At 62.5% G+C, this 53,702-nt stretch carries 53 protein-coding genes, 1 rRNA gene and 1 pseudogene; 38 read left to right on the top strand and 17 right to left on the bottom strand.

The window, feature by feature from the left end; translation table 11 throughout:
• Positions 1-88, top strand: a 5S ribosomal RNA gene (gene rrf / locus GMST_RS20715); the annotation flags it as partial.
• A 2-nt stretch (positions 89-90) separates the two neighbouring features.
• On the opposite strand, the pseudogene GMST_RS22335 reads toward rrf, so the two are convergent.
• Both GMST_RS22335 and GMST_RS22695 read right to left on the bottom strand, forming a co-directional pair.
• Positions 91-551 (bottom strand): annotated as a pseudogene (locus GMST_RS22335) (4-alpha-glucanotransferase).
• An 80-nt stretch (positions 552-631) separates the two neighbouring features.
• The gene (locus GMST_RS22695) at positions 632-769 is read right to left on the bottom strand and encodes a 4-alpha-glucanotransferase (RefSeq protein ID WP_183356615.1); all 138 of its coding nucleotides are present in this window, start codon (positions 767-769) and stop codon (positions 632-634) included.
• 113 nt (positions 770-882) lie between these two features.
• Between GMST_RS22695 and GMST_RS20695 the strand changes: the two genes are divergently transcribed.
• The 3 genes from GMST_RS20695 to GMST_RS20685 all read left to right on the top strand — a co-directional run bounded on the left by GMST_RS20695 (position 883) and on the right by GMST_RS20685 (position 2,856).
• Positions 883-1,290: a hypothetical protein gene (locus GMST_RS20695; protein WP_183356614.1), complete on the top strand. Its 408-nt coding sequence runs from the start codon at positions 883-885 to the stop codon at positions 1,288-1,290.
• Positions 1,291-1,495: 205 nt separating this feature from the next.
• Positions 1,496-2,266 carry a L,D-transpeptidase family protein gene (locus GMST_RS20690; protein WP_183356613.1) on the top strand — a complete coding sequence of 257 codons (771 nt, stop codon included), beginning with the start codon at positions 1,496-1,498 and terminating at the stop codon, positions 2,264-2,266.
• 65 nt (positions 2,267-2,331) lie between these two features.
• On the top strand, positions 2,332-2,856 hold the full coding sequence (locus GMST_RS20685) for a DUF4870 family protein (protein WP_183356612.1): 525 nt from the start codon (positions 2,332-2,334) through the stop codon (positions 2,854-2,856).
• 5 nt (positions 2,857-2,861) lie between these two features.
• Here the strand turns inward: GMST_RS20685 and GMST_RS20680 are convergent, their stop codons facing one another.
• Positions 2,862-3,197, bottom strand: a complete 336-nt coding sequence (locus GMST_RS20680; protein ID WP_183356611.1) for a cytochrome C — start codon at positions 3,195-3,197, stop codon at positions 2,862-2,864.
• A 171-nt stretch (positions 3,198-3,368) separates the two neighbouring features.
• Between GMST_RS20680 and GMST_RS20675 the strand changes: the two genes are divergently transcribed.
• The 3 genes from GMST_RS20675 to GMST_RS20665 all read left to right on the top strand — a co-directional run bounded on the left by GMST_RS20675 (position 3,369) and on the right by GMST_RS20665 (position 6,172).
• Positions 3,369-3,671, top strand: a complete 303-nt coding sequence (locus GMST_RS20675) for a MoaD/ThiS family protein (protein WP_183356610.1) — start codon at positions 3,369-3,371, stop codon at positions 3,669-3,671.
• A gap of 504 nt (positions 3,672-4,175) precedes the next feature.
• Complete coding sequence (locus GMST_RS20670) at positions 4,176-4,628, top strand: response regulator (protein ID WP_183356609.1); 453 nt, start codon at positions 4,176-4,178, stop codon at positions 4,626-4,628.
• Positions 4,625-6,172 (top strand): SpoIIE family protein phosphatase, encoded by a 1,548-nt coding sequence (locus GMST_RS20665; RefSeq protein WP_183356608.1) that lies wholly within the window; start codon positions 4,625-4,627, stop codon positions 6,170-6,172. Before GMST_RS20670 ends, GMST_RS20665 begins: the two co-directional genes overlap by 4 nt.
• Before the next feature lie 15 nt (positions 6,173-6,187).
• Here the strand turns inward: GMST_RS20665 and GMST_RS20660 are convergent, their stop codons facing one another.
• From GMST_RS20660 to GMST_RS20650, 3 genes are all read right to left on the bottom strand, one after another.
• Complete coding sequence (locus GMST_RS20660; RefSeq protein ID WP_183356607.1) at positions 6,188-7,948, bottom strand: DNA ligase LigA-related protein; 1,761 nt, start codon at positions 7,946-7,948, stop codon at positions 6,188-6,190.
• Positions 7,949-8,065: 117 nt separating this feature from the next.
• Entirely contained in the window at positions 8,066-8,485 is a 420-nt protein-coding gene (locus GMST_RS20655) for a secondary thiamine-phosphate synthase enzyme YjbQ (RefSeq protein ID WP_183356606.1), read from the bottom strand.
• Positions 8,469-9,335, bottom strand: a complete 867-nt coding sequence (locus GMST_RS20650) for a D-alanyl-D-alanine carboxypeptidase family protein (protein WP_183356605.1) — start codon at positions 9,333-9,335, stop codon at positions 8,469-8,471. Before GMST_RS20650 ends, GMST_RS20655 begins: the two co-directional genes overlap by 17 nt.
• Before the next feature lie 124 nt (positions 9,336-9,459).
• Here GMST_RS20650 and mutL point away from each other — a divergent pair, with 124 nt between their 5' ends.
• The 4 genes from mutL (at position 9,460) to GMST_RS20630 (ending at position 14,234) form a co-directional block, all read left to right on the top strand.
• Positions 9,460-11,463 carry a DNA mismatch repair endonuclease MutL gene (gene mutL / locus GMST_RS20645; RefSeq protein WP_183356604.1) on the top strand — a complete coding sequence of 668 codons (2,004 nt, stop codon included), beginning with the start codon at positions 9,460-9,462 and terminating at the stop codon, positions 11,461-11,463.
• Positions 11,464-11,472: 9 nt separating this feature from the next.
• Positions 11,473-12,387 carry a tRNA (adenosine(37)-N6)-dimethylallyltransferase MiaA gene (gene miaA, locus GMST_RS20640; RefSeq protein WP_183356603.1) on the top strand — a complete coding sequence of 305 codons (915 nt, stop codon included), beginning with the start codon at positions 11,473-11,475 and terminating at the stop codon, positions 12,385-12,387.
• Positions 12,388-12,399: 12 nt separating this feature from the next.
• Positions 12,400-12,624: an RNA chaperone Hfq gene (gene hfq / locus GMST_RS20635; protein ID WP_012529414.1), complete on the top strand. Its 225-nt coding sequence runs from the start codon at positions 12,400-12,402 to the stop codon at positions 12,622-12,624.
• Positions 12,625-12,932: 308 nt separating this feature from the next.
• Positions 12,933-14,234, top strand: a complete 1,302-nt coding sequence (locus GMST_RS20630; protein WP_183356602.1) for a DUF512 domain-containing protein — start codon at positions 12,933-12,935, stop codon at positions 14,232-14,234.
• 287 nt (positions 14,235-14,521) lie between these two features.
• On the opposite strand, the gene GMST_RS20625 is transcribed toward GMST_RS20630, so the two are convergent.
• On the bottom strand, positions 14,522-15,649 hold the full coding sequence (locus GMST_RS20625) for a phosphotransacetylase family protein (protein WP_183356601.1): 1,128 nt from the start codon (positions 15,647-15,649) through the stop codon (positions 14,522-14,524).
• A 279-nt stretch (positions 15,650-15,928) separates the two neighbouring features.
• Here GMST_RS20625 and GMST_RS20620 point away from each other — a divergent pair, with 279 nt between their 5' ends.
• From GMST_RS20620 to GMST_RS20600, 5 genes are all read left to right on the top strand, one after another.
• Positions 15,929-16,726, top strand: a complete 798-nt coding sequence (locus GMST_RS20620; protein ID WP_183356600.1) for an amino acid ABC transporter substrate-binding protein — start codon at positions 15,929-15,931, stop codon at positions 16,724-16,726.
• A gap of 93 nt (positions 16,727-16,819) precedes the next feature.
• Positions 16,820-17,842 (top strand): amino acid ABC transporter permease, encoded by a 1,023-nt coding sequence (locus GMST_RS20615; protein ID WP_246399977.1) that lies wholly within the window; start codon positions 16,820-16,822, stop codon positions 17,840-17,842.
• The gene (locus GMST_RS20610; RefSeq protein WP_183356599.1) at positions 17,829-18,608 is read left to right on the top strand and encodes an amino acid ABC transporter ATP-binding protein; all 780 of its coding nucleotides are present in this window, start codon (positions 17,829-17,831) and stop codon (positions 18,606-18,608) included. The genes GMST_RS20615 and GMST_RS20610 overlap by 14 nt, the downstream gene beginning before the upstream one ends.
• 185 nt (positions 18,609-18,793) lie before the next feature.
• Positions 18,794-19,510, top strand: coding sequence for a BON domain-containing protein (locus GMST_RS20605; RefSeq protein ID WP_183356598.1), 717 nt, complete (start codon positions 18,794-18,796; stop codon positions 19,508-19,510).
• Positions 19,511-19,771: 261 nt separating this feature from the next.
• The gene (locus GMST_RS20600) at positions 19,772-20,092 is read left to right on the top strand and encodes a transcriptional regulator (protein WP_183356597.1); all 321 of its coding nucleotides are present in this window, start codon (positions 19,772-19,774) and stop codon (positions 20,090-20,092) included.
• On the opposite strand, the gene GMST_RS20595 is transcribed toward GMST_RS20600, so the two are convergent.
• The 4 genes from GMST_RS20595 to GMST_RS20580 all read right to left on the bottom strand — a co-directional run bounded on the left by GMST_RS20595 (position 20,089) and on the right by GMST_RS20580 (position 22,903).
• Entirely contained in the window at positions 20,089-20,442 is a 354-nt protein-coding gene (locus tag GMST_RS20595) for a DUF2784 domain-containing protein (protein ID WP_183356596.1), read from the bottom strand. The two genes, GMST_RS20600 and GMST_RS20595, sit on opposite strands and share 4 nt — an antisense overlap.
• A gap of 16 nt (positions 20,443-20,458) precedes the next feature.
• The gene (locus GMST_RS20590; RefSeq protein ID WP_183356595.1) at positions 20,459-20,893 is read right to left on the bottom strand and encodes an archease; all 435 of its coding nucleotides are present in this window, start codon (positions 20,891-20,893) and stop codon (positions 20,459-20,461) included.
• 140 nt (positions 20,894-21,033) lie between these two features.
• A complete protein-coding gene (locus GMST_RS20585) occupies positions 21,034-22,494 on the bottom strand; it encodes an RtcB family protein (protein ID WP_183356594.1) in 1,461 nt (486 codons plus the stop codon).
• 214 nt (positions 22,495-22,708) lie between these two features.
• A complete protein-coding gene (locus GMST_RS20580) occupies positions 22,709-22,903 on the bottom strand; it encodes a GSU3473 family protein (protein WP_183356593.1) in 195 nt (64 codons plus the stop codon).
• A 227-nt stretch (positions 22,904-23,130) separates the two neighbouring features.
• Here GMST_RS20580 and rpsA point away from each other — a divergent pair, with 227 nt between their 5' ends.
• Positions 23,131-24,330 carry a 30S ribosomal protein S1 gene (gene rpsA, locus GMST_RS20575; protein WP_183356592.1) on the top strand — a complete coding sequence of 400 codons (1,200 nt, stop codon included), beginning with the start codon at positions 23,131-23,133 and terminating at the stop codon, positions 24,328-24,330.
• Between the two features lie 3 nt (positions 24,331-24,333).
• Entirely contained in the window at positions 24,334-24,561 is a 228-nt protein-coding gene (locus tag GMST_RS20570; protein WP_183356591.1) for a DUF3820 family protein, read from the top strand.
• A gap of 126 nt (positions 24,562-24,687) precedes the next feature.
• Here GMST_RS20570 and GMST_RS20565 read toward each other — a convergent pair whose 3' ends face one another.
• Positions 24,688-25,179 carry a BCAM0308 family protein gene (locus GMST_RS20565; RefSeq protein ID WP_183356590.1) on the bottom strand — a complete coding sequence of 164 codons (492 nt, stop codon included), beginning with the start codon at positions 25,177-25,179 and terminating at the stop codon, positions 24,688-24,690.
• A gap of 671 nt (positions 25,180-25,850) precedes the next feature.
• A complete protein-coding gene (locus tag GMST_RS22690) occupies positions 25,851-26,210 on the bottom strand; it encodes a transposase family protein (protein ID WP_183356589.1) in 360 nt (119 codons plus the stop codon).
• A 509-nt stretch (positions 26,211-26,719) separates the two neighbouring features.
• Between GMST_RS22690 and GMST_RS20555 the strand changes: the two genes are divergently transcribed.
• Entirely contained in the window at positions 26,720-28,132 is a 1,413-nt protein-coding gene (locus GMST_RS20555) for a sigma-54-dependent transcriptional regulator (RefSeq protein WP_183356588.1), read from the top strand.
• Between the two features lie 51 nt (positions 28,133-28,183).
• Entirely contained in the window at positions 28,184-28,846 is a 663-nt protein-coding gene (locus GMST_RS20550) for a protein-L-isoaspartate(D-aspartate) O-methyltransferase (protein ID WP_183356587.1), read from the top strand.
• Here the strand turns inward: GMST_RS20550 and GMST_RS20545 are convergent, their stop codons facing one another.
• The 3 genes from GMST_RS20545 to eno form a co-directional block, all read right to left on the bottom strand.
• Entirely contained in the window at positions 28,847-29,767 is a 921-nt protein-coding gene (locus tag GMST_RS20545; protein ID WP_183356586.1) for an RluA family pseudouridine synthase, read from the bottom strand.
• A 158-nt stretch (positions 29,768-29,925) separates the two neighbouring features.
• Positions 29,926-30,150 (bottom strand): hypothetical protein, encoded by a 225-nt coding sequence (locus tag GMST_RS20540; RefSeq protein ID WP_183356585.1) that lies wholly within the window; start codon positions 30,148-30,150, stop codon positions 29,926-29,928.
• A 172-nt stretch (positions 30,151-30,322) separates the two neighbouring features.
• Positions 30,323-31,612: a phosphopyruvate hydratase gene (eno, locus tag GMST_RS20535; protein ID WP_183356584.1), complete on the bottom strand. Its 1,290-nt coding sequence runs from the start codon at positions 31,610-31,612 to the stop codon at positions 30,323-30,325.
• A gap of 239 nt (positions 31,613-31,851) precedes the next feature.
• Between eno and GMST_RS20530 the strand changes: the two genes are divergently transcribed.
• The 16 genes from GMST_RS20530 (at position 31,852) to ftsH (ending at position 49,898) form a co-directional block, all read left to right on the top strand.
• Positions 31,852-34,212 (top strand): HD family phosphohydrolase, encoded by a 2,361-nt coding sequence (locus GMST_RS20530; RefSeq protein ID WP_183356619.1) that lies wholly within the window; start codon positions 31,852-31,854, stop codon positions 34,210-34,212.
• A complete protein-coding gene (ybeY, locus tag GMST_RS20525) occupies positions 34,175-34,564 on the top strand; it encodes an rRNA maturation RNase YbeY (protein WP_503826515.1) in 390 nt (129 codons plus the stop codon). Before GMST_RS20530 ends, ybeY begins: the two co-directional genes overlap by 38 nt.
• 36 nt (positions 34,565-34,600) lie before the next feature.
• On the top strand, positions 34,601-35,308 hold the full coding sequence (locus GMST_RS20520; RefSeq protein WP_183356582.1) for a diacylglycerol kinase: 708 nt from the start codon (positions 34,601-34,603) through the stop codon (positions 35,306-35,308).
• Positions 35,309-35,447: 139 nt separating this feature from the next.
• Entirely contained in the window at positions 35,448-36,311 is an 864-nt protein-coding gene (locus tag GMST_RS20515) for a hemolysin family protein (RefSeq protein WP_183356581.1), read from the top strand.
• Positions 36,308-37,867, top strand: coding sequence for an apolipoprotein N-acyltransferase (gene lnt, locus GMST_RS20510; protein WP_183356580.1), 1,560 nt, complete (start codon positions 36,308-36,310; stop codon positions 37,865-37,867). The genes GMST_RS20515 and lnt overlap by 4 nt, the downstream gene beginning before the upstream one ends.
• Positions 37,868-37,945: 78 nt before the next feature.
• Positions 37,946-39,062, top strand: a protein-coding gene (gene prfB / locus GMST_RS20505; protein WP_183356579.1) for a peptide chain release factor 2 whose coding sequence is annotated in 2 segments (ribosomal slippage) — positions 37,946-38,014 and positions 38,016-39,062 — 1,116 coding nt in all. Because the reading frame shifts where the segments join, the coding sequence is not laid out codon by codon here.
• Between the two features lie 112 nt (positions 39,063-39,174).
• Positions 39,175-40,017: an NlpC/P60 family protein gene (locus tag GMST_RS20500; protein ID WP_183356578.1), complete on the top strand. Its 843-nt coding sequence runs from the start codon at positions 39,175-39,177 to the stop codon at positions 40,015-40,017.
• A 174-nt stretch (positions 40,018-40,191) separates the two neighbouring features.
• Complete coding sequence (locus GMST_RS20495; protein WP_183356577.1) at positions 40,192-41,433, top strand: DUF1015 domain-containing protein; 1,242 nt, start codon at positions 40,192-40,194, stop codon at positions 41,431-41,433.
• A gap of 136 nt (positions 41,434-41,569) precedes the next feature.
• Positions 41,570-42,052, top strand: a complete 483-nt coding sequence (locus tag GMST_RS20490; protein ID WP_183356576.1) for an FKBP-type peptidyl-prolyl cis-trans isomerase — start codon at positions 41,570-41,572, stop codon at positions 42,050-42,052.
• 91 nt (positions 42,053-42,143) lie between these two features.
• On the top strand, positions 42,144-43,079 hold the full coding sequence (locus GMST_RS20485) for a DUF4140 domain-containing protein (RefSeq protein WP_183356575.1): 936 nt from the start codon (positions 42,144-42,146) through the stop codon (positions 43,077-43,079).
• Between the two features lie 87 nt (positions 43,080-43,166).
• Positions 43,167-44,450, top strand: coding sequence for a class II fructose-bisphosphate aldolase (locus GMST_RS20480; protein ID WP_183356574.1), 1,284 nt, complete (start codon positions 43,167-43,169; stop codon positions 44,448-44,450).
• Positions 44,451-44,525: 75 nt separating this feature from the next.
• Positions 44,526-44,900: a PilZ domain-containing protein gene (locus GMST_RS20475; protein ID WP_183356573.1), complete on the top strand. Its 375-nt coding sequence runs from the start codon at positions 44,526-44,528 to the stop codon at positions 44,898-44,900.
• On the top strand, positions 44,893-45,696 hold the full coding sequence (locus GMST_RS20470; RefSeq protein WP_183356572.1) for an HD domain-containing protein: 804 nt from the start codon (positions 44,893-44,895) through the stop codon (positions 45,694-45,696). The genes GMST_RS20475 and GMST_RS20470 overlap by 8 nt, the downstream gene beginning before the upstream one ends.
• A 52-nt stretch (positions 45,697-45,748) precedes the next feature.
• Positions 45,749-46,714 (top strand): Tim44 domain-containing protein, encoded by a 966-nt coding sequence (locus tag GMST_RS20465; protein ID WP_183356571.1) that lies wholly within the window; start codon positions 45,749-45,751, stop codon positions 46,712-46,714.
• A 234-nt stretch (positions 46,715-46,948) separates the two neighbouring features.
• Entirely contained in the window at positions 46,949-47,824 is an 876-nt protein-coding gene (gene cas6, locus GMST_RS20460; protein ID WP_183356570.1) for a CRISPR system precrRNA processing endoribonuclease RAMP protein Cas6, read from the top strand.
• A gap of 226 nt (positions 47,825-48,050) precedes the next feature.
• Positions 48,051-49,898: an ATP-dependent zinc metalloprotease FtsH gene (gene ftsH, locus GMST_RS20455; protein ID WP_183356569.1), complete on the top strand. Its 1,848-nt coding sequence runs from the start codon at positions 48,051-48,053 to the stop codon at positions 49,896-49,898.
• A gap of 17 nt (positions 49,899-49,915) precedes the next feature.
• On the opposite strand, the gene GMST_RS20450 is transcribed toward ftsH, so the two are convergent.
• Positions 49,916-50,080 carry a hypothetical protein gene (locus tag GMST_RS20450; protein ID WP_183356568.1) on the bottom strand — a complete coding sequence of 55 codons (165 nt, stop codon included), beginning with the start codon at positions 50,078-50,080 and terminating at the stop codon, positions 49,916-49,918.
• 231 nt (positions 50,081-50,311) lie between these two features.
• Here GMST_RS20450 and malQ point away from each other — a divergent pair, with 231 nt between their 5' ends.
• Both malQ and GMST_RS20440 read left to right on the top strand, forming a co-directional pair.
• Positions 50,312-51,808 (top strand): 4-alpha-glucanotransferase, encoded by a 1,497-nt coding sequence (gene malQ, locus GMST_RS20445; protein WP_183356618.1) that lies wholly within the window; start codon positions 50,312-50,314, stop codon positions 51,806-51,808.
• Positions 51,809-51,912: 104 nt separating this feature from the next.
• Entirely contained in the window at positions 51,913-53,196 is a 1,284-nt protein-coding gene (locus GMST_RS20440) for an O-acetylhomoserine aminocarboxypropyltransferase/cysteine synthase family protein (protein ID WP_183356567.1), read from the top strand.
• The last annotated feature ends 506 nt before the right edge of the window (positions 53,197-53,702 follow it).

Here is a 53,702-nt window from a genome sequence, read left to right as displayed (position 1 = left end):
TGTTCCCATCCCGAACACAGAAGTTAAGCCTCTCTGGGCCGATGGTACTGCACGGGTAACTGTGTGGGAGAGTAGGTCGCCGCAGGGAATTTAATTGAAAAGCCCCACCGTACACACGGTGGGGCTTTTCACGTTTTCCATCCAATTCACCTCCTCGGTAACGTTTCGGCCCAGGTACCTAAAGAGCAATTCCTTGTCGTCTTGATTGTCCTCTCTTTGAAACCAACCGACGATGGTGTTGGTGTCGTGAGTGCCGGTATAGACGACACTATTCTCTACATGGTTGTGCAGCAGAAACTCGTTATCGCGCATCTCCTTAGCGAACCCAAAGAGCAGCATCTTTATACCCGGAATGTGGCACTTCCCCATAGCCTCTCTGACATCGGGGTAATGAGGCCTAGGTTTTCGGCAAAAATCGGCAGGCTCGGCAGGTGTTTAATAAGACGGTTCATGTAGTCGTAGAAAGGCATCTCTCTCCAGGCACCCTTCAGTGCGTTCTGGTCTTCCGCCGGGACCTCCCAGCAGGCAACCCAGCCGCGGAAGTGATCCACCCTCACGACGTCATGAGCCGAGCATGCTCTTCATGAGCCGGATCCACCAGGAGAAACTATCGTTTTTATGCTGTTCCCAGTCATAGGCCGTGCGAGCCGAAATGTTGCCCATTCTCTGCGAAGCTTTCCGGGGGAGCGCCTGCCACTTTTGCCAAAGTGTTTGGTTTCACCTGGAAGAGTTGGGGGTGTGCCCAGATCTCAGCAGCGTTCGTGTCCATGGGAAAGGGAAGTCGCCGATTATTGACGGGATTGCAAAGGGGAGGGTGGATTGGTACTATTGGGTGGTTTTAATTCCATTAAAGTGAAACCACGCGGGGAACGAGGTGATGAAATGAAAACTACCATGCTAGCAGCGATATTTTTGGCCGTCGGTCTGTCGGGATGTGCCACAAAGAGCTATGTCAGCCAGCAGCTTGATCCGGTATCCTGCCGCATCGACATTCTGGAAAACAGGGAAAAGAATCTCGATGCCCGGACCGCCGCTGCAGAGGCCCGCGCTAACCGGCTGGAAGCGCAGTTGAACGCACTGCAAAGCCAGGTCACAACCCTTCCTAAAATCCTGGACTTGAGCCCGGCCGATCGCGTCTTGCTCACCGGGAGCGCCGACCAGGCCCGTCGGGCAGCAGAAAGTGCCGACAGAGCAGACGCCGCAGCGAGGGGAGCCGCGGCTTCGGCCGCCGCCACGGAGGCTGCAGCCAAACGCGCCACCAAGGCCTTCGAACTGGGCCAGCGCAAGTAGGCACAGGCAGCGCTGACCAGCTTGCGCAGATTACCCCATGCCCCTTTTCGCGAGACGCCTTTCACTTTTGGCCGTCCTGACCGCCGTCGCCCTTTTGCTGTGTCCGGGTGGTGCAGAGATTCGTGCCGCAGCAAATGCCCCAGGGAGCCGGACCGTCCAGATCGGCAGCCTGCAAAGGTATCGGGTAAAAGGAGGCGAGTCTCTGGTGGAAATAGCCAGGAGGTTCGACCTCGGCTTTAACAGTCTGGTCGCGGCAAACCCCGGGATCGATCCATGGGTCCCAGGTAACGGCACCAGCGTCACGCTCCCAACGTCGTTTATTCTTCCACTTGTACAGGGCAGGCCTGCCATCGTCATCAACATCCCCGAGTTTCGTCTGTATTTCTTTCCCCGCTCTACAAACGCACGGGTTCGAACCTTTCCGCTGGGTATCGGCGAACAGGGGCGCACCACCCCTGCCGGTGACTACACCGTGATCGAGAAGATCGTTCATCCGGTATGGCACGTGCCGGCATCCATCCGCGCTGAGAATCGTTACGGGAGTGCAGTTGTGCCTCCGGGCCCTGAGAACCCCCTCGGGAGCCACGCCTTGCGCCTGTCTCGAAATGACCTGCTGATCCACGGCACCAACCGCCCCTATGGGATCGGCAGGAGAACCAGTCACGGCTGTTTGCGGCTGTACCCTGAAGACATCGTCACGCTGTTCAGGCTGGTTGCGCCGGGGACAACGGTCCGTATCATCGACGAGCCGGTAAAGGCCTGCCGGATCGGGAACCGGATCCTGCTGGAGGCGCACCCGCCGGTGGCAGGGACGATCTCCGTCGGCGATGCCTTGCGGCTGTTGGCCCGGAAGAGGCTGCTGACACGGGTCGACTTTGGAAAGGTGGTGCGGGTGATCGAGGAGAAGAGGGGAGTACCGTTAGATGTCACGCTGGCATTATCTGATGAGCTGGGGAAGATGCAGGGAGCGCGCTGACCCGTGGCGGGTTGCCGTACGGAAAGCGAGTCTGCCAAGACACCGAGTTCTCTGCGGGAGGCGGCATGAAAGGGATCATCGTCGGGCTTTCAGCCGGAGAAGGGGTCGTTAGGGGGAGCGATGGGAAATGTTACCGGCTCACCACCGCTGTCTGGCGGAAGGGGGGCGAGCCGGCAGTCGGGGATACCATCAGGTTCAGCGTGAGTGGCGGTGCCGTCGAGCAGCTCCGGGTAGCGGCTTTCACGGCCCATCGCGCCCGGCTGAAACGCACGCTGGATCGTGTGGAGACCAGGCTTCCTGCCCTGGTCTACGGCTGCTATGCTACGGCCTTTCTCTACGGGATCACCATGGTCATGGGAGCGATCGCTGCCTACAGCTATCGGAACAGCGGCACCGAGGAGTGGCTGGAGAGCCACTACACCTACCAGATCAGGTTGTTCTGGAAAACCTTGCCCCTGTTCCTGGCAGCGGTGCCGCTTACCTTTTACAACCGCACGGGTCCTACGTTGGTACTGCTGACCTACCTGTGGGTGATCCTGAAAAGCCTCAAGGGTTGGCGCTGCCTGGCCGAACGGAGGCCCGTGCATTGAGGCTCCTACTGGACAGGCTTCTTGGCCGGTTTCAGCGGGGTCTGCTTCCAGAAAATGCCCAGGACCTCGCGCTCCTTGGGATCAAGCTTGGCGCCCTTCTTCTCCATTTCCTGCTGGATTTTCGCCATGTTCTTGCCCGACAGGAAGGCCGCGCTGATGCGGTCCTCCGTGTGGCAGGTAACACACTTCTTGTTGATCACCTCGTGTGCCTGTTTGAACTCGCCACCGGTTACGGCTCCGAGTTTGGAACCGCTCGTCTTTGCCGGGGCCTCCCACAGAGCCCAGGCGGAGCTGAGGGTGAGGAATGTCACTGCGACGGTTAACGCTACGCTTCTTCTCATTGCGACTCCTTAGCATGCTTTGGTAGCTGATCCCGTTATCTATACCAGAGATTTCGCCGGATGTCTTCTCTTTGAACCGATACCTTAAAACTGAATTTGACAAATATAAAGTGTGAAATATCATTGGGTGTGCTTTAATTGTGTTATCCCCTGTCAGCACAGGAGCTGCCTATGCTTGCCAAAGGAACTGCCACGGTTCAGATGCTGGGCGATTTACGCCTGCTCAGGATGCAGCGCGGTCTCGCCGCCACGGTCGAAGTAGCCATCCCACCCTGCGGATTTGCGGCCAGCGTACTGGCACGCGATCTCGGACTGCCCCTGGAAAGAATCGAGGCAGTGCTGGTGAACCATCAGGGCTTTCGCCTGGACCACTGCATCAGAAGCGGTGACCGGGTTGCCTTTGTCCCCAAAGAGCACCTGGAGAAACCGCCGCACACTGGGCCACCAATCCCGCTTAACGCCAACTCCCCCTAAACAGTACTTCGCTCTCTCCGGTATCGATGTCTCACCTTCAGATGATCTTTGCGTTTTCTCATAACGTGCATCCCTGACTTGAGCGTCTGCCATTTCTGCCTGTTGCCGGCTCTGCTGACAGTGGCATACTCTCCGAGTGCCTCTGCTGCTTCTGTCAAAGCGTTTCGCAGGTATGATAAACTGCAAGGGTACGGCAAAGGGGAGGGCTCAGGACGCGCCAGACGCATACCCGCCATCCGGGGAACTCGCCGAAGGCCCCTGACCGACGGCAGGGCAGGGTGGCGCATCGCCCTGCAGACTTCGATCGTGTCGTTACGGACCCTGCCCTCGCTAAACAGGCTTCCCTGGTTTGGGCGCTGTTCAGGGATTTCACGGGGTCCGACTTCGGTCGCCTGAGTTTTACCGATCATCCCGGGGTACGCAGCCCGGAGCCTGGGCCCCATCGGTATTTGGGGAGGGAACACCCCGCCTGTTCTGGCTCCCATGGCAAGAGGAGATCGCACCATGAAACTGAAACGGATTCTGCTGGTGGAGGATAATGCCAACGATGCTGAACTGACCCTGGAGGCGCTTTCCGAGCACAACCTGGCCAACGAGGTCGACCGGGTGACCGACGGTGCCGAGGCTCTCGATTACCTGTTCCAGCGCGGAGCCTATGCCGCGCGGGAGGATGGGAACCTCGCGGTCATCCTGTTGGATCTCAAACTGCCCAAGGTGGACGGCCTTGAGGTGCTGCGCATCATCAAGTCCGACGACAAGCTGAAGTACCTCCCGGTGGTGGTGCTGACCTCATCCCGGGAGGAGAGCGACCTGGTGGAGAGCTACCGGCTCGGCGTCAACGCCTACGTAGTTAAACCGGTCAACTTCTCGGAGTTCATCAACGCCGTGCGGGAGGTCGGTGCCTTCTGGGCCATCGTGAACGAGCCGCCGCCGACCGGTAAGGGTGCCGCGCAATGAGCAGGAGCCTGCGCATTCTTCATCTGGAAGACGATCCCATGGACGCCGAACTGGTGCAGATGACGCTGGTTTCCGAGGGGATCGAGTGCGAAGTTCAGGTGGTGTCCCGGCGCGAAGAGTTCCAGGTGGCGATCGAGCGCGGCGGGATCGACCTCATTCTGGCGGACTTCGCCCTCCCCAGTTTCGATGGCATGAGCGCGCTCGGCCTGGTGCGGGCCCTGCACCCGGACCTCCCCTTTGTCTTCGTGTCGGGGAAACTGGGGGAGGAGGCGGCGATCGAGTCGCTGAAAAGCGGTGCCACCGACTACGTGCTGAAGAGCCGCCTGTCGCGCCTGGCGCCGGCGGTGCAGCGCGCCCTGACCGAGGCCAAGGAGCACGCCAAGCAGCGCAGGACCGAGCAGGCCCTGGAGCGTGCCTACGCGGAGATCGAGAAGCGCGCCGAGGATTACCGCAACCTGTTCAGCAGCATCCGGGACGTGATCGTGGTGGCCGACCAGGGGCGCAGGATCCTGCACGTGAACCAGCCTGCCCTGCGGGAGACCTTTGGCTATGAGGTCGAGGAGGTTGTGGACCGCAGCGCCGGTATACTCTACGCCGACGAGCAGGAGTTCGAGAGCCTGGGGCGCGACGTGTTCGACGTCGCCGGTTCCGTGGAAGGAAGACTCATGGAGGTGAAGTTCAAGCGCAAAAACGGGGAGATCTTCGACGGCGAGATCTACGCCCTGAAGCGCCTGGACCGCTTCGGGGTCCCGACCGGCAACATCGGGATCTGCCGGGACATCAGCGAACGCAAGAAAGCGGCGGCGGCCTTGAGGGAGAGCGAGATGCGGCACTACCAGCTGCAGCTCGAGCTGCACTACGCGGCCGAGATCCAGGCCAAGCTGCTGCCGCGCAGTTATCCGAGCATCCCGGGATTCGAACTGGTGGCCCGCTGCCTGCCGGCCAAACAGGTTGGTGGGGATTTTTACGACTGGCAGGAGGTCTCCTCCACGCTGTTCAACATCGCCCTGGGCGATGTCATGGGGAAGGGGATGGCCGCCGCCATGCTGATGGCCACCGCCCGCGCCGCGCTGCACGCGGTGACCCTGTACAACAGCCCGGGGCAGGCGCTGCACCTGGCCGAGAACTCGCTGCTCCCCGACCTTGAGAACTCGGAAAGTTTCGTGACCCTGTTCCACGGCCAGCTGGACGCCGCGCGCCGTACCCTCACCTTCGTCGATTGCGGTCACGGCTACGTCTTCGTGCGCCGTGCCGACGGAAGCGTCGAGACGCTCTCGCCGCGGGGGTTGCCGGTGGGGGTCCAGAGCGGGCAGGTGTACCAGGAGGGGACGGTCCAGTTCGCAAAAGGGGACGTCCTGGTGCTCTTCAGCGACGGCCTCATCGATGCAAATCCCCTGCTGGAACTCACCAACAAGATCCTCGCCCGTAACCTCGCCGGCCTGCACAGCGCCCAGGAGATGGTGGACCGGCTGGTGGGGCTGACCGGAATGCCGGATCCCCAGCCCGACGACATCACAGTGGTCGTGCTGCGCTGCGTCGCCTAAGCCGCGCTCCTTTCTTTACCAGCAGCCCAGTTCTCGAAACCTCAGAAACAGCTCAGCTCCTTGGGGCGTGGCGAAAAAGCTGCGCACCCGCAGCGCGGCCGGGCCGCCCCCCTCGCCGACTCCTTCGACAAGCTCCCCTACCGACCGATAATTTCGGGCCAGGCCCCGCACCGAGGCCGGACCGACGCCAGCGATCCCCAGTGCCTGCAGCAGGCGAAATTGTCCGGGACGCCTGCCCCGCGCCAGGGCCGCCACGACCCTCTCGGCCGAGCGGGGTCCCAAACCCGGGACCTTGGCAAGGTCCCTGACCTCGAGCTGGAGCAGGGAGGGGAGATCCTTTACCAGCCCCGCCTCGACCAGCTGTTGCAGCCGCCCGGCGCCGAGACCGGCGATTCCCAGGCCGGTCCGCCTCGAGGTAAAGTAACGGGCCCGGGAGAGGAACTGCGCCCTGCAGCCGGGCCCGTCGTGATAACACCCGTCAGGAGCTGGCGGCTGCGGAGGAGTGCTCGCCGCCGCTAAAGCCCCTTTGCCGACCACGGCACTGACTTCCGGAATCACATCCCCCGCCAGGACGATTTCCACCAGGTCGCCAACGCGTACCCCCAGCGTTTCGAGTATCCCCGGGGTGTGCAGCGAAACGTGGTTCACCTCCACTCCTCCCAGGGATACCGGGGCAACCCGGAGCACCGGGGTCTGCCGCCCGGAACGCCCTGTCTGCCACTCGACTGCCAGCACCTCTGAAACGGCACGCTGGGGCGGGAACTTCCAGGCTGCTGCCCAGTTGGGTGCCCTGCTTCCCACTCCCAGCTTGGCGCGCAAGGCCAGGTCGTCCAACTTCACGACGATCCCGTCCGCCGCAAAGGGGAGCCTCTCCCGCCCCTCGAGGTACTCCCGGTAAAGGGCCGATACTTCCTCTGGCTTCGTCGCTGTGCGGAGGTGCGCGCCGTGAACCGGGAAGCCCCACCCGGCCATCCTCTCCAGGGCCAGCCGGTCGCAGCAAAGGCCCAGATCGGGGTCGGTCTGCACCAGCTCGAACGGGAACAGGCGCAGCGCGTTCACCTGCTCCGGCGCGGCATGCTTCGCCTTGAGAGTCGCCGCCGCCAAGTGGCGCGCCGTCGCGTAGGGGGCTTTGCTGCGCCCGCGCAGGGCCGCAAACCGGCTGCGTTCGGCGTACACCTCGCCGCGCACCACGACGAACCCGGGAGCGGCACCGCTGAGGACCAGCGGGACCCCGGGGATCTCGCGCACCCGATCGGTCACCTCCTCGCCGAACCTGCCGTCACCGCGGGTGGCCGCCGATACGAGCTTCCCCTCGCGATAAATAAGTTCGACCGGCACCCCGTCCACCTTGGGCTGGACCAGCACGAGCCGCGGGGGGGCTCCAGCTGCGGCTATCCGGCGCCAGAGCTCCTCGACGCCCTGCGGACCGGCCGCCGAATTGAGGCTCAGCATGGGGCGGGGATGCGCGATGAGGACCGCGCCGGCGGCAAGGTCGGAGCCGACCGACCTCTCCGGAGATTTGGATGAGGCGAGGCCCGGAAAACAGCGCTCCCAGCGCCGCAACTCCGCGGCAAGCGCGTCGAACTCGCTGTCGCTGAGCTCGGGGGCCAGCGCCTGGTAGTAGAGCTCGTTGTGGTGATTGACCGCGCGGCGCAGCCGGGCAAGCTCCGCCTCGGCCGCCGGCAGGGCGACCTGCGGACAGGTGAGTTCGGCACCAAACGCCCGGGGAGCGAGAGTGCCGGCCAGAAGCAGCAACAACCAGAGTCGGCGGGGCATGGCAACCTCCCGGATCAGGCGGCCGCCCGCAAAGGGGGCCGCCGGAGAGTTGTGCCAGATTGTGCGTGTGAGGTGCAGGTGCTGCAGATGAGCCAGGCGGGGGGGAGGAGAAACGGATTACTCCCCGATGATCTTGATCAGGACGCGCTTGCGACGCATCCCGTCGAATTCGCCGTAAAAGACCTGCTCCCAGGGGCCCAGATCGAGCTTCCCGTTGGTTACGGCCACCACGACCTCGCGTCCCATGATGGTCCGCTTCAGGTGCGCATCGCCGTTGTCCTCGCCGGTGTTGTTGTGGCGGTAGCGCGAGTAGGGCTTCTCGGGTGCAAGGCCCTCCAGCCACACTTCGAAATCCTGGTGCAGCCCGGACTCGTCGTCGTTTATGAAGACGCTCGCCGTGATGTGCATCGCGTTGCAGAGCAAAAGCCCCTCGCGGATGCCGCTTTCGTTGATAGCCTGTTGCAGGTCCCTGGTGATGTTCACAAAACCGCGCCGCTTCTTGATCTCGAACCACAGTTCCTTACGGTGCTGCCGCATCGTTCTCCCTCCTTCCTACCACTTGAAGATTCTCCGCGCGCGCCCGGGCGAAACCGGCATCAAGGAGTGCCGGTGCCAGCTGCCAGCGCTTTCGTGAGTGCATCAAAACCAGGAATACCCGGATGTTGTCCCGCTCGGCTACGGCCACCAGGCACTGACCGGCATTGGGGGTGGTTCCGGTCTTCACCCCCCGGGCTCCCGCGTAGCGGCCGATCAGGCGGTTTACGTTGTGAAAGGCGATGGTACGCCTTCCGGTAGCCGTCTGGATGCGCATGGAGCGCTGCGCCACCAGGTCGGCGAAGGCCGGGAGGCGCAGCGCCCGTTCCGTGAGGATTACCAGATCCCGAGCCGTCGTGTAAAGCCCCTTCTGGTCATGCCCACACACGTTGCTGAACCGGGTGTCGCCGAGCCCCAGGGCGTGTGCCCGCTCGTTCATCAGCTGCACGAAGGCCGGCTGGCTCCCGGCAACATGGTCTGCCAGGGCGCGGGTGGCGTCGTTGGCCGAGGCGATCAGCGAGGCGGCCAGCAGATCGCGCACCCTGAAACGCTCGCCGCGGCGCACCCCGACCCGGCTTCCCGTTTCTCCGGCAGCGGCGCGGCTCACCGTCACCACGTCGTCCAGGCGGGCACGCTCGAGGATGATGAGTGCGGTCATGATCTTGGTGAGGCTCGCCGGCGGGCGGCGCAGGTCGGCGTTTTGCTCGCGGAAGGTTTTGCCGTTGATGAGCACCAGGTAGGAGCTGCCGTTTCCGGCCTTAGCGCCCCCCGGGTGCCGTTTCGCCAGGGCGGGGGGCGGGCTCAGGCACAGGGTTGCAACGAGGAAAATGATAGATAGTGAGAATATTTTCATCCTGCAAGTTATAGCATCGTTTACCCCGCCTGCAATCGCCCCCTGCGGTCCGCTTTGGGATTTACAAACCGCAGATGCTTGGGGTATCTTGGAACCCTTTTTACTGCACCCTTGCGAGGTTCCCTTGGCAACTACGATCCGGATACTCCCCGAAAACCTGACCAACAAGATCGCTGCCGGCGAGGTGGTGGAGCGCCCTGCCTCGGTGGCCAAGGAGCTGGTGGAGAACGCGCTCGACGCCGGCTCGCGTGAAGTGGTGGTGGAGATCGAATCCGGCGGCAGAAAGCTCATCAGGATCACCGACACCGGCTGCGGCATGTCCAAGGAGGACGCCCTCCTGGCGCTGGAGCGGCACGCCACCAGCAAGATCGCCTGCGACGCCGACCTCTTCTCCCTCTCAACGCTGGGCTTTCGCGGCGAAGCACTCCCCTCCATCGCCTCGGTCTCGCGCCTCACCATCTCGACCCGCCCCGCGGAGTCGGTGGAAGGGACCGAGATCTACGCCGAAGGGGGGCGCATCAAGGAGGTGAAGAGCTGCGGCATGGCCGCCGGCACCGTGATAGCGGTGCGCAACCTCTTCTTCAACACCCCCGCCCGGCTCAAGTTCATGAAGAGCCCGGAGACCGAGGGGGGGCATGTGGGGGAGCTGCTCACCCGGCTCGCCATCTCACGCCCGGACGTGCGTTTCACCTACGTGAACGACGGGCGGACCGTGTTCCGCGCCCTCGACGCCGACCTCAAGGAACGGGTGGCGACCCTGCTCGGCCGCCCCATCGCCGCCTCGCTCTACCCCGTAAGCTACCAAGACCCGGCGGGACTCAAGGTGACCGGGCTGGTGGCGGCACCCGAGTGCAGCCGCAGCGCGTCGAGCCACCTCTACACCTACATAAACGGCCGCTTCATCAGGGACAAGGTGGTGCACCACGCCATCCTGCAGGCCTACCGCAACTTCCTGGAGCGCGGCCGCTACCCGGTGGTCGCCGTTTTCATCGAGATCCCACCCGGCGAGGTGGACGTCAACGTGCACCCGACCAAGCACGAGGTCCGCTTCCGGGAGCAGGGGCGGGTCCACGACGCGATCCAGGAGGCGGTGGAAAAGGTGCTGCGCGAGACCCCCTGGCTCAAGAGGGACCAGCAGCGCGCCGCCGCACCGGCACCCCGTCCGTCTACCTCTGCTGCGGCCGCGCCGGTCTCGGCTCCCTCGGCGAGACCCACCGCGCCCGCAGAAGCGCTGCCTGCCGCGGTCGGCGCAGCCTCGACAGGTGGCGCTGAGCCGGCTCTCTACGGCCCTGCGTCCTCCCCCTCGCAGGCGAGCGCGGCGCGGGTCGCCGAGGTGCGCGAGCTTTTGGTCGATTTCACGCCGCGCCCCCAGCCGCCGCTACGCTCCTATTTCCAGGCACCGGCCGAGCCTTCTCCAACCGCCGCCCCGCCTGCCCGTGAGCTCGCGCCTTCTCCTGCCCCTGCCACCCCGGTGGCCCCGGGCGCTTACCCGGCTCCGCCGACGGAGGCGCCCCCCGCAGCAGACGCCGAAACCGACCTGCTGGGCTACTTCTCCTCGCTGTCGGTGATCGGGCAGTTCAACGCCTCGTACATCCTCTGCCAGCAGGGGACGGATCTCATCCTCATCGACCAGCATGCGGCCCACGAGCGGGTGGCCTTCGAGAGGCTGAAGTCCGAGTTCGCCGGCCAGCAGGTGGACAGCCAGGGGCTCCTCTTCCCGGAGACCCTGGAGCTCTCCTTCAAAGAGGCGGCCGCCCTCATGGAAAACCTCGACGAGATGACCCGGCTCGGCTTTCTCCTGGAGGAGTTCGGCGGCAACACCTGGCTCTTGAAGGGGGTGCCGCAGATCCTGGCGGGGACCGAGTACCTGCGCACCATCCGCGACATCCTCGAGGAACTCGCAAGCCTCGGGAGAAGCCGCACCTTCACCGACGTTCACGAGGACATCCTGGCGCGGATCGCCTGCCACAGCGTGGTGCGGGGCAGGCGCACCCTGAGTCAGCAGGAGATCGCGGCGCTCTTTTCCCAGATGGACCGCACCGACTTCTCCAGCAACTGCCCCCACGGCCGCCCGGTGATGCAAAGGCTTTCCCTGGGCGAGATCGAGAAGATGTTCAAGCGGATCTAGGTTAGCGCAATGGCCCTGGAGAAGATCAAACTGCTGGTAGTGGCCGGCCCCACCGGATCGGGGAAGAGCGCGCTTGCGCTCCGGCTTGCCGAGTCTGTCGGCGCCGAGATCGTGAACGCCGATTCGATGCAGATCTACCGCGGGCTCGACATCGGTACCGCCAAGCCGTCGGCGGAGGAGTTGGCCCGGGTGCCGCACCACCTGGTGAGTTTCGTCTCCCCGGAGGCGAACTTCAGCGCCTCCGACTTCCGACGCGAGGCGGCTGCGGTCATCGAGGATATCCAGCGCCGCGGCCGGAAGGTGATCGTGGTCGGCGGCACCGGGCTCTACATCCGGGCGCTCCTTGAAGGACTGGTGGATTCGCCGGAAGGAGATCCCGTGCTGCGCCGGCAGTTCGAGGGGCGCTCGGGGGAGGAGCTTTTGCAGCAGCTGGGAGAGGTGGATCCCGAGACCGCGGCGCGCCTGCACCCAAACGACCGGGTGCGCATCGTCCGGGCGCTGGAGGTCTTCGCCCAGACCGGCCGCCCCATCTCCGCCTTCCGCTCAGAGCACGGCTTTGCCGAGCGTCACTACGAGAGTATGAAGATCGCCATCCGGGTCGAACGGGAGGAACTCTACCGCCGCCTCAACCTGCGGGTGGATCAGATGCTGCGCGACGGGCTGGTCGCCGAGGTGGCCGGGCTCTTGACGGCAGGTTATTCGCGCGAGCTCAAGGCATTGCGCTCTATCGGTTACAAGGAGATCGCCGCACATCTGGTCGGAGAACTGGCACTGGATGAGGCTGTTGAGCTCATCAAACGGGACACCAGGCGCTATGCCAAGCGCCAGATGACCTGGTTTAGTAGGGAAAATGATATTTATTGGCTTGAATATCCTGAAAGTTTTGCTACTATCCAGGAACATGTGATTGAATTTTTTGGGTAAAGGAGCGGAATTATGCCGAAAACGCCTTTTAACATCCAGGACCAGTACCTCAATCAGTCCCGCAAAGAGCGGGTGAAGGTCTTGGTGCAGCTTATGTCCGGGGAGAAGCTGGAAGGGCATATCAAGTCGTTCGACAACTTCTCCGTCCTGATGGAAGTCCACGGTGACATCCTGATTTATAAGCACGCAATCTGCAGCATTACCTCCGTGGACGGTGTCTTCCGTCTCCACCAGTAGCGTTTAACACAGTTTTGCAGGGTTGAGTGCCTTCTTCAGGCCGTCAGGCACGCAAAGATCATGAAACACGCAACCATGTCGCCTCCCCTAACAGCCGGTCCTGCTCGGACCGGCTGCCTTTCTTTCCACCTCAAGCGCGGACCCCACTTCTGTAGATCTGGTAGCTCCCCGGGTAAGGCTGGACTGACCGCTGTCTCTCAAGGCGAGCGCTCCCCCCGGGGCGCGGCACGGTACGCCGGAGGCAGCAAAGGCACGAGGTGCGTGCAACCCCGGACGCCCCTGCTCCGGGAACCAAGGGAGAATCTCTGATGGCGGGACTTATCATAGAAAGTATCATGCCGGGAAGCATCGCCGAGGAACTGGAGATCGAGCCGGGAGACCGGCTGATCTCGGTGAACGGCAACGTGTTGCGGGACGTGATCGACTACAACTACTTCACCTCGGAGGATCTGCTCATCCTTGAGGTGGAAAAGCCGGACGGCGAGTTGTGGGAGCTCGAGGTGGAGCGGGACGAGGGGGAGCCCCTGGGACTCACCTTTCCCGCGCCCGCGCCCGCGCGCTGCGGCAACAAGTGCGTGTTCTGCTTCGTGCACCAGCTTCCCAAGGGGCTGCGCAAGCCGCTCTACGTGAAAGACGAGGACTACCGGCTCTCCTTTCTCTACGGCAACTACGTGACCCTTGCCAACATCAAGAAGGGGGACCTGAAGCGGATCAAGGAACAGCGGCTCTCCCCCCTCTACATCTCGGTCCACGCCACCGATCCGAAGGTCCGCGAGGAGCTGCTCGTGAAGCAGGGGATCCTCCCGATCCTCGAGGTGATGCGGGAGCTTGCCGAGGCGCGCATCGTCATGCACACCCAGGTGGTGCTCTGCCCGGGGCTCAACGACGGCGCGATCTTTGCCCGGACCGTCGAGGACCTGGCCGCCATGTACCCCGCGGTTGCCTCGCTCGCCGTGGTTCCGGTGGGACTTACCGGGCACCGCAGCAAGCTTCCGGCCCTGCGTCCGGTGGACCGCGAGTTCGCCGCCGGGTTCGTCACCGAGTGGGAAGGGAAGGCGCTGGCGCTGGCCGAAAAGCTCGGCGAGCCGTTCCTCTTCCTGGCCGACGAGTTCTACCTGAAGGCCCGCCACCCCTTCCCGCCGCTGGAGAGTTACGGCGACCTGCCGCAGATCGAAAACGGCGTCGGGATGATCCCGCTGTTTCTCTCCCAGGCCGAGGAGGTACTCCAGGACGCGGAACACCTGGGGCAGGGGAGGGTGACCGTGGTGACCGGCGAATCCCCCTACCGCTACCTGGCCGCTTTCCTCGATCGCCTCTCCGAGACGACCGGAATCAGCGCCGCACCTGTTGCGGTGCGTAACCGCCTCTTTGGCGGCGGGGTCACGGTGACCGGTTTGGTTTCGGGGCGGGATATCCTGGCGGCCCTGCAGGGGGTAGAGCTGGGCGAGGAGGTGCTGGTGCCGGACGTGATGATCAAGGAAGGGGAGGGGATGTTCCTGGACGATATCACCCTGGAGGACCTGGCGCGCGACCTGGGAAAACCGGTACGGGTGGTGGAGTCGACGCCGTACGGCATCTACCTTGCGCTCGAAGAGATCTTCGGAAGGTAGCCGGCAAGGAGACTGGATACGGGAGAGGAGCGGGCTGGTCGGCCGCTCCTCTTTTTTGTTGCGCCAGGCTGTCCGGACCACTTCGGAATAAGTGGCAACGCTAAAGGCGAATCCCCCTTTTTCAAAGGGGGGGACCTGAGGTCACCTGCGGTGCTTGGGGCAAATCAGGACATTGGCCTCCTGAAATTCAAGGGTGCGTTTTTCAGGGGGGATGTGTAGGGAACGGAAATGAGAAAGGCCCTTCCCCAGATTGGGAAAGGGCCTCTTTTTGCTGTTCAGATGTCCCGTTAGGCGACCTTCAGGCGCAGCCTGCGCTGGTGCGAGGCGAGCGAGTCGATGGTCTCGAAGTTGAGCACCTTCTCGGCGGTGTTCTTGATGAGGTCGATCTTCTCGTGATCCTCTGCGGTGATCTTCGAGACGTGCTCCTTCAAGGTGGTGAAGACTTCGGCGGTGGTCCGTTCCACCTTGATGTACGGGATGTTGCTGTCGTCAAGGATCTTCTGGCTGATGGCCGAGACCTGCTGGTGCCCCGGAATAACCAGCCCCGCGAGCTTCTTGCGGTAGGCCGGGATGTTGTAGAGTGCCGAGGCGGTCACGATCAGCTCGTCGCGCGAACTGGTGGTGATGAGCAGGGTGGAGTCCTGCAGGGTGTCGATGACCCGCTGCGAGGAGGCTGCGCCGAGCTGGATGTTGTGGATGATCCTGCTGCGGGCGTGCTGGTCGCCGTGCAAGGGGAGCTTCAACAGGTTGGAGAGGTCGGCCAGGGTCGGGTTGGCCAGCGTGCGCGAGTAGTCGAAGGCGCCCGCCACCAGCTGGGAGCGCCCCGCGAAGAACTTGTCCAAGTACCCCAGGGTCTCCTGGCGCAACTCGGGGATGAGCTTGTTCACCAGGACCATCTTCACGTCGGCCCCTTCCTGCTTGAACAGGGGGAGGTTCAGCTGCACCGCGTCGATGACGCTTCCCACGCCGCCGCTGGCCACCATGATGACCGGAGCGTTCAGTGCCTTGGCGATCTGGGCGTTGTTGATGCCGATCACCGAACCTACCCCGCCATGACCGGACCCCTCGATGATCAGAAAGTCGTTCCTGGCCTCCAGCTCGCGGCAGGCCCTGGTGATGTTCTCCAGGGGGGCAGACTGCGGGATCTCGCCTGCGAGAAACTTCTTGGTATAGCCGCGGCCGATGACCACCGGGGACATCAAGGCGCGGTCGTCCTCGAGACCGTAGATCGAGGCGATGAGCGCGGCGTCCATGTCCATCTCCACGCCGTCCAGCATGAAGAGCTTGGGGCCGATCGGTTTGATGAAGCCGACCCTGGCATACTTCTTCTTTGCCAAATGCATAAGCGAAAGACTGATTGTCGTCTTTCCGCAATGCTGACCGGTTGCTGCGATGAAAATTTTCTTACAGACCATGTCACGTCCCGTTACTTTCCAGACACTTGACTGCTTATGAGCGAAGTATACCCAGTTGTCACAAACCGGGCAAGGATGTATACGGTGAGGGCGCTTTGCCTTAAGGATTCTGCCGAGATAGCAGTCTCGGCTCATCCTGTTACAGAACCGTTTCCCCTTGTATTTATACGGTTGACGCTATCACCAGATAGGGCTATAATCCGCCGGTCCAAACGACCGTTTATCGTCATCAAAAAACCTTGGCAGCACACTACTATAGAATGAAAAGGAGTGTTCACCGTGAAAAAGATTGTCGGTCTGTTTTCCTGCCTGTTATTGATTGCCTGTGCCGTTTCGGCCTTCGCGGCCGGCGACGGTTCGTTCAAGCGGGTCAAGTCCCAGGGCGTTCTTACCATCGGCCTCGATGACGCCTTCCCCCCCATGGGTTACCGTACCGACAAGGGCGAACTGGTCGGCTTCGACATCGACGCAGCCGAGGAAGTCGGTAAGCGCCTGGGAATCAAGATCAAATGGCAGCCGACCGCCTGGGACGGTGTCATCCACTCCCTTAACTCCAAGAAATTCGACTGCATCTGGAACGGCATGACCATCACCGACGAGCGCAAGAAAGAGGTCGCCTTCACCAAGCCGTACAAGATGGACGGCCAGGTTGCCGTGGTCCGTTTCGGCGAGAAGCAGTTCAAGAAACTGGCTGACCTGAAAAACGCCAAGATCGGCGTGCAGAAGGGCTCCTCCGCCGTGGAAGCCGTCAAGAAGTTGCCGGCAGCTCCGGTTGAAGTCCGCGAGTACGAGGACAACCCGAAGGCGCTGCTCGACCTCGAGTCCAAACGTATCGACTCCGTGGTGATCGACGATGCCACCGGCCGCGACTTCATCGCCAAGCGCCCCGGCAAGTTCATGATCCTCCCGGGCAACATCACCAAGGAGCCGTTCGGGGTCGCCTTCCGCAAGGACGACGTGGAACTGCGCCAGGCAGTGCAGAAGCAGCTCGACGCCATGGTGAAGGACGGGACCATGGGCAAGATCTCCAAGAAGTGGTTCGGCGAGGACATCACCAACCCGAAGAAGTGGAAGTAATCGCTTCTTTTGTTCCCTTGCTCCCCCTCCCTCGCCGGGAGGGGGAGTCGACTGACGCGCTGCCCCACACGTGGCGCGGATAAAGAATCAGGTATGCCGATGAAAGTCCTGTGCGGCAGGGTCATCCGAACGATCCTGCTTTTTTCTTGCTTGCTCTTCCTGTTAGCCCCGCTCTCCCGCGCCGAAGATACCGACCAGATCTTCCAGGACGCCAACGACGCCATGGCGCGAGGCGACCTCCCCTCCGCCATCACGGTTCTCAAGAAGGTTCCCTTCTCCAAAAGTGACGACAGCGGCGCCTTCGTGCGCAGCCGGATGCAGATCGCCCGACTGCAGTTCGCCCTGAAGGATTTTTCGGCCGCCACGGCAAGCACCAAGGAGGTGCTCGCGGTCTACCCCGACAACAGCGAGGCCTTGAACTTCCTGGCCTCGGTCCAGAAGGAGCAGAAGCCGCGTTACGTCGTGTTCTGGGAGGACTGCCTGCGCTTTCTTCCGAACCTTTTGAAGGGCGCGGTGATGACCATCACCCTGGTGTTCTGCACCATGCTGATCTCTCCCCTGGGTGGGCTTTTGATCGCCTTGGGACGCATCAGCCGGTTTAAGCCCTTTTCGACGCTCTGCTGGTTCATCATCTGGCTCTTCCGCGGCACGCCGCTTCTGTTGCAGCTCTTCTTCATCTACTACGGTCTCCCCTCGCTGGGGATCACCTTCAAGCCGTTCACCGCGGCGATCCTGGGGCTGGGGCTCAACTACTCCGCTTACCTCGGCGAGATCATCCGCGGTGGCATCCAGAGCATCGAGCATGGCCAGATGGAAGCGGCCAAGGCGATCGGCATGAGCTACGGCCAGGCGATGCGCCGAGTGATCATCCCGCAGACCTACAAGCGGCTCATGCCCCCCATCGGCAACGAGTTCATCGCGCTCATCAAGGACACTGCGCTCGTTTCCACCATCGCCATGGTGGAGCTCATGCGCTCGGCGGACCAGATGTTCAACGCCTACTTCAACGTGACGGCGCTCATCCTGGCAGCCATCATCTACCTTGTTTTCACCACCTTCTTCACCTTTATCTTCGAGAAGATCGAGCACCGGGCCGGCATCTATGAAAACCGCTAACCAACCGCTGTTAAGCCTCAAAGGGATCACCAAGCGCTTCGGCGCGCTCACCGCGGTAAACGGCGTGGACCTGGACGTCTGCCCCGGCGAGATCGTTGTCATCATCGGACCGTCGGGGTCCGGCAAGTCCACCCTCTTGCGCTCGGTCAACTTCCTGGAGGAGATCGAGGAGGGGACCATCACCTTCGAAGGGAACGAGGTGGGCTACGTGAAGAACAAGCACGGCCGACGCCACCTGGACACCCCGCAGAAGATCTGTGCGCTTAGATCCGAGATCGGTATGGTGTTCCAGCATTTCAACCTGTTCCCGCACATGACGGTGCTGGGGAACGTGATGGAAGGGCCGCTCACCGTGCAGAGGAAGAGCCAGGAAGAGGCGCGCCACATCGCGCTGGACATGCTCGCCAAGGTAGGGCTCTCCGAGAAGCGTGACGTCTACCCGGCCACCCTCTCCGGCGGGCAGAAACAGCGCGTCGCCATCGCTCGCGCCCTCGCCATGCGCCCGAAGCTCATGCTCTTCGACGAGCCGACTTCGGCACTCGACCCCGAGCTCATCGGCGAGGTCTTCGATACCATCCGCGCCCTGGGCAAGGAGGGGATGACCATGATCATCGTCACCCACCAGATGGGTTTCGCGAAGGAAATGGCCGACCGGGTCATCTTCATGGAGGCCGGTTCCTTCGTGGCGCAGGGGACCCCCGAGGACTTCTTCGCCAACCAGATGGAACACGACCGTATCCAGTCCTTCCTCTCCCGAATTCTCTAGCAGTTACCGACCCCTGCGGCGGCCGCCCCGGCCGCCTTTCCCTCCAATCGACATACTTTTTCCTCGGTGATACAATCAATCCGTGCCAAGACAGGTGTCCGGCACAGGTTGTGGCTTTCCCCTATGGCATCAGTTTTTCTGGGCCGTAGCAATCTCACAGTGCAGCGACACAAGGGGGAATGACGATGATCCGTTCAGAAGAGGTAATTGGTGCGGTACTCGCAGCCTACGAGCGCGAGCCGCGGGTGAACCTACATAAATTCCCGATTGATCTGCGGTTCGAGGACGGCGTCTTGACCTTGAGCGGCGAGGTCGACGGCATCGCCGCAAAGAAGCTCGCTCTCGAGCTGGCGGCAGCGCCCCGGCCGGTCACCGGGGTAGTGGACCGGCTCCGCGTGGTGCCGGCCGAGCGGATGGAGGACGGTGCCATTCGCGACCACGTCTGCGACGCCCTCCTCTCCGAACCGGTGTTCGAGGAGTTCTCCATCCAGGCCGTGGTCAAGCAGGACCTGGAGCCGGTACGCTCGCTTCTGTCCCGCTACGAAGTCCAGGTTGAGGTAAACGAAGGGGTGGTGATCCTGAACGGGGTGGTCGAGAGCGTCTCGCACAAGAGGATGGCCGGGGTACTGGCCTGGTGGGTGCCGGGTAGCCGCGACGTGGTGAACGGTCTGGAGCTTGCCCACCCCGAGGACAACGACGAAGAGGTGGTGGACAGCCTGCGGCTCGTGCTCGAGAAGGATCCCATGGTAAACGCATCGCAGCTGCGCCTGAGCTGCCGCAACATGGTGGTGACGCTCGACGGTGCCGTCTCGACCGAGAGCGCCAAGTCCGCTGCCGAGGCCGACGCCTGGTACCTGTTCGGGGTGAACGGCGTGGTGAACCGGATCATGCTCTTGGGGTGAGCTCGTAGAGGGAGGGGCGCTCTGCAGAGCAGGAGACGGACCGATTGGGCACGGTACGTAAGAGGTCGAATCGGCGACAGCAAAGGGTGCTTACCTCATGAGGAAGCACCCTTTCTCGTGTGGGGGGAGGGGCGCTTCCCGCAAGAAACCTCAAATTTGGAGCGTGGAGGTGACGTCCTTCTCGAAAGCTTTCGCCTTCTGGATTCATGGCTGAGAAGATAAACCCCACAGGTGGACCTAACTGATTTTGTGAGGGATCAGATGAAAACGCGTCCCAACCAGCCCTCTATGCCGGTGCTCAGGCCTGAGACCATCCGCCAAGAGATCATTGCACTGCTTTCCCGGGAGAGCATGACGGCCCGAGAACTCTCCGGGCAGGTGGGGGTGGCTGAGAAGGAGGTGCTTTACCACCTCGAGCATATAAGACTCGCGTTGCGGGACGCTTTGGTGCTGGAACCCGCGCTATGCCTGGCGTGCGGGTTCAGCCTCAGGAAAAGGGAGCGGCTCAAGGGGCCGGGGCGCTGTCCGGTCTGCAAAAGTCAACATATCGCCGAGCCGCGCTTTGCCATCACCCGGCTCTAGCGACGCTTGGGCGGGCTCAGGTACCACCAGGCGTTCACCAGGCAGAGCAGGATGGTGAGAAGTGCCATCAACGAACGCGAGGCGTCGAGGTAGATCAGCTGGTTGAGATAGTGGCCGATGAAAGCCCCCGAGTAGCCCGCCTGGTCCCCCTTCTCGCGGAGCCAGACCTCGAGGTGGGTGAGCGGGCAGAACCAGTCGAAAGTTTCCACGAAAAAGGCGAGCACCAGGCCCGCCAGATGAATCCTCTTAACCCACCGATATCTGCGCCCCCACCATCCCCCGAAAATCAGAAACAGTATCCAGAGAAAGTGAAAGCTGACCACAAGGTCTGCCAGAAAGGCGTAGGGCATCGAACCTGCTCCCGTCTCAGACGTCGAGTACCACGGTAGCCTGCCACCCCTCCACTGCCTTGCGTACCGACAGCCTCATCATGGTGACGGCTTTTACGTCGGTATCGAGCTGGTGCCGCCCCGGATCGATTTCCTCGCCCGTAAGGGTCCCCTGCAGCTGGCAGGCTCCGCCATCGTCCCCCCCGATCTCGAGCGATTGGGGGCGCAAGAACAGCCTGCGGGCATCCTTGTAGAATATGAGCTCGTTCAGGAACTCGAACAGGAGCATCTCGAGACTCTCCTCGGCAAGGGACACCTGGACCTCTTCGGTAGGGCGCACCGTTGCCGGGTCTTCGACCATCACCTTGAGCGTGGCCTCGGCCGCCGCGCTGAAAAGCTCCTCCAGTGTTTCCCCGGAGGCGTCGAAGGCGATATCTGAATAGGCTATGTCGCCACGAAATTGGTAGGACATGGGGTCCTCTAGAGACAGGTTGAGGTTGAGACGGGCATTTGCAGCAGACGGGCCTCAGGGGCATCCTCCGTGGCCTGTCTGATTTTTCGGACGGAACCCCGACTCCGCAATGCTTCATCGCGATGTCGGTGGCGGGTTGCTTACCCTTTGATGTTGCCGATGGGCACGAGCCGGGCTACCCGTTTGCTGAGACCCGCAATCTCAGTGGTCAGCACCACTTCGTCGATATCTTTATAAGCCGCACCCGCCTCCTCGGCCAGCCCGCCAAACGAGTCGCTGCGAACGTAGATGCCGCGCTGCTCCATGTCGTGCTGCAGCTTGTCGCCCCGGAACAGCTTTCTCGCCTCGTGGCGGCTCATGGTCCTGCCGCTGCCGTGGGCGGTGGTGAAGAAGGCATCGGCGCCGCTGGACATGCCGGCCAAGAGGTAGGAGCCGGTCTCCATGCTCCCGCCGATGATCACCGGTTGTCCCGTCTTCGCATAGCGCTCCGGGATCCCCTTGGCGCCAGGCCCGAAGGCGCGGGTGGCCCCCTTGCGGTGCACCAGCAGCTCCTTTGTGTGGCCGTTTACCGTGTGGCGTTCGAGCTTGGCAGTGTTGTGGGCGACATCGTAGACCATGCGCATCGCGAGTTCGTCGGGGCTTTTGTTGAAGACCTCCGAAAAGACCTCCCGGATGCGGTGCAGGATCACCTGGCGATTGGCAAAGGCCATGTTCACCGCGCACTTCATGGCACTGAAGTAGGACTGCCCTTCGGGAGAGTGGAACGGTGCGCAGGCAAGTTCACGGTCCCGGATCTTGATGCCGTACTTGCGCTCCATGACCCCTAGGAAGAGTTTCAGGTAATCGGTGGCGACCTGGTGCCCGAACCCCCTGCTGCCGCAGTGGAACATGATCACCACCTGATTCGGTACCATGGTGAGCCCGAAGGCTTCGGCGCGCTCGGGATCCATGATATTGTTCGGCTGGACCACCTGGATCTCGCAGTAATGGTTGCCGCTCCCCAGGGTGCCCAGCTGGTTGAAGCCGCGCTCTATCGCCTTGACGCTGACATCTGTGGCGTCGGCGCCGGAGAAACATCCCCCCTCCTCGGTCATCTCCAGATCCTCGGGAGTGGCATAGCCGTGTTTCAGGCACCAGCGCGACCCCTGCTCGGCCACCTGGCGGAATTCGTCCTGTTTTAGTTTGACGAACCCGTGGCATCCCACCCCGGTAGGGATCCTGGCAAAAAGGCGGTCCACCAGGTGATGCAGGCGTGGGACGACCTCTGCGGCGCTCAGATTGGTCAGCACCAGGCGCATGCCGCAGTTGATGTCGAAACCGATGCCGCCTGGAGATATCACCCCGCTGCCGGGATCCATGGCTGCCACGCCACCGATGGGGAAACCGTAGCCCCAATGGCCGTCGGGCATGCAATAGGCGTAGCGCTGGATTCCCGGGAGCGTCGCCACGTTGCAGACCTGCTCGAAAACGCCCGCATCCATCTCCTCGACGAGCTTTTCGCTCGCGAAGATGCGGGCGGGGACCAGCATCCCTTCTTTGTAGCTCATGGGAAGTTCCCAGATCGTTTCTGCTATCCGTTTCAGCGCCGCCGGCGTGTTCATAGGTCCTCCGCTGCTAAAGGTCCTTATCCATTGCGCTATGTTACCATACTTGGCTATCGCATGGTTGGCCGCCCGAGGGGACTGGGGTAGAGATGGGTATCGAGATGAACGAGGGAGGGAGCGTTAGAGGGCGCGAAGTGGTCGGCGTCGGACAAAAAAACGCCGTTCCGGCAGGCGTGGAAACGGCGCTTAAAAAGTGACGTTGTGGCAGGTGTTATACGCGATCCCGCTTGGCCGCCTCATGGGCGAGATCGGTGAGCAGTATGACCTCGGCCTCGGCGTCCTCGGTTTTCTGCCAGTCGCCGGAGTCGTCGTAGCCGATGACGCACCCCTTGTCGAGCAGGTAATCGAGATGATACGCGTTGATGACATCGTAGGTGTAGTCGTCGTAGCAGACCAGAACGCCCATGTGTTTTCCTCCTGAGGCGGGTCCTTGAACGGCCCCGTTGGAAACCTTATCGGTGGGAGTTCCCGGAACCTTTAGCCTTTTCCTTCAAGTTGACGGCCCACGGAGCGCACTGCGGCAAGCGGGGCCTCGGGCGGGTGGACAGAAAGCGTAGTTGACAAGGGTGCGGGGTGCCCTGTATGCTCCTGTGATGCCCAACGGCAGACAATTCAGTGAAGAGGTACTCAACAATGGACGAAATGTTGGATGAGATGGAAAACGGTGAAGAGAGTTTCGCCGAGCTGTTCGAGGCGAGCCAGAAAGACGCCGGTCGCCTGGCACCGGGTGACAAGGTGGAAGCGACTGTTCTGAAGATCGCCAAGGAGTGGGTGTTTCTGGACACCGGCCGCAAAGGCGAAGGTGTCCTCGATATAAAGGAACTCATGGATGCCGAGGGCAACGTGACCGTACAGGTGGGGGACAAGGTGTCCGCCTGGTTCATCTCCTCGCGCAACAACGAGATGCGCTTCACCACCAAGATCGGCGGCGCCAGCGCTTCGGCAGGCAATGCCCAGTTGGAAGAGGCCTACGCCAACGGGATCCCGGTCGAGGGGGTCATCGAGAAGGAGATCAAGGGTGGTTTCGAGGTGAAGGTTGCCGGTTCGCGCGCCTTCTGCCCGTTCTCCCAGGTGGCGCTGCGCCGGGTGCAGGACACCGCCGCCCTGATCGGCAAACGCCTCGCCTTCAAGATCACTGAATACGGCGAGAAGGGGCGCAACATCGTCCTCTCGCACCGCGCCCTGCTCGAGGAAGAACAGCGCCAGCAGAAGGAGGCTCTCAAGGAGACCCTTCAGGTGGGCCAGAAGGTGCACGGCACCGTGACCTCGCTGCGCGACTTCGGCGCCTTTGTCTCGATCGGCTCGGTCGAGGGGCTGCTCCCGGTATCCGAGGTGGGCTGGACCCGCGTGAACCACGTGAGCGAAGTCCTGAGCGTAGGGCAGGAACTCGACCTGGTCGTGAAGTCCATCGACTGGGAGAAGGACCGCATCTCTTTCTCGCTCAAGGATACCTTGGCCGATCCCTGGGAAGAGGCTGCCGCTGCCTTCCCCGAAGGGTCCTTCCACAACGGCAAGGTTGCCCGTCTCACCCCGTTTGGCGCGTTTGTCACCCTGGCTGACGGCGTCGACGGCCTGATCCACATCTCCAAGTTGGGCGCCGGCAAGCGCATCCAGCATCCTCGCGAGGTCATCTCCGAAGGGCAGGAGGTCGAGGTTAAAGTCGAGGGCGTGGACCGCGAGCAGCGTCGCATCTCGCTGTCGCTTGCTTCGGTGAGCCGTGCCGAGCAGGAACAGGCCGACACCCTGGACGCCTTCCGGGCCAGCGCCGCCCAGGCTCCGAAGGGGATGGGGACGCTGGGAGACCTGCTCAAGGCGAAGCTCAACAAAGGGTAGCCGGTGCAGGAGATCTTTCCGGATCCCGGTTTTCTGCTCAAGTTGGCCCGCACCAAGATGCCCTTTGGCAAGTTCGCCGGAACGCTGTTGGTGGATCTTCCCGAGCCATACTTGGTGTGGTTTCGCCAACAGGGCTTTCCGGATGGTGAACTGGGTGAACTGCTGCAGTGCCTCTACGAGATCAAGCTCAACGGCCTGGAGTACCTGTTCGCCCCGCTTAAGACGCGGTAAGCATAAAAAAACAAAGCCCTCTCGAATTTCGAGGGGGCTTTTTTCATTCGCCGATCACATTTTCTGGAGCTTTGCGCGGGCTATGGAGCGCCTACGAGAAGCGATCACGCCCGGTAGCAGGAACCTCTACCGCATCCAGTTCACACGTACCTGGCTCAGGTCATGGGTCCATTGGTAGTGCAGTTCTCCACGCTGGGACTTGTACACTTCGCGTCCCAGTTTCTGGGCTAGTTTGTCTTCGGTAGTGGTTACGGTGATGCGGTCTCCCTCCTCCCGGATTTTCATGATACGGCCGATGGGGTTTTTCTCCCGCGACCGCTCTTCCTCGTGCCGTATCGTGCTGAGAATCTCCGCCTTGTGTTCCGCCAGGTAAGGGCCGGACAGGGTGACCACTCCGCCGGGGTTGTGGTCTTTCATGCGTTGGCAGGCCGGGCAAAGGACCTCGCAACTTGGGGTACCCTCGGGCTGTCCCATCTGCCACCTTTTGCTGCGGTAAATCAGACCACACCCTTTGCACAGGGCATCTTCCGGCAGTCCCCGCCGCTGGAGGTAGACGTGCGGGCTGCGGATCGTTCTCAACCGGTTCTCTTCTGGCGGGCCTTTCGGTTTGTGTGCCATAATGAACCTCCTCAAAAAAGTGTCTCTCTGGTCAATCTCAGTATAGCATCGGAGCTCTTGCGGAAGTACGCTTTCTGCGTCTGCCTCAAGATGGCTGCCTTTTGGAAACTCTTCTGAAATCGGGATGTTCCCTGAGGGTGCGGTCTTGGTCCCAACGAGGCGAGCATCGGAGAACGGGATACGAGGATACAAAAAAAGGTCCGGTGTGCTGTCACACCGGACCTTTTTCGTAAATTGTAACTGGCGCTCATTTCGAGATGCTTTAATCTAATCCGTCGGTGGGCTGCTAATAGGGGGGCGAAGTACCTGCTCACCCGGTGACCAGGCCAACTCCGGTGAACCCTTTTGGCTGTCCCCTTTTTGAAGCGGTTTTTACGCGCATGGCGGATGAGAATCTACGCCTTCCGGCTTGATCTCCTGAAACGCCAGTTACCAACTCCAAAGTACCGTAAAGGGTGTCTGAGACATCTGCCCGTTTTCTAGCATTCCTCCGGAAGACGCTTCAGGCATCTCCTCTTACTGATCGAAGATGCTCACCGCGCCTGAACCTGAGAATCACAAGAAAGAAGTATCGACAGCTTCCTCAGAAGCACCTCTGCATGTACCCCAGAGTTGTTTTCAAAGAACGTGCTTCGGTCACAAGTTCATTCTACGCTTGGGAGTATTGAGAGTCAACAGTTCCGTCTGATAGCCATTGCTTGCCCGGAGGCCGGAGATCTCGACTCTGACGTACCGCGCGGCACAGGGACTTCCCCAGCAGGTCCCAGTTCGGCGGCAGCAAGGGCGGTCACCACGGCTCCGTTGGGAAGCAGGCGGCTGAAACGCGATCCGGTCCGGGACCAGGGACGGTCGGCGGCAAGGATTCCGGTGCCGCACTGCAGTTGCGGTACCCGAGCGTTGAGGTAGGTCGCGTACCCGAAGAAGTCCTCATGGAACCAGGTCTCTTCCTCGTACCCGCATGGGGGGGTCGGCTTGCCACAACAGGGGCAGGTGAAAAGGTTTCCCAGAAAAACGTCCAGACGGATGTCCATGCGTCTCTCGTCCCGCCCAAAGGTCACCGAGACAATGTGCCAAGGGTGGTGCAGCCCCAGCGTGGCCGAGAAAATTGCGGGATAGTCCATGGGTAAACCTCTGATCCATCGAGTGGTGATGTGGCATTGTCGGACACCTTGTAGGAGGTAAATGCTCGATATCCTTTAGCAACGAACATGCCACCCGCAATGCCCGCTTCCAACCCGCACCAATGCTGTTTTCCTGCCCGGAGCCGCTTTGGTGATCGTTGCCAAGAATTCGCCGCAGGCTTTAGTCTGCTTTCGCCGTGTTGCGCCTGATTTCAGCATCCTGACCGGTTGTCAGATTTTTTGCTGTTGTAATAAATGTTGCACCCCTATAGAATCCCCCCCTGCCTTTCCTGGCAGGGCTAACGCTTTGGCGCTGCTGCACCGAAGAGTGCCGGCCTCTTTGGCACGTGCCTTGAAACTGCAGGGCTGCCAACGTGCAGCACTCGCTGCGCCATCCCCACTTGTCGAGGGTACCGTGCATGACCCAGATGAATAGCCTCAGAAAACAGGTGTTGTTGGTCGATGACGAGGAGCGGATCCTCACAACGTCGAGGCTCTGCTTGCAGGGGAGCGGGATCGACGACGTCCGCACCTTGAGCGACAGCAGCAAGGTGCTGCAGTACCTGGCCGAAGAGCCGGTCGCGGTCCTGGTCCTCGACCTGCACATGCCGTCCCCTTCCGGAATGGAACTGCTCCCCAAGATCATCCACGATCACCCCCACATCCCGGTCATCATCGTAACGGCAGACGACGAGATCGAAACGGTGGTGGAGTGCGTGAAGACCGGGGCCTTCGACTACCTGGTGAAGCCGGTCGATTCGCGCCGCCTGGTCACCTGCGTCGGGAAGGCCCTGGAGATGCGCAACCTCTCCCGCGAGCTCTCGGACCTCACCCAGCGCCTGCTCACCGACCGCCTGGACCACCCCGAGGCGTTTACAGCCATCGTAACCGGCAACAAGAAGATGCGCGCCATCTTCCAGTACATCGAGATGGTGGCGGTGACCCGGCAGCCTATCCTGATCACCGGGGAGACCGGCGCCGGCAAGGAGCTGATCGCCCGCGCCATTCACGACCTGAGCGGCTGCAGTGGCGAGTACGTGGCACTCAACGCCGCCGGGCTCGACGACAACATGTTCTCGGACACCCTGTTCGGGCACAAAAAAGGTGCCTACACCGGCGCCGACCAGAGCCGGGACGGTCTCATCACCCGCGCCTCGGGCGGTACGCTCTTTCTCGACGAGATCGGCGACCTCAACGAGCTGAGCCAGGTGAAACTGCTGCGCCTGCTGCAGGAGCAGGAGTACTACCCGGTCGGGTCCGACTTCGCCAAGAAGAGTAACGCCCGCATCGTCATGGCGACCAATCGCGACCTGCAGGGATTGATCGCCGCGGGGAAGTTCCGCAACGACCTCTACTACCGGCTCTGCGGGCACCGCATCCACCTGCCGTCTCTGCGCGAGCGGCTGGACGACATCCCGCTGCTCCTCGATCATTTCCTGGGGCTGGTCGCCGAGAGGCTCAACAAGAAAAAGCCGACCCCGCCACCGGAGCTTGCCGTGCTGTTGTCGCTGTACCACTTCCCGGGGAACGTGCGCGAGCTCGAAGCCCTCATCTTCGACGCCGTGGTGCGCCACACCTCGGGCATACTCTCCATGGAGAGCTTCCGCGCCGTAATCGGCGATGAGCGCCTCATGGCCCCGCCCCCCACCAGTGCCGATTCCGTTAAGGATGACGACCCCCTGGCCGCCATTTTCGGCCATTTCCCCACCGTTGACGAGATCGAGGAGTACATGATCAAGGAGGCCATGCAGCTCTCCGGAGGTAACCTCGGAGGCGCCAGCAAGCTCCTCGGCATGGGCCGCCAGACCCTGAACAAGCGGCTGAAAGGTTGAATTGTCGCCGGCTTCCGCTGTGGTACCATTGTGCGGTCGGGAGGGGCGACTATGACCAGAAGGGACCTCGATTACCAATCGGCCAAGGAACTCATGATCCGGGAGCACCTGATGGGGCGCGGCATCCGCGATCCGCGGGTGCTTTCCGCCATGCGTGAGGTCCCGCGCGAGTCCTTCCTCCCCGACGAGATGTATGCCTTTGCCTACGACGACTCCCCGCTACCCATCGCTGCCGGCCAGACCATTTCCCAGCCCTACATCGTCGCGTATATGATCGAGGCTCTCGAGCTTGAGGGGAACGAGCGGGTGCTTGAGATCGGCACCGGCTCCGGGTACGCCGCGGCCGTCTTGAGCCGGTGCGCCGCGCAGGTGTGCACGGTAGAGCGCATCGCGGTGCTGGCCCAATCGGCGCGCAGCCGACTGGAGGAGCTCGACTACTGGAACGTGACGGTGCATCTGGGGGATGGAACGCTCGGGTGGCAGGAACAGGCGCCCTACCAGGGGATCGTCGTTACCGCAGGGGCCCCGGAGGTCCCCAAGGCGCTCTTGGAACAGCTGGCCCCCGGGGGGCGCCTGGTGATCCCGGTCGGCGTCACCCAGCACCTGCAGAGCCTGGTGCGGGTGCGGCGCGTCGGGGAGGGGGAGGGAGAGTACCGGCACGAAGACCTCGGGCCGGTACGCTTCGTGCCGCTCATTGGGGAACAGGGGTGGTAGTTACTCAGCTTCGGAAGGGGAGGGGGCTTCGGCGGGAGGAATCTGCTCCAGCCGCTTGAGCAGGGTCTCTTCCTTTAACCCGGTGAGGCGGGTGAGGGCCTGCAGCAACGGAGCGGGGAGCGGTGCCGGGACAACCAGCGCCTCGCCAGTCGCTGGGTGCACCAGTTGCGTGACGAAGGAGTGCAAGAGGTGTCCGGTAAAGCCGGGAAGAGGGCGGCCGCCGTAGCGCTTGTCGCCGAGAATCGGGCGCCCGAGCATCTTGAAGTGTTGCCGAATCTGGTGCATCCGCCCGGTCAGCGGGTACACCGCCACCAGGGCCCCGGAGCTTCCCTGCGACAGCCGCAGGTAGCGGGTCTGGGACTCCTTGCCGTCCAGCGCAAAGTCGATCATCCCTTCCTCGGGAAGTTTTCCTTCCACCATTGCCAGGTAGAGTTTCCCCAACCCCTCGTTTTGCACCATCTTCCCGAACATCCCCGCGGCAACGGCGCTTTTTGCCAGCAGGATCGCCCCGGAGGTGCCCCGGTCCAGCCGGTTCACCGGTCTCAGGCGGCTCGTCCCGTCCCTGCGTTTCAAAAAGCTCTCTGCCAGGTCGACCAGGTTCGCCTCACTGGCGTCTTCGGTGCGGTGCACCGGCAGGCCGGGCGCCTTGTTGAAGCAGATGATCCAGGTGTCCTCGAAGAGGATGTCCAGCTCGGGAGGCTCTTTGGCGATAAAGGCGACGGTCTTGCTGCTTTCCTTCAGCTGCACCAGGTTGTGCTGCTTGAGGAGCTGCTCCGCGGCGGGGGCGGCACCGTTCACGGTGAGGTGCCCGGTGTTCAGCAGCTTTTTCAGGTAGGAGAACTGTGCGGTGGGCATCAGGTTGCGCAGGAAGCTGTCGACGCGCCGCAGGTGGTCGTGGGCCGATATCTCGTAAGTTAACATGCGCGGGAGTATAGCCTCATTGAGGGCACCCTGCAAGGCTGACGTTGCCCGGGACTGGTCTGAAACGCGCCGTTCATTGCGCTGATGCCGCTAGCTGCAGGCACAAAAAAGGCAAGGAAGCATCCCTCCTTGCCTGGGCGTCCACCACTCGCGCCTTTTCAGGTCTGGCCGACCTTGGTACCGACGTTGTCGGCACCGTCGCCCATCCAGCCGATATCAGGCAGCGCCACCGGGTCGCAGACCCGATCCTGATCGCTTACTTTGGCACCGCAGTTGCCGCATTCGAAGGCGGGGTGCAGGGCCAGTTCGTGGATCAACTCGGTTTCGCCGGCCGCCGTCAACGCGCAGATATGCTCTTTGTGCTTCTCGTCCGTGCATGCCATGGTTGGTACCTCCTTGTTAGCCGCCCTGGTGGTCGGAGCCGGTAGGCCGGGCCGACACGCCGTACTTACTGCAGTATAGCATTTAGGGCTTTTCCCGGCGGATAATCCGCGTGACGAAAAAAGGCGCACCCCGCATGGGGTGCGCCTTCGTGTCCTGCCTGGCGGTAGCTGATTATTTCTTGAGGTTGTAGAAGACCTCGGCGCCGCGGAACTGGGCCACTTCGTCCAGTTCGTCCTCGATGCGCAGCAGCTGGTTGTATTTGCAGACGCGGTCGGTGCGGCACAGCGAACCGGTCTTGATCTGGCCCGCGTTCACCGCGACGGAGAGGTCGGCCAGGGTGGTGTCCTCGGTCTCGCCGGAGCGGTGCGAGATGACGCAGGTGTAACCAGCGCGCTTGGCCATCTCGATGGCGTCGAGGGTCTCGGTCAGGGTACCGATCTGGTTCAGCTTGATCAGGATCGAGTTGGCGATCCCCTTCTTGATCCCTTCCTTGAGGATGGAGGGGTTGGTGACGAACAGGTCGTCGCCCACGATCTGGATCCGCTTGCCCAGGCGCTCGGTCAAGAGCTTCCAGCCGTCCCAGTCGTTCTCGGCCATGCCGTCCTCGATGGAGACGATCGGGTACTTGTTCACCAGGTTCTCGTAGAAGTCGACCAGCTCGGTCGGGGTCTTCTTGGGCTGTGCCTCGTTCTCCAGGGTGTACACACCGTTCTCGAAGAGCTCGGAGGAGGCGACGTCAAGCGCCAGCAGCACCTCTTCACCCGGCTTGTAGCCGGCCTTGACGATTGCTTCCATGATGACTTCCAGCGCCTCTTCGTTGGACTTCAGGTTCGGCGCGAAGCCACCCTCGTCGCCCACCGCGGTGTTGTACCCTTTCCCCTTGAGGACGGACTTCAGGGCGTGGAAGATCTCGGCGCCCATGCGCAGCGCCTCTTTGAAGCTCTTGGCGCCGGCCGGCATGATCATGAACTCCTGGATGTCGACGTTGTTGTCGGCGTGCGCGCCGCCGTTAATGATGTTCATCATGGGCAGCGGCAGTTCTTTGGCGTTTGCGCCGCCCAGGTACTGGTACAGCGGCAGGCCGACTTCCTCGGCGGCAGCCTTGGCGACCGCCAGCGAGACACCCAAGATGGCGTTGGCGCCCAGGCGGCTTTTGAACTCGGTGCCGTCCAGGGCCAGCATGCGGTTGTCTATTCCTGCCTGATCCGTGGCGTCCATGCCCGTGATCTCGTCGGCAATGATGTCGTTCACGTTGGAGACCGCTTTGAGCACCCCTTTACCCAGGTAGCGCCCCTTGTCCCCGTCGCGCAGTTCCAGTGCCTCGCGCTCGCCGGTCGAAGCGCCGGACGGGACTGCTGCCCTCCCCATGGCACCCGAATCGAGGAACACTTCGACCTCCAAGGTCGGGTTCCCCCTGGAATCAAGGATCTCTCTGGCGTACACTTCGGTAATCTGGCTCATTTTTCCCCCCGCGTTTGGTAATTGCGGCAGTTTCACCTGCCAATGGAGCCCTGGTTTATATCACATCTGACGACAAATGGTAAGCTGTTTTTTAAATTTTTATTAACTAGAGACGTAGGCCGGGCGGGTACGCTGCGGCACCGTCGTTTCCATTGACAGAAAAAGGCCAAAGAGGATATATTGGCTCCTTGTCTGATTCCCGGCGGCCTTTGCCTACAACATGGGAACCATTGGAAAGAATGCCCACCGAAAACGGCGACAAGCAAAAAAACGACAAAACCTCCGTCGCCCAGCTCTGTTCCTGCTGGCTGGAGAAGTTCGCCGACGCGTTCTCCGGTGAGAAGCATCAAAAAAGCACCCGCCTCACCCTTTTGTTCGCCACCGCCTTATTCCTCACCCTGCTCATCATCCCCAGCCCGCAGCTCCTCACCACGAAGTACCGTGAGGGGGACATCGCCACCTCCGACATCCGCGCCTCCCAGGACTACCTGATCGAGGACCTGCTGCTCACCGAGAAGAAGCGCACGGAAGCGGAGTCCACGGCTCCCTACGTCTACAGCCTGGATCCCAACGCCAACCTGGAGATCGTGAGTCGGTTCGAGCAGGCGTTCACCCTGGTGCGCGAGAAGGGGCGTCAGGCGGCCGCCGAGGTGCTGGCGCAGGATCTGACCGACCAGGAGTTCGTCGCGCTGGCGCGCGTCAGGGATACCCGGGCCTTCCTCGCCGACCTGGGGCGCCAGGTGGCGCCGTTTTACCGGCAGCGCATCGTCGCCGACCTGGCGAAGTTCAGCGCCAACCGCAAGCACGGCATTCAGGTGATCGATCCTGGGACCCGGCAGGAGGTGGCGGCCGGCGACTACGCCGCGGTCATCGACCTTACGACCGCCAGACGGAACTTTGCTGCAGCGCACCTGAACTTCGGCGGCCAGCCACGGGACCTTGAGCTCTTGAAGGGGGTGGCGCTGCGCATGCTCTCGCCCAACCTCACCTTCGACCGCGACGCCTCCGAAGACAAGAAAGGGGAGGCGCGGGCCGCGGTACGCCCGGTGCTCTTCAAGTTGAAGCGCGGCGAGATGATCGTGCGCGTGGGCGAGCGGGTCTCCGCCGAGCAGGCGATGAAGCTCGAGAAGATGTACAAGTCCAAGAACCTGACCCCGTTTCTCACCGGCATCGGCGTCTTCGGGCTGATCCTGGTGCTCACCTACTCGCCGTACCGCTTCGCCCGCAAGAACATCCGCAAGTTCAACCCGACGAACAAGGACATCATGTTCCTGGCGCTTTTGACCGTCGTGAACTTCGCCGGGCTCAAGTTCATGTTCGCCGTCTCCGCCGCCCTGGGGGGTGTCTTCCCCTCTATCGACACGGCGAGCTATTTCTACCTCTTCCCCTTTGCAGCGGGGAGCATCATCGTCCGGATCATCCTGAACTCCGAGATCTCCCTGGTCTACTGCGCCATCTGCGCTCCCCTTTTGGGGATCATGATGAACAACTCGCTGCCGGTGGTGATCTACGCCCTTTTGGGCGGCATCGTCGGCGCGCATGGGGTGCGCCAGTGTAAGGAGCGCGGCACCATCTACTCGGCGGGGCTCAAGGTGAGCGTGGTCAACGTGGCGGTGGCGCTTTGCTTCCACATCTACGGCGACAACCCGATGTCGCTGCAGACCCTCTACTGCATCGGCTTCGCCTTCTTCGGCGGCTTTTTGAACGCGGTCTTCGTCTCGGGAACGGTTCCCCTGGTGGAGGCGCTCTTCCAGTACACCACCGACGTGAAGCTTTTGGAGCTCGCCAACCTGAACTCCCCGCTCTTGCGCGAGCTGATGATCCGGGCTCCCGGCACCTACCACCACAGCGTCCTGGTCGGGAACCTGGTGGAGGCCGGCGCCGAGGCGATCAACGCGAACCCGCTCCTGGCGCGCGTCGCGGCCTACTACCACGACGTCGGAAAACTGAAAAAGCCGCTCTACTTCATCGAGAACATCCGCGACGGCGAAAACCGCCACGACAAGCTCTCCCCCAGCATGAGCGCGCTCATCCTCATCTCGCACATGAAGGAAGGGGTGGAACTGGCCCGCGAGTACCGGCTGGGGCGCCCCATCATCGACATCATCCGCCAGTCGCACGGCACGAGCCTCATCAGCTACTTCTACCTGAAGGCGAAGGGTATGGAGACCCCCGGGGCGCCGCCGGTGGAGGAGCGCGACTTCCGTTATCCGGGCCCCAAACCGCAGACCCGCGAGGCGGGACTGGTGCTTCTGGCTGACTGCGTCGAGGCGGCGAGCCGCACCCTGGTCGACCCCACCCCTGCGCGCATCCAGGGGATGGTGCAGAAGATCATCAACAACATCTTCATGGACGGGCAGCTCGACGAGTGCGAACTGACCCTGAAAAACCTGCACGAGATAGCCAAGAGCTTCAACCAGATCCTGGCCGGGATCTACCACCACCGGATCGATTACCCCGAACCTGCCTACAAGGAGAAGAGCTGTGCCAAGAAGTCCCCAGAGGATAGTGATAGCGAACCGCCAAAAGCGGAACCCGGTCGGGATTCCGGCGTTCAGAAAGGTGGCACAGAGGATCTTAGACGCCTTGGGATGTCCTGAGGCCGAACTCTCGGTCACCGTGGTCGGCGATCGTTCGATCCGGACCCTGAACCGCGACTACCTCGGGCGCGACAAGGCGACCAACGTGATCTCGTTTGCCATGCAGGAGGGTGAGTTCGGGGAGCTGAACCCCCAGATGCTCGGGGACGTGGTGATCTCCGCCGACACCGCGGCGCGCGAGGCCGAGGAGGCGGGGGAGAGCTTCTGGAGCCGGCTCTGCTTCTTGCTGTTGCACGGCATCCTGCACATAACGGGCTACGACCACGAGAGAAGCGGGGAGGCCGTGGCGGCCCGCATGGAGAAGCGCGAGCGCGAGATCTTCGCCCTGCTCGTCGAGGAAGGGCTTGTCTAGCGGCGTAGGCCGGATACCCGCATCGGGAGGGGGAGGGTGAAGCCGACCCGCTTCATTGAATCGGTCAACTGCGCGATAGAGGGGATCCTCTACACGGTGCGCACCCAAAAGCACATGCGGCGCCACTTCGCCGCAGCGCTCGTGGTGATGACCGCGGCGCTTTTGGTGCGGGTCTCACCGATGGAGTTCATGCTGATCGCCCTGGCGGTCTCCTTCGTCCTTTTTGCCGAACTTTTGAACACCGCCATCGAGGTGGTGGTCGACATGATCTCGCCGGAGTTCCATCCCATGGCCAAGGTGGCCAAGGACGTGGCGGCGGGAGCCGTACTGGTGGCGGCCTTCGGGACCGCCATCCTCGGGTACCTGGTCCTGGCCAAGTACCTGTTTCCATTTCATCGGGGAGTGCTCGCCATGGTCGGCACCAGTTCCGAGATGGGGACCATCGTTTCGGTCATCATGGTGCTCATCACGGTGATCATCCTGAAGTCCTTGACCGGCAAGGGGACGCCGCTTAAGGGTGGGGTTCCCAGCGGACACGCGGCGGTCGCCTTCTCCATCGCCACCAGCATCTCCTTCAACACCCAGGACCCGCTCACCTCGCTTTTGTGCTTCGTCCTCGCCGTGATGGTGAGCCACTCGCGGCTGCTTTTGCAGATCCACAGCACCCGGGAGGTGGTGATGGGCGCCCTGACCGGGACCCTCGTTACCGTTGCGGTGACCAGCGTGTTCCGCGCCTTGGGGTGAATCGGGTTACCAATTGCGCCGGCCCGACCGGTTTTTTTGACACCCGCCGCGCGGCGGGAGAACAGGGAGGAAGAGACAGGGCTGGCCAGGTGGTCAGTATCCCGACACGGCAATGGCTAACAACGGAGGCAAACATCCCTTGGATGAGGAAAACGGACGAAAAAACGGCGGACTGATCGACCTGTTGGGCAGGTTCCTCTACGGCAAGAAGAAGGTGACCGAGGCGGAGATCCAGGAGATCATGGACGCCGGCGAGGAAGAGGGGCTCATCAACGAGGAGGAGAACGCGATGATCCGTTCCATCCTCACCCTGCGCGACTCGGTGGTGCGCGAGATCATGCTGCCGCGCACCGAGATGGCCTGCCTCTCCGCCGACATGAGGCTCAGCGAGGTGCTCAAGGAGATCATCGCCTGCGGCCACTCCCGCCTTCCCGTCTACCAGGGGACCATCGACAACATCATCGGTCTGCTCTACGCCAAAGACCTGCTCAGGTACTGGGGGCTCCCCGACGACCAAGTGGAACTCCGGAAACTGCTGCGCGTTCCCTACTTCGTCCCGGAGACCAAGGACCTGGAAGCGCTCCTGCACGACTTCAAGAAGCGCCGGGTGCATCTCGCGGTGGTCATCGACGAGTACGGCGGGACCGCCGGCCTGGTGACTATCGAGGACCTTTTGGAGCAGATCGTCGGGGACATCCAGGACGAGTACGACCTCGAAGAGGAGATGCTGGTCGAGGAGGGGGACGGGGCCATCGTGGTGGACGGCCGGCTCCCCATCGAGGAGCTCGAGGAGCACTTCGACGTGGAAATCGAACGGGAGAAGTTCGAGACCGTGGGCGGGCTCATCTTCCATCTGGCCGGAAGCATCCCCTGCGCCGGGGAGCATTTCGTGAGCGACTCGCTGGAACTCACCGTGCTGGAGGCGGACGAGCGGCGCATCAGCCGGGTCCGCATCGTAAAGCGTGACGAGGCCGCGCCGGACAAGGATACGGAGCAGCCGTGACCGACCTCTTCGTCCCCGGGAAAGGCGCTGCCTGGGGGCCCGTTCTCCTGGCGCTGACTTCCGGAGTGCTCCTGGCGCTCTCCTTTCCTGATCCCGGCATCTCGCTTCTGGCCTGGTGCGCCCTGGTGCCGCTCCTGGTCGCTGCCGCAGGAACCACCCCCGCGCGTGCCGCACTGCTTGGTTTCGTCACCGGGCTGGTCGCTTACCTGGGGATCCTGTACTGGCTCAACATCGTGATGACCAGCTACGGGAAGCTCCCGGCGCCGCTGAGCGCGCTCCTCTACCTGGTGCTGGCGGCCTACCTCGCCCTCTACCCGGCGCTGGTTGTTTGGCTTGCCAGGAAAGGGGAAGAGGGGGGCATCTCCCCGCTCTGCTCCTTCCCGGTGCTCTGGGTGGCGGCAGAACTGGTGCGCTCCTTCCTGCTGACCGGTTTTCCCTGGGCCAATCTCGGCTATTCCCAGTTCCGCACCCTGCCGCTCATCCAGATCTCGGACCTGACCGGGGTGTACGGCGTGAGCTTCCTGGTGGCCTTCGCCAACCTGGTCTTCTTCAGGATGTGGCTCTGGCTCAGGCGTTCCGACGCCGCGTACCCGGTGCGCAGCTTTCTTGCCCTGCTCATCCTGGTTGCCGCCACCCTGGGCTACGGCTTCGCGGCGCTGAACCGCCCGGAGCAGGGCCCGCTGGAGCGGATCCTCCTCGTGCAGGGGAACATCCCGCAGCAGGTGAAGTGGCAGCCGGAGTTCGCCTCCGCCACGGTAGAGACCTACGAGCGGCTCTCGCGCCAGGGGTGCCGCGCGCCGGGGACGCTGGTGGTCTGGCCGGAGAGCGCGCTCCCCTTTTTCCTGCAGAGCGAGCCGCAGTACGCGGCGCGGGTGCAGTCCCTGGCCGCGGAGCTCAAAAGCTGCCTGATCGCCGGGAGCCCCGCCTTCGAGCGGGAGGGGGAGTTGACCCGCTACCTGAACAGCGCCTTTTTGATCGCACCGTCCGGGGCACTCGCCGGCCGAAGCGACAAGCAGCACCTGGTCCCCTTCGGCGAGTACGTGCCGCTCAAGGGGCTGTTTCCCTTCGTGAACAAGCTGGTGGCGGGGATTGGGGACTTCTCCCCGGGGCGGGAACTGAAACCGCTGGAGACCGGAAACGGCAAGATCGGCGTCCTGGTCTGCTTCGAGGGGATCTTTCCGGAGATCTCACGGGCCTACGTCCGGCAGGGGGCGGGGCTTTTGGTCAACATCACCAACGACGCCTGGTTCGGGAGGTCCTCGGCCCCCTACCAGCACCTCTCCATGACCGTGTTCCGGGCCGTGGAGAACCGGGTGCCGCTGGTCCGCGCCGCCAATACCGGCATCTCGGCCATCATCGACAGCAAGGGGCATGTGCGCGGCATGACACAGCTTTTCCAGGAAGCTACCCTGGCCGGCCAGGTGCGCCGGGGCGCTGCCGCGAGCTTCTACAGCCGCCATGGCGACCTCTTCGCCCTAGGCTGTCTTGGTGCCTCGCTGGGGGGCGGCCTCTCGGTCTGGTACCGCCGCAGCAAGAAAATTTCCGCAAATGCGTGACGCGGCAGGCCTATTCCTGCTATAGTGGGCCGCTGTCCGAAGCGCTTGTGCGCAGTAATAGAAAAGGAGTCGCAACCGATGTTCAGAGAAGAAGTCGCCAAGATAGAAGGTCTCGCTGAGCGCATCAACAAGCTCCGGGGGTCTCTTTGACGTAGATAGCAAAAAGGAGCGGATGTTCGAGATGGAGGAGCTTACCTCCAGTCCCGATTTCTGGAACGACGCCGACCGGGCCCAGAAGGTGCTCAAGGAGCGCATGGCCCTGGAAAAGGACGTCACCATCTGGGAGGTCCTCGACCGGCAGGCCGGCGATATCCGCGAACTGATCGAACTGGGGAGCGAGGAGGAGGACGAGGCGACGCTCCAGGAGGTCGCCGCCATGAACGCCAAGCTGGAGGACGCGGTGAGCGCCGCCGAATTCCGGCGCATGCTCTCGGGGCCCCACGACGCCTCGGGCGCCTTCGTCTCCATCAACGCGGGGGCGGGCGGCACCGAGTCCCAGGACTGGGCCGAGATGCTCCTGCGCATGTACCTGCGCTACTGCGAGAAGAAGGGGTGGAAGACCGAGATCACCGACTACCAGGGGGGCGAGGAGGCGGGGCTCAAGGGGTGCACCTTCGCGGCGAGCGGCGAGTTCGCCTACGGCTACCTGAAGGCGGAGGCGGGGATCCACCGCCTGGTGCGCATCTCGCCGTTCGACTCCAACGCCCGGCGCCACACCTCGTTCGCCTCGGTCTTCGTCTTCCCGATCATCGAGGAAGATGACATCGACGTGAAGATCGTGGAGAGCGACCTGCGGATCGACACCTACCGCTCCTCCGGCGCGGGGGGCCAGCACGTCAACACCACCGACTCGGCAATCCGGATCACCCACATCCCGACGGGAATAGTGGTGGCCTGCCAGAACGAGCGCAGCCAGCACAGCAACAAGGCGACCGCCATGAAGGTGCTGCGCTCGAAACTCTACGAGCTCGAGCTGCGCGAGCGCGAGGCCAAGGCGGCCGACATCGCCGGCGAGAAGAAGGAGATCGGCTGGGGGAGCCAGATCCGCTCCTACGTGCTGCACCCCTACAAGATGGTGAAGGACCTGAGAACCGGGGTGGAGAGCGGCAACCCGGACGCGGTCCTGGACGGCGCCCTCGAGGACTTCGTGGTCCCCTACCTCATGGGGGTGCGCCGCGAGACCAAGGACATCTAGTGCGGCAAGGGGGCGACCCCGGCGGCATCTTCGCCCCACACGCAGCACGTACCTGGAACAGATTTACGTTGTCATGCCCACATGCGGTACCGGTAGTAAAGGAATTCAGGTAATGCCCAACTATGTAAGTTTTTTTGCCGGATGTATATTTTTCCTCGCCTCGGTCGCCACGGGGTGTGCCGCGCAGCGCGCCGGGCTCAAGGACGTCGGCTTCACCATCCAGGTCGGGGCCTTCTCCGAGGTGAAAAACGCCGAACGGCTCGCCCGCAAGCTCCAGGACAAGGGAATCGAGGCCTTCTACTTCAAGCGCGAAAACGGCATCTACGCCGTGCGCTTCGGCGACTTCATCCGCCGCGAGGACGCGAGCAGCACCGCGCGCCGGCTGGTGAAGGAGCGGGTCATCTCCTCGTACTTCATAGCGCCTCCCCGGCCGGTCGTTCCGACCACCATGCGTGAGCCGGTCCTCGAGAGGGCGCCGGCCCCTTCGCTCAAGAAGCCGTCCCGTCCCCCGGCTGTCGCAGCCGTCCCCGCTCCTCCGACCCGGAAACCGGAGCCCGCGGCCGAGGCGCGCCGCGACCGCAGCGACATGGGGGCGATCGCCGCCCGGACCGCCGAGCGCTTCGTGGGGATCCCCTACCGCTGGGGCGGGGACACCGTGGTGGACGGCATGGACTGCAGCGGCTTCGTCCGTGCGGTCTACAACCTCTGCGGCGTGAACATCCCGCGCACCTCGCGCGACCAGTTCAAGGTGGGGGACGTGGTGGCCAAGGAAGAGCTGAAAGACGGCGACCTGGTCTTCTTCGGGAGTTCCCCCGAGGAGATCAACCACGTCGGGATCTTCGTGGGGAACGGCCGTTTCGTGCACGCCCCGCGGCGCGGCGACGACATCAAGGTCTCCACCATGGACGACGCGTACTTCCTGAGGCGCTTCGTCGGGGCCAAACGTTACTTCTAGCCTAAGGGCGCCGGTTTTGGGAATGGCTCCGCCAGGTGCCTCTCCCCCCGGCTGTCCCCTTTCTTGGCTGATATCTTTACTGCACGGCAGCCCGGAGAATTCGACCACACCAGGTTTGGCCCGGCACCGCGAGGTTCCGGTAGCACGGCATTAAAAACGAAGATTGGAGCACGCATGGCATTTATCAAACCTTTCAAAGGGGTGCGCCCCACCAAGGAGCTGGCAGAGAAGGTGGCTGCTCTCCCCTACGACGTCATGAACACCGCCGAGGCCCGCGGCATGGCCGCCGGCAACCCGGTGAGCTTTCTGCACATCTCGCGGCCTGAGATTGACCTGCCGGACCAGGTGGACATCCACTCCGACGAGGTCTACGCCCGCGGCGAGGAGAACCTGAAGGCGTTCCTGGAAAAAGGGGTGCTCGTGCAGGACGGGGCCGAGTGCTACTACATCTACCGCCAGAAGATGGGCGGCATCACCCAAACCGGCCTCGTGGTCTGCGCCGGGGTCGACGACTACCAGGACGGCACCATCAAGAAGCACGAGCTGACCCGCGCCGACAAGGAAGAGGACCGGGTGCGCCACATCGACGCGCTGAACGCGAACGACGAGCCGGTCTTCTACACCTACCGCAACGATGCGGTCATCACCCAGGCGATCGACGACGTCACCAAGGGGGAGCCGCTCTACGACTTCACCACCGGCGACGGTGTCTCGCACACGCTGTGGCTCGTGGATGACCCTGCCAAGATCGCCATGCTCACCGAGCGCTTCGCGGCGATCCCGACCCTGTACGTGGCCGACGGGCACCACAGGAGCGCCGCGGCGAGCCGGGTGCGCGAGCTGAGAAGGCAGGCGAACCCGAACCACACCGGCCGCGAGGAGTACAACTACTTCCTCACCGTGATCTTCCCGGACAACGAGATGACCATCATGCCCTACAACCGGGTGGTGAAGGATCTCAACGGCCGCAGCGTGGCCGAGTTCATGGCCCGGGTCGCCGAGCGCTTCGACGTGACCCCCATCGCCGCCGCCCTCAACCCGGCCCGGCGCCACCAGTTCGGCATGTACCTCTCCGGCAAGTGGTACGAGCTGGTTCCCCGCGAAGAGAGCTTCCCGGAGGACGATCCGGTCGCCAGCATGGACGTCTCGATCCTGCAGGACAACCTTTTGAGCCCGGTACTCGGCGTCCGGAACCCGCGTACCGACCAGCGCATCCACTTCGTGGGCGGGATCCGCGGCGTCGCCGAACTGGAGCGGGTCGTCGACTCCGGCGAGTACACGGTCGCCTTCTCGCTCTTCCCGACCTCCATCGAGGAGCTCATGGCCCTGGCGGACGTGGACAAGATCATGCCGCCCAAGTCCACCTGGTTCGAGCCCAAGCTGAGAAGCGGCCTCTTCGTCCACCTGCTGGACTAGCCGGCAGCTGCGCGATCTTGGCAGAACCCGCTGCTGGCTCTCCTGGTGGCATGTAATTTGCTGTCTCAATCGCGCGCTGCAAAGGTACTGAAAGTACTTACAAAAAACGACCAACGTTGTTCGGAGGATGTTTCAGATGCGTAATGTCGAGAAGTTCATCGTGTTCCTGTTGCTCGTGGTGGCCATCGTCATCCCGGCCTGCTCGCAGAAGGAGGCGAAGCAGCCGGAGAAGAGTGCCGCGAGCGAGCCCCAGGCTGCCCCGCAGGCCGCGACCGGTACCGTGAAGCTCGCTTCGGGGCTCTCCTACACCGACCTCGTGCCGGGCAAGGGGGCCTCCCCGGTCTCCGGCAAGAAGGTAACCGTGCACTACACCGGGTGGCTGGAAGACGGCAAGAAGTTCGACAGCTCGGTAGACCACGGCCAGCCCTTCGTGTTCCGGATCGGGGCGGGCGAGGTGATCCCGGGGTGGGACGAGGGTGTCATGTCCATGAAGGTAGGGGGGAAGCGCAAGCTCTTCATCCCCGCTTCCCTGGGGTACGGGGCGGCCGGCGCCGGCGGGGTGATCCCGCCCAACGCCAACCTGGTCTTCGAAGTGGAACTGCTCGACGTAGAAAAGTAGTTTCTGTCAAAATCTTGCAATCGCCGCGGCAGCCGGTACATTTGTCACTTCGGGTTTCCTGGGAAACGCTTTCTCACTCCGGAGGTGCCAGATGCGCTGGATGCCGCTTTGCTGTGGGTTGCTGCTCTTTCTCGCCTCTCCGGCGGCGGCCGGCCAGAAAACCGTCACCCTGTACCTGGACGGTGCCCGGGTGGAGCAGGAACTTGTGGCGCCGAAAGGGTACCTGGAGTGCCCGCTGCCAGAGGGGTACCGCCCGGGATCGCTGCGGGTGAAGCCGCTTTCCGGTGCGAGTGTGCTCCGGGTGGAACTGGTCCCCGCCGAGGCCGACCGACGCCGCGCCCGGGAAATCGCACGGCTCGAGGAGCGGGTGAGCGAACTCCAGGACCGGCTGCAGGCGCTCTCCCGCCAGGAAGAGATCTTCAGCGCGGCAGTGAAGTCGCAAAGCGGCAAGGCGCCCCGCAAGAGTAAGGCGAACCCGGATCCCGTGAGCTCCCTGGCCCGCGGCACCGAGTTCGCGCTGGCACAGCTCGAGTCGGTGTACCGGGGCAAGCGCCGCTGCCGCAAGGCGCTGGAAGCCCTGGAGCAGGAACTGGCCCAGGCCCGCAAAGGATCGAGCGTCGCCCGGGTCTGGCTCTCGGGCGAAAGGGTCCGTCTCTCCTATCTGATGGGCGGGACCCGCTGGGTTCCCAGCTACGCCTTCCGCTTCGGCGGCGACGGTACCGGTGAACTGGTGCTGCACGCCAAGCTGCCGCCGGCCGAGAAGGGCGCCAGCTACGCGGTCTCCGGCGGGACGCTCGCCCAGGCACATCCGGCCCGGAGCGCACGCGGCGAGTTCCCCATCCTCTCCCGCAGCGCGCTGACCCTGAGCGGCGCCGCGGCCGGAACGAACCCGCCCGCCTCGTTTGCCTTCAGCGGTGCGGCTGCCGACCTGCCGCCCGGCGAGGCGGCGGCCTACTGGAGGGGCGAGTACCTCGGCTCGGGGCGTTTTGCCGGGGGGGGTGCCGGAGAATTTTCGCTCACACCGTAGAGCGGGCTTGACCAGCGCTGAATTAGGATGCTATAACGTAGACGCTTTTTGCAATGAAGCTATTACACCAGGTGATAAGGAGGAGATATGGCAGCTGCAGCTACAGATTTCGTGAAGGCCCTCGAGGTCGGTCGTCCGCCCAACGTGGCGAAGCTTTTCCCCAACTCGAAAGCACTCATCGTCAGTGGCAAGGTCATCGACCGGGCCATGAATGCCAAGGGTAAAGCCATCGCATTGGCAGCCAACGGCAGGAACCACTTCGTGATCCGCGGCGTGCTCGCCGCCGCCCAGAAGGCCAACGCCGCTGTCATCATCGAGATCGCCAAGTCGGAAGGGGGGCAGAAAGCCTACTGCCCGGTCAACTACTGGAACATGGCCCGCCAGGTCGACGCCGTCTGCAACGAACTCGGCGTCACCATCCCGGTAGCCATCCACGCCGACCACTACGGCATCAAGGGCGAGGGGGACATCAAGTCCGCCAAGGTCGAGATCCCGAGCATGTTCGATGCCGGCATCACCTCCATCGCCATCGACGCCTCGCACCTCCCCGACGAGCAGAACCTCCTCGCGAACCTGGAGCTCTCCAGCTTCATCCCGGCCTGGGCAGGGCTTGAGACTGAAGTCGGCGAGATCAAGGGGAAGGAGGGGCTCTCCACGGTACCCGAGGCGCTCTTTTTGATCCGCGGCCTCAACGCGCACAGCGTCTTCCCGGACTGGATCGCCCTCAATAACGGCACCACCCACGGCATCGAGGCCTCCGACGCCGGCATCCAGGTCGACCTCACCGCCCAGATCCACGAAGCGATCCAGCAGTACGGGGTGAACGGCGCCCAGCACGGCACCTCCGGCAACAGCTACGACCGCCTGCGCCAGATCGCCCTGCGCACCCGCACCACCAAGGCCAACGTGGCCACCGCACTGCAGTTCATCTCCTGGGGTCTCGAGGTGAACGACTACGGCAACGCGAAGCTCGACGCCAACGGGAACTTCATCAAGGTGCCGGGCGAGGGGATGACCGAGGAGCTCTGGGCCGAGATGGTGGCCTTTGCCGAGGGGAAAGGGTGGAAGAAGGGCGACTACAAGAACCTGAACCTCCCCTTCGAGAACAAGCTCATGGCGCAGCCCCGCGAGGTGCGCGAGCGCATGGCGGCCCGCGTCGAGGCCTTCGCCTACAAGCTGATCACCGAGGTGTTCGATTCGAAGGACACCGCGCCCTTGGCCATCGAGGCGATCCTCAAGGCCGGCAGCTACGACCTGGGGCCCAAGGGAAAGCGCCTCGAGGATCCGGCACAGTGGACCCCGGACCTCCTCCCGCTGCGCGCCGAAGGGATCTCCCGCGACAAAGGGCCGGAAGGGAACTTCGAAGACTAATGAGCAAAATAAGGTAGTATCTAAAAGGGGGCCCGTGCCCCCTTTTTTTACTACGGCGCAAGAAAGGGGTTTGCCATGCAAGAAAAACGGAGTTTTTCCCGGGTAGGCTTCAGGGTGTCGGCACTGGTACAAAGCGAAGACGTGGTGTTAAAGGGCGAGGTGCGGGACCTGAGCCTGCACGGCCTCTACCTGGAGACCGACCAGCAGATCCCCATCGGGGCGCCGGTGGAGGTCACCATCTATCTCACCGACACCGAGGATCCCGTCGTCATCAACGTAAGCGGCAGCGTGGCGCGCAGCATGCCGGGGGGGATCGGCTGCATCTTCGAGAAAATGGACGTTGAATCCTTCGCCCACCTGCGCAGCGTGATCTCGTACCAGGGGGGGGACGAGTCGAAGGTGATGGCCGAGTTCGCCGCATTTGCCGCTGCCAAGAGCCACCATGTTTGACAGCTCGGAGGTCACCGACCTGGTTTCGCTTACCGCCTGGTTCGGGGCCTACTGCCGGTCCTTTCGCAGCGCCGATCCGGAGGTGCAGCGCAACTTCGATCTGAAGGAGCTGCACACCCGCAAGGTCTGCGAGGCGGCCCGGCTCATTGCCGCCGAGGGGGGAGAGCGACGCCAGATGCTGGCCCAGGTGGCGGCGTTGTGTCACGACCTGGGCCGCTTTCCGCAGTACCGGGAGTACCGCACCTTCCTGGACAGCGAGTCGGTGAACCACGCCCATCTCTCCGCCCAAGTCCTCAAACAGAGCTCCCTGCTCGACTTTCTCCCCAAGGAGGAGCGCGACAGCGTCTACTTCGCGGTCCGCCTGCACAACGTCTTCCAGATTCCCGCCGGGCTCCCTGCGGCAACCGAGGACCTGCTGCGTCTGGTCCGCGACGCCGATAAGATCGACATCTGGCGCGTCTTCATCGACTACTTCTTCGCCCCCGAGGGGGAGCGTGCCTCCGCGGCCGGGCTCGGGTTTCCCGATCTCCCCTACTGTTCGGACGAGGTTCTCAAGGCGGTAGAGGCGGGGCGGATGGTCGAACTCACCATGCTGAAAAGTCTCAACGATTTTAAACTGCTGCAACTCTCCTGGGTTTATGATATTAACTTCGTGACAACGCACAAGCTCATTAAAGAGCGGTCTCTGGTGCCGCAACTGGCCGCCACGCTCCCCGACGATGCCGTGGTGCGCGGCATCGTGGACCGGGTGCAGGGTTACCTCGAAGACCGGTTGGCGGCGAATTCGGCTACCTGATACAATGACGTGTGCGGCAATTTCCGAGACAGACGACAGTGAGGAGAACGTGATGAGCAGAATAGTGAGAACGTGGGCGATGGTTGCGGCTCTTGCAGTTGCGGCGCTGCTCGTGGTGCAGCAGGGGGCCGAGGCCCGGGTTGGTGGCGGCGGGTCGATCGGCAGCAGGGGGTCGCGGAGCTACTCCCGGCCGGTGGCGCCTCCTTCCCAGATGTCGCCGTCGCGCCAGTACGCCCCTTCCCAACCCTCGCAGCAACCCTACCAACAGCCTTACCAGCAGCCCTCCTTCGGGCGCAGCTTCGGCGGCAGCCTCCTCGGTGGCCTCGCCGGCGGGATGCTGGGCGGGATGCTGTTCCGGTCGATGGGGTTCGGCGGCTACGGCGGCGGTTACGGCGGCGGGGGGATCGGCCTCTTCGAGATCCTGCTCTTGGCAGGCATCGGCTACATGATCTATCGCTTTGTAAAAAAAAAACGCGCTAGCGACACGAGCTACGGGGAACCTGGCCGGGTGATCCAGATGAACGATTACCAGTCCCAAGCCCCAGGGCTCAACTACGCGCCGCAGCGCGACGAGTTGGCCGACGGCCTGGCCTACATCCGCCAGATGGACCCCGCCTTCGACGAGCAGCGCTTCAACGACAACGTCATGGACATGTTCTTCAAGATCCAGGGGGCCTGGATGAACCGGGATCTCTCCGGGGTGAGAGGGCTTTTGACCGAGGAGATGCGCGGGATCCTGCAAAACGACGTGGACCGCCTGCTGCGCGAGAAGCGGGTGAACCGTCTGGAGAACATCGCGGTGCGCACGGTGGAGATCTCGGAGGCTTGGCAGGAAAGTGGCCAGGACTACCTGACCGCGCTCATCTACGCAAACCTCCTGGACTACACCACCGACGACACGACGGGGCAGGTGGTTGCCGGGAGCAAGACAGATCCGGTGAAGTTCGAGGAGTTCTGGACCTTCACCAGGCCGGTCGGCAACAACCCCTGGAAGCTGAGCGCCATCACGCAGAAGTAGCAAACGATCCCATCCCGACCAGGTGGCCCTTCGACAGGAGGGCCACTTTTTTTGTGCCTCCCGCAAGTTCCGCAGCCGATAGCTCCGTACTCCACAGCCCCCCAGTCCGGCTGCCCCGCAGGTTGCTTTAAATGGGACCGCTGAGCTGGTGCAGGTACTACCAGGACGCCGCCTTCCGCTATTTGCTTGCTTCGACAACGTTCACCAGTTATATAAGCTCCCGAGGAGCGCATCGTGGAGCTGCACTACGTAAAAATTCACTTCCAATTCATGCTGGAAGAGGATCTTGAGGATCCCTACCTGCTGTACGCGAGCCGGGCCCGCTTCGAAGCGGCTTTCCGCCGTGTACTCGCCTGCGGACGGGCCGCCTGCGCCGGATGCCGTACTTCCGACAGCTGCCCTCACACCGAAATCTTCGGTCAGCACCTCGCCCGCGACCCTGAGGCGCTGCGACGCCACCAAAAACCTCCGCTTCCTTTTGTCTTCCATTTCCCGCAGCTGTTGCCCATCCCCAATGGCGGCTCCAGTTTCGCCTGTTCCCTCACCCTCTTCGGGCGCGCCGTGCATCACCTGCCGCATTTCATGGAGGCGGTGGGGATCCTGCTCGAGGGATTGCCGGCCACCGTGCTGAAGGTCGAGGCCGAATCTCCGGGGGGCGGGCGCGAGGCCGTGGCCGCGGGGCTCCAACCGGCGCTCCCGCTGCTGAGCGCCCTTGATCCCAGCGCGTCGGGGCCGCTGCCGCCGGACCGGGTGACGGTGCGCTTCGTCACGCCGCTCAAGCTCACCCACGAAGGGAGGCTCGTGCGCCGTTTCAGCTTTGCCGAACTGACCCGGGCCCTGATGCGTCGTGTCTCGTCGCTTGCCTACTACTACGAAGGGGTTGAGCTCCCACTCGACTACCGGTGGCTCTCCCAGGCCGCGGGCACGATCCGGACCGTGGGTTCCGACTGCCGCCTCGACATCTGGGGCGGGCGCCCCGCCGGTCTGATCGGCAGTGTTACCTTCGCCGGCGATCTGGAGCCGTTCCACCTGCTGCTGCAGCTGGGAACCGCCACCCACCTCGGCAAAGGCGCCTCGTTCGGCTTCGGCCGGTTCCAGCTCGAGCGCTAGCCTGAGCGGTACCGATCTGGACGGTCACACGTGCTCCCCCTGAAATTTCCATTACCCTGCTTGAAGCGGCCTCGCTTTTCTCATCAGAACCTGCCGCCCGGCGTCTCATGATAAAAAAGGCTTCCTGCCGCTGCCGGCTCCCTTGAGCCCTCCTGCCTTGTATTGCGCCCTTTCTCGGTTAGACTTCCCCTGTGTTAGCGGTCACTCACTCGCTGAGGAGCTTCTCATGGGGAAGTCAATCTGGAGACCGTTGCTGGTTACCGGTCTGCTGGTCCTGTTGCTCGATGCTTTCTATGGTTCCTATATCAAGCAGTCCGCCGAGCGTGGTGCCGATATCAGCTATTCCCGCTTTCGTGATGAGTTGACCGCCGGAAATGTCAAGAAAGTCACCCTGCGCGGCAGCAACCTGCGTGGGGAGTTCCGCACCAAGATCGCAATCCCGCAACCTGCGGGGCAAAAGGGCGGTCCGGTCGACACTGCCTTCTTCAACAGCAACATCCCCTCCTTTGGTGATCCCACCCTCCTCCCGGAATTGCAGGCACGCAAGGTCGACGTCCAGGTCCTGCCGGTCGACGGCTCCACCGCGGGCAACATCTTCATCTACCTGCTCCCCTGGCTGCTCATCCTGGGGGTCTGGTGGTTCATCATGAGAGGGATGAAGAGTCAGGGCCCCGGCGCCATGATGGGGAGCTTTTCCCGTTCCGGCGCGAAGACCTACACCTCGGAGCACATCAACGTCACCTTTGCCGATGTTGCGGGGATGGAAGAGGCGAAGCAGGAACTGCGCGAGGTGGTCGAGTACCTGAAAGAGCCGGGCAAGTTCAAACAGATAGGCGGAAAGGTCCCCAAGGGGGTGCTCCTGGTGGGGCCGCCGGGAACCGGGAAGACGCTCTTGGCCCGGGCTGTGGCGGGTGAGGCGGGAGTACCGTTTTTCTCGATTTCGGCTTCAGCCTTCATCGAGATGTTCGTCGGGGTCGGCGCCAGCAGGGTCCGCGATCTCTTTGCCAGCGCCCGCAAGGTCCTCCCCAGCATCATCTTCATCGACGAGCTGGATGCGGTGGGGCGCAGTCGAGGCGCCGGTTTCGGCGGCGGCCACGACGAACGCGAGCAGACCCTGAACCAGTTGCTTTCCGAAATGGACGGCTTCGACCCGCACACCGAACTGGTGGTGATCTCGGCCACCAACCGGCCCGACGTCCTCGATCCCGCCCTGCTGCGTCCGGGGCGTTTCGACCGCAACGTCGTGATCGAGCGCCCCGACTGGCGCGACCGCGAGAAGATCCTCCGGGTGCATACCCGCAAGATGCCGCTGGCGCCGGATGTGGATCTGGCGGTGATCGCCAAGGGAACTCCCGGGATGACCGGTGCGGACCTGGAAGGGCTGGTGAACGAGGCTGCCATCCTCGCGGCGCGGGACAACGTCATGGTCGTGACCCTGGAACACCTGGAACGCGCCAAGGACAAGATCCTGATGGGCGGCGAACGTCACATGGTGATCTCGGATGACGAGAAGCGCATCACGGCCTACCATGAGGCGGGGCACGCCCTGGTGGCACGTCTTCTGCCGAGCACCGATCCGGTGCACAAGGTGACCATCCTCCCTAGGGGGCGCGCTTTGGGGGTGACCCAGCAACTCCCCGAAGATGACCGTTACCACTACCCGCGCAACTACCTGGTCAACCGCCTCTGTGTGGCGCTCGGGGGAAGGGTCGCCGAAAAAGAAGTGTTCCACGACATCTCGTCGGGGGCGCAAAGCGACCTGAAGTACGTCACGGACCTCGCCGAGAAGATGGTCTGCCAGTGGGGGATGAGTGAGAAAATCGGTCCGATGACCTTCCACCGCGGGGAAGAACATCCGTTTCTTGGAATGAAGCTGGCGGAGGAGAAAACGTTTTCAGAAGAGATGGCCTGGCAGATCGATCAGGAGATCGCGTCGCTGATCCGACAGGCGGAAGCGCGGGCGCAGGAACTCGTCTCGCTGAACCGCGAGAAACTCGATGCCCTGGCTGCCGCGTTGCTCGATGAGGAGACCCTGGACGGCGTCCGGGTGGACGCGATTCTCGCCAGTGCCTGAACCTGGCGAGGCCCGCTTTAGTAGATGATGATGTAGCCCTTTCTGGTCGCGATCGCGGAAATCTCCAGGGTGTCCTTGATCTGGAAGATTTCCCCATCCAAGGTGAAGTCATAACCACCCGTGTCATTGGGAACCGCATGCTCTAGAAGAGCTTCGAAGGTTGCTGTCTTGATAGTTTCCATGGCGGCACTATAGCACCTCCCTTTCTCACCGTAAATCCCCCCTTTGTTTGCATTACAGCTTTTTTATGGCATAGTTCATCCTGCTTTGTCTCAGGGGGACCATCCCTGGCTTAGGGCTTGATTCTCTTTTGCTCTTAAACAAAGAGCGCAGCTGCACCTTCTCGGGAATTACTTCCGTCGGGTGACGCTGTTGTGACGAGTGCCGCCGCTACTTTACCAATTGAGGTGTTCATAGTGAGAAAGAGAAAGAGCGGGGTGCTGCTGCACCCCTCGTCGCTGCCGGGTACCGGTGGCATCGGGTCCTTTGGAGAAGAGGCCCGGCGTTTCGTCGATTTTCTGCATAAATCGGGTCAGTCGCTCTGGCAGATCCTCCCCCTCGGCCCCACCGCCTATGGAAACTCCCCTTACTCCTGCTATTCCGCGTTTGCCGGCAACCCGCTGCTCATCAATTTCGAGGCCATCGTCGATGACGGTGACCTGACGCCGCAGGGCCTGCAGGCAGATCCTCCCGGCGACCATGTCGACTACGGGGCCACGACGCTCTACAAGAGCGGATTGCTGAAGGTGGCGGCTGCGAGGTTTTTTGAGTCCGCCCCGCAGCGGCGCAAGGAAGAGTTCTGGCAGTTCTGCGACACGACCTTCTGGCTCCATGACTTCGCCCTGTTCATGGCGCTGAAGGAACATTTCAAGGGGGAAAGCTGGAATGCCTGGCCTGAGCCTATTGCTCTACGCGAGCCGGAAGCCCTGGCGAGCTGGAGCGAAAAGTTGGGGGTCGCGATCGGGGAACAGAAGTATCAACAGTGGCAATTCACCCGCCAGTGGAAAAAACTGAAGAGCTACGCCAACGTGCTTGGAATATCAATTATCGGCGATCTCCCAATTTTCGTGGCGTTTGACTCCGCCGATGTCTGGGCAAACCCGCAGCTGTTTCACCTGGACGAGAAGGGGGTACCGATCGTCGTCGCGGGGGTACCTCCCGACTATTTCAGCAAGACCGGCCAGCTTTGGGGCAACCCCCTCTACAACTGGGACCGCATGGCTGCCGAAGGATACGCCTGGTGGGTGGCGCGCTTGCGCAACGACCTCTCCCTGTACGACATGGTGCGGATCGACCACTTCCGCGGCTTCGAGGCGTTCTGGGAGGTGCCGGTCTGGGCGAAGACAGCCGTCAACGGGCGCTGGGTCAAGGGGCCGGGCGAGGCGCTTTTCAACACCTTGTGCTACGCCTTGGGCAACCTCCCCATTATCGCTGAAGACCTCGGGATCATCACTGCGGAGGTCGAGGCCTTGCGTGACCAGTTCGGTTTCCCCGGCATGAAGATCCTGCAGTTCGCCTTCGGTTCGGGCCCCGAGAACCCGTACCTGCCACACAACCATGTCAGATCGTGTGTCGCCTACACCGGTACCCACGACAACGACACCACGCTCGGCTGGTTTGAATCCCTCAAGGCAAAGGAGCAAAAGGCGCTGCTCAGCTATCTGGACCGGGACAAAGGCGACATCGTCTGGCAGATGATCAAATGCGCCCTGGCCTCGGTAGCCGATTACGCCATCATCCCCATGCAAGATCTGCTGGAACTGCCGAGTACCGCGCGCATGAACGTGCCCGGCCAGGCGGCGGGTAACTGGAGCTGGCGCTGTTCTCCCGATGCCTTCTCGGGGCGCCTTGCCAGCAAACTCGCACATATTACCGAACTTTATGGCAGGTTGCCTGACTTCGTAGGGTAGGGGGAAACCTTCCAGTAATTTCTTGACAGTGCTGATAGAATTTCGTATAGGTTTAAAACGGCTTTTCTTTACCAAAGTGATGTCTAAAGGACGGGAGAACACACATGGCAGACTCTACCTATGGCTTTGACACCCTCGCACTGCACGCTGGTCAGACTGTTGATCCTACGACGCTGTCACGAGCAGTACCTATTTATCAGACCTCCTCGTACGTCTTCAAAAGCTCTGAGCACGCTGCAAACCTCTTCGGGTTGAAGGAATTCGGCAACATCTACACACGCCTTATGAATCCGACGACCGACGTCCTCGAGAAACGTGTCGCCGAGCTCGATGGTGGCGTCGCAGCTCTCGCCGTCGCTTCCGGTCAGGCCGCTACCACCTACGCCGTCTTGAACATCGCCAGCGCCGGCCAGAACATCATCTCCACGAGCTACCTCTACGGCGGGACCTACAACCTGTTCCACTACACCCTTCCCAAGCTGGGGATCACGGTCAAGTTCGTGGATTCTTCCGATCCCGAGAACATCCGTAAGGCGATCGACGAAAATACCCGCCTGGTTTACAGCGAGGCGATCGGCAATCCGAAGAACAACGTCGACGACTTCGAGGCGATTGCCAAGGTGGCCCACGACGCCGGCATCCCGTACATCGTGGACAACACCGCTGCGACTCCGTTTGTCTTCAAGCCGCTTCAGCACGGCGCCGACATCGTGGTCTACTCGCTCACCAAATTCCTCGGGGGCCACGGCACCAGCATCGGGGGCTGCGTGGTCGATGGCGGTACCTTCCCCTGGAACAACGGGAAATTCCCCGAGTTCACCGAGCCGGACCCGTCCTATCATGGTCTCAAGTTCTGGGACGCGCTCGGCAACATCTCCTATATCATCAAGATGAGGGTCGAACTGCTGCGCGACATGGGTGCCTGCATCTCTCCGTTCAACGCCTTCCAGATCATCCAGGGGATCGAGACCCTGCACGTCAGGATGCAGCGCCACGTCGAGAACGCCCAGAAGGTTGCCGAGTGGCTCGAGCAGAACCCGCTGGTGAGCTGGGTGAACTACCCCGGCCTGCCGAGCCACAAGGATCACGCCAATGCCAAGAAGTACCTGAACGGTTTCGGCGCCATCATCGGCTTCGGTATTAAAGGCGGCCTCGAGGCCGGCAAGAAGTTCATCGACAGTGTGAAGCTCCTGTCGCACCTGGCAAACATCGGTGACGCCAAGAGCCTCGTCATCCACCCGGCCTCGACGACCCACCAGCAGCTTTCCGCAGAAGAGCAGCTCTCCACCGGCGTAAGCCAGGACTTCATCAGGCTGTCGGTAGGTATTGAAGATGTGAAAGACATCATCGCCGACCTCGACCAGGCCCTTAAAGCTGCACAGGCCTAGCGGCCGATACAAGATTGCTGTGCCGAAGAGCTGCCATCCCGCAAAGGGTGGCAGCTCTTCTCGTTTTTCTGCCCTGCGGTCCTATCATCAACGCGCGCTCCTCGAGAGAAAACCCCCCTCGCCTCCGGGAGAGGGGTAGAGGTGAGGGGGGGCAGCTGCAGAATGGCAGGCCTCCGGGATGTGGTTCTTGTAAGTGGTTGATTTTTTCGTCAGCTGTCTGCCCGGCCGCGCATCCAGCGAACTTTTTTCACCACCTAACCCCCTGCTTTCCTTGTTCCTTTGGCATTGTTGGAAAAAAGAAATGATAAACCCGTTGACGCCTCGGGCGAGCTTTGTTATAACCACCATCCGCTGACGAACGGGGCGCTTTCGAAACACGACGCACCGCAGCGTTCCACAAAAAAGCATTGACAGTGAAAAACTCCTCTGCTATAAAGTGGGACTTCGCAGCACGGCTCTCCGACAACTCAATAACTGCCCTGGCCTGATCCCTTCACGGATCGACC

Source organism: Geomonas silvestris, assembly GCF_014193515.1.
GTDB classification, from domain to species: domain Bacteria; phylum Desulfobacterota; class Desulfuromonadia; order Geobacterales; family Geobacteraceae; genus Geomonas; species Geomonas silvestris.
The sequence above is the reverse complement of the archived record's forward strand: the minus strand, read 5'-3'. Positions and strand labels throughout refer to the sequence as shown.

What these genes read in the sequence shown, in the direction of transcription:
- GMST_RS22695 (WP_183356615.1), bottom strand. Translation starts at nt 769, where the DNA reads ATGGACACGAACGCTGCTGAGATCTGGGCACACCCCCAACTCTTCCAG.
- GMST_RS20695 (WP_183356614.1), top strand. Translation starts at nt 883, where the DNA reads ATGAAAACTACCATGCTAGCAGCGATATTTTTGGCCGTCGGTCTGTCG.
- GMST_RS20685 (WP_183356612.1), top strand. Translation starts at nt 2,332, where the DNA reads ATGAAAGGGATCATCGTCGGGCTTTCAGCCGGAGAAGGGGTCGTTAGG.
- GMST_RS20680 (WP_183356611.1), bottom strand. Translation starts at nt 3,197, where the DNA reads ATGAGAAGAAGCGTAGCGTTAACCGTCGCAGTGACATTCCTCACCCTC.
- GMST_RS20675 (WP_183356610.1), top strand. Translation starts at nt 3,369, where the DNA reads ATGCTTGCCAAAGGAACTGCCACGGTTCAGATGCTGGGCGATTTACGC.
- GMST_RS20670 (WP_183356609.1), top strand. Translation starts at nt 4,176, where the DNA reads ATGAAACTGAAACGGATTCTGCTGGTGGAGGATAATGCCAACGATGCT.
- GMST_RS20665 (WP_183356608.1), top strand. Translation starts at nt 4,625, where the DNA reads ATGAGCAGGAGCCTGCGCATTCTTCATCTGGAAGACGATCCCATGGAC.
- GMST_RS20660 (WP_183356607.1), bottom strand. Translation starts at nt 7,948, where the DNA reads ATGCCCCGCCGACTCTGGTTGTTGCTGCTTCTGGCCGGCACTCTCGCT.
- GMST_RS20655 (WP_183356606.1), bottom strand. Translation starts at nt 8,485, where the DNA reads ATGCGGCAGCACCGTAAGGAACTGTGGTTCGAGATCAAGAAGCGGCGC.
- GMST_RS20650 (WP_183356605.1), bottom strand. Translation starts at nt 9,335, where the DNA reads ATGAAAATATTCTCACTATCTATCATTTTCCTCGTTGCAACCCTGTGC.
- miaA (WP_183356603.1), top strand. Translation starts at nt 11,473, where the DNA reads ATGGCCCTGGAGAAGATCAAACTGCTGGTAGTGGCCGGCCCCACCGGA.
- hfq (WP_012529414.1), top strand. Translation starts at nt 12,400, where the DNA reads ATGCCGAAAACGCCTTTTAACATCCAGGACCAGTACCTCAATCAGTCC.
- GMST_RS20630 (WP_183356602.1), top strand. Translation starts at nt 12,933, where the DNA reads ATGGCGGGACTTATCATAGAAAGTATCATGCCGGGAAGCATCGCCGAG.
- GMST_RS20625 (WP_183356601.1), bottom strand. Translation starts at nt 15,649, where the DNA reads ATGGTCTGTAAGAAAATTTTCATCGCAGCAACCGGTCAGCATTGCGGA.
- GMST_RS20615 (WP_246399977.1), top strand. Translation starts at nt 16,820, where the DNA reads ATGCCGATGAAAGTCCTGTGCGGCAGGGTCATCCGAACGATCCTGCTT.
- GMST_RS20610 (WP_183356599.1), top strand. Translation starts at nt 17,829, where the DNA reads ATGAAAACCGCTAACCAACCGCTGTTAAGCCTCAAAGGGATCACCAAG.
- GMST_RS20605 (WP_183356598.1), top strand. Translation starts at nt 18,794, where the DNA reads ATGATCCGTTCAGAAGAGGTAATTGGTGCGGTACTCGCAGCCTACGAG.
- GMST_RS20600 (WP_183356597.1), top strand. Translation starts at nt 19,772, where the DNA reads ATGAAAACGCGTCCCAACCAGCCCTCTATGCCGGTGCTCAGGCCTGAG.
- GMST_RS20595 (WP_183356596.1), bottom strand. Translation starts at nt 20,442, where the DNA reads ATGCCCTACGCCTTTCTGGCAGACCTTGTGGTCAGCTTTCACTTTCTC.
- GMST_RS20590 (WP_183356595.1), bottom strand. Translation starts at nt 20,893, where the DNA reads ATGTCCTACCAATTTCGTGGCGACATAGCCTATTCAGATATCGCCTTC.
- GMST_RS20585 (WP_183356594.1), bottom strand. Translation starts at nt 22,494, where the DNA reads ATGAACACGCCGGCGGCGCTGAAACGGATAGCAGAAACGATCTGGGAA.
- GMST_RS20580 (WP_183356593.1), bottom strand. Translation starts at nt 22,903, where the DNA reads ATGGGCGTTCTGGTCTGCTACGACGACTACACCTACGATGTCATCAAC.
- rpsA (WP_183356592.1), top strand. Translation starts at nt 23,131, where the DNA reads ATGGACGAAATGTTGGATGAGATGGAAAACGGTGAAGAGAGTTTCGCC.
- GMST_RS20565 (WP_183356590.1), bottom strand. Translation starts at nt 25,179, where the DNA reads ATGGCACACAAACCGAAAGGCCCGCCAGAAGAGAACCGGTTGAGAACG.
- GMST_RS22690 (WP_183356589.1), bottom strand. Translation starts at nt 26,210, where the DNA reads ATGGACATCCGTCTGGACGTTTTTCTGGGAAACCTTTTCACCTGCCCC.
- GMST_RS20555 (WP_183356588.1), top strand. Translation starts at nt 26,720, where the DNA reads ATGACCCAGATGAATAGCCTCAGAAAACAGGTGTTGTTGGTCGATGAC.
- GMST_RS20550 (WP_183356587.1), top strand. Translation starts at nt 28,184, where the DNA reads ATGACCAGAAGGGACCTCGATTACCAATCGGCCAAGGAACTCATGATC.
- GMST_RS20545 (WP_183356586.1), bottom strand. Translation starts at nt 29,767, where the DNA reads ATGTTAACTTACGAGATATCGGCCCACGACCACCTGCGGCGCGTCGAC.
- GMST_RS20540 (WP_183356585.1), bottom strand. Translation starts at nt 30,150, where the DNA reads ATGGCATGCACGGACGAGAAGCACAAAGAGCATATCTGCGCGTTGACG.
- eno (WP_183356584.1), bottom strand. Translation starts at nt 31,612, where the DNA reads ATGAGCCAGATTACCGAAGTGTACGCCAGAGAGATCCTTGATTCCAGG.
- GMST_RS20530 (WP_183356619.1), top strand. Translation starts at nt 31,852, where the DNA reads ATGCCCACCGAAAACGGCGACAAGCAAAAAAACGACAAAACCTCCGTC.
- GMST_RS20500 (WP_183356578.1), top strand. Translation starts at nt 39,175, where the DNA reads ATGCCCAACTATGTAAGTTTTTTTGCCGGATGTATATTTTTCCTCGCC.
- GMST_RS20495 (WP_183356577.1), top strand. Translation starts at nt 40,192, where the DNA reads ATGGCATTTATCAAACCTTTCAAAGGGGTGCGCCCCACCAAGGAGCTG.
- GMST_RS20490 (WP_183356576.1), top strand. Translation starts at nt 41,570, where the DNA reads ATGCGTAATGTCGAGAAGTTCATCGTGTTCCTGTTGCTCGTGGTGGCC.
- GMST_RS20485 (WP_183356575.1), top strand. Translation starts at nt 42,144, where the DNA reads ATGCGCTGGATGCCGCTTTGCTGTGGGTTGCTGCTCTTTCTCGCCTCT.
- GMST_RS20480 (WP_183356574.1), top strand. Translation starts at nt 43,167, where the DNA reads ATGGCAGCTGCAGCTACAGATTTCGTGAAGGCCCTCGAGGTCGGTCGT.
- GMST_RS20475 (WP_183356573.1), top strand. Translation starts at nt 44,526, where the DNA reads ATGCAAGAAAAACGGAGTTTTTCCCGGGTAGGCTTCAGGGTGTCGGCA.
- GMST_RS20470 (WP_183356572.1), top strand. Translation starts at nt 44,893, where the DNA reads ATGTTTGACAGCTCGGAGGTCACCGACCTGGTTTCGCTTACCGCCTGG.
- GMST_RS20465 (WP_183356571.1), top strand. Translation starts at nt 45,749, where the DNA reads ATGAGCAGAATAGTGAGAACGTGGGCGATGGTTGCGGCTCTTGCAGTT.
- ftsH (WP_183356569.1), top strand. Translation starts at nt 48,051, where the DNA reads ATGGGGAAGTCAATCTGGAGACCGTTGCTGGTTACCGGTCTGCTGGTC.
- GMST_RS20450 (WP_183356568.1), bottom strand. Translation starts at nt 50,080, where the DNA reads ATGGAAACTATCAAGACAGCAACCTTCGAAGCTCTTCTAGAGCATGCG.
- GMST_RS20440 (WP_183356567.1), top strand. Translation starts at nt 51,913, where the DNA reads ATGGCAGACTCTACCTATGGCTTTGACACCCTCGCACTGCACGCTGGT.